Raw genomic sequence first — 57,671 nt, 5'->3', positions numbered from 1 at the left:
TGATATTGATTTCCAAAGTCGTTTTTGATTGCATCCTCGGCAGATTTCATCGCATCCTCAGACAGGTTGACACTGTCGGTACGCATGTAGGAGATTTTACCGGCTTCGTAGAGTTTCTGGGCTACAGACATGGTCTGCGCCACTGAGAAGTAGAGCTTTCTACTGGCTTCCTGCTGAAGGGTAGAAGTGGTAAAAGGCGGTGCGGGAGATTTTTTGGCTGGTTTTTTCTCCAGATTTCCGACAGAAAACTCAGCGCTTAGGCATTCTTTCAGAAAAGCTTCCGCCTCTTCTTTGGTCGGAAATTTCTTGGGCAATTCTGCCTGAAAACTCTTGCCGTCTGCCTCAAATTGGGCGGTGATTCTAAAAGAGGATTTTGCTTTGTGGGCTTCGATTTCACGCTCTCGCTCGACGATCAACCGAACAGCCACAGACTGAACACGGCCTGCCGAAAGTCCCGTTTTGATTTTTTTCCAAAGAACAGGAGAGAGTTCAAAACCCACCAAGCGATCCAAAATCCGTCTCGCCTGCTGTGCATTCACCAAATCATAATCGATTCCTCTCGGGTTTTCGATGGCTTTGGTTATGGCATTTTTGGTGATTTCCCGGAAAACAATCCGCTTGGTATTTTCATCCTTTAGATTGAGTACCTCTTTGAGATGCCAAGAAATGGCTTCTCCCTCACGGTCATCATCACTTGCCAGGTAAATCATCTCGGCATCTTTGACTAGATTTTTGAGGTTTTTGATGACTTCTTTTTTATCTGCAGTGACTTCGTAGGTCGGTTTGAACCGGTTTTTAATATCAATGGCTTTATCACCTTTAGGCAAGTCTCTCACGTGACCATAACTGGAGGTCACTTTAAAATCCTTTCCCAAATATCCTTCGATGGTTTTGGCTTTGGCGGGTGACTCGACTATAACAAGATTTTTTGACATAAAAAGGCAAGAGTTGATGAGCCTAGGGCTCGTTTTGAAAAGCTAAAAATAGAGGGCATTGTTTTCACCTCCAAATAAATGCTCGAATGGATTGATTCGATGAAGCTCTTATTGGCCTTTTATTTGCATAAAGTTGGGGATTAAATTAGCTACAAATGAAGAAGTTATTTCTCCTGCGTCATGGAGAGGCAGGTTTTGGGGAAGATACGGATTTTAAACGGAGATTGACTCTAAGAGGAAAATCAACCGTATTAAAAGTGGCCAAAACTGTATTGAAAACGCAAGATTCTATTGATTTTATGTTTTGTTCGCCAGCAACTCGGACTTTGGAGACTGCGGAGATTTTTGGAAATGTGGTCTTAATCAAGGCCCGTCAGGAGGTTGAGAAAATCTATACCGGGGATCTCAATCAGTTAATTGTACTGTTGGAATCTCTGCCCGATTCGGTCGAATCCTGCTTGATCGTCGGCCACAATCCTACGATCAGTTTACTGTTATCTCTGCTTTCGGAAAGCTCCTATATCAATCTGCAACCCGGGAATTTAGGAATCATTGAATTCGATTTTGGAATGTGGAAAATGGTCAGTAGGGGGTCAGGGACCTTGTTGGAGATCATCGCCTAGTTTATTTATAAAAAAAAGGCAGCTGTTGGGCTGCCCTTAAAAGGTTCTGAAAGTTTTGCTGTTAGTTCATCGTCTCTCCGAAGAAGACTGCATTTAAAAACAGTTTGTTGGTTCCGAACCAGGTTCCCCTGAAATTTGGACTATCAAAGAAATGAACCACCCGACCTTGACCAACTGGTGAGATGAGTACTCCGGCACTTTGCTTAAGCAATTCCAAATTGGCATCAGAAACATAGCCACCCAAATGGGGATTTTCGGAATACTTAATCGGAGTCAGGTATTTGTTTTTGCTTGGTTTTACAAAAATTGAATTGTTTCGATAGACTGGCAGATTTTCCTGATGGTAACCATAAGCGATTGGATGGGATAGATCCAACTTCGCCATGTAAATGCTACCACCGAGTTCTTTGGCGCCTTCAAAATCCCGACGAACAGCAAAAGGCAAGCTCTGTGGATCTTTGTTTTCCGACTCTATCAATTCCTCCGAAGTAATTTCATTTCTATTCAGCCAAAGGCTTGCGGTTTTAAAAGAAATGACCGTTCCGCCACGGTTGATCCAATCTTTGAGATGCTCCAGGGAATTCCCCTCAATGGAATTGTAATTTCCTGAAGGTAAAATCAGCGTAGTATAATCGAATAGGTTAACCCTTCCAAAATTATCAGAATTCACTTTGGTAATCGGCATCCCAACTTTGGTGTCCATCAAATGCCAGATTTCTCCGGCTTCATAGGAAGAAACTCCCGGACCGACGAGCATAAGAACTTTTGGCTTTTCTACCGCACCTACCAGATTGGAGCCCAAGTCGATTCCGCTCAGGTTTAGTCCAGTTTGCACCCCATAAATTTGCTGATGATTTGATTCAGCGAGATCCGCGAGTTTTTCTCGGATTTCTTCTTTTTCCAATTTTTGAAAGCCCATTGGTATCATCAAGGTTCCAGCAGAAAATTCGACGGCTCCTTCTTGAGTCTGTGCGGTAAATGGACGATTGATCATTTCTACATGAATTCCTGCTTCCTGCATTTCATGGAGCATTTTTGGGGCGAAATAATCCGTCCAATCCAGCAAGTAGGCATAGGCATTTTCGCTGGGAAATTCAAATTTAGGCAGGCTAACTTCAGTGATTTCGCTACCCGGATCAGCGGAAGGAGAGGCTCCAAACGGAATGCCGTAAGCTGCTGCCATGGTCCAGGCTGAGGCATCGTAAAATACCGAATCGGCAAATTCCTTTTCATATTCAAACATCGTCCGGACCATTCGATATTGCGGTTGATTGGTGGGAACTATCCAAGAAGATTCCTTTTTGAATTCCTGACCATTCAGATTCAAATCCTCCGAATTTTCATAGACTTTGATTTGGTGATCGATTAGAAATTGAAGAAAAAGCCGATTTCTTCCTTGATCAAATTCGTCTCCGAACACGTAGTTTTTAGCCGGGTCTTTCGCACCTTCAGCTACGGCAGTTTCGAAAAATTCGCGGAGGTAATCATGCATGTATTCCCGATTATCCAGTGAAGCTTCTAGCGTGGCCATAGAATTAACTACGTGGTTTCTGATGGTAAAAGCAAAAGAAATATCTCCCCGCTGACTGGCTTGCAGATGACCCCGGCTACTCGCAGTTTCAAATACCAATCCTAGACCGCCATGAATATCCGGATAGGTCGAACCATAGCCAGGATAACTGTTGTCAAAGACTTCTTTGGTCCAATACAGACTGCCGATTTCATCCATGTATTTGGCGAAATAGCTGGCGAAAAGGGGATTGATTTCATCGTAATTTTTTCTCGGAACGACAGGATTCTCTGAGCCATAGGGCTTGGTAGGTTCGAAGAAATAGGTACTATTTGTTCCCATTTCATGAAAATCTGTAGTCACATTGGGGTACCATTGATGATACCACTCTACTTTCACTTGAGATTCCGGATGTGCCAAAGGAAGCCAGTCGCGATTCAAATCAAACCAGTAATGATTGGTTCTGCCGCCTGGCCAGGCTTCATTATGCTCCCGATCGAGAGGATCAGCGACAGGAGGGAAGCCTTTGTTTGAATTTGCCCATAAACTGTGTCGATCGCGTCCATCGGGATTGAGTGTGGGATCAAAGTGGACCACAGCTTCTGCTCGGAGATTTTGCGCCAATTCTGACTGAGAGGCGAGCAGCCAATACGCAGTTAGCAAAGCGGCCTCCGCTGAGGAGGGTTCGTTTCCGTGAACTCCATAGCCTAATTGGACGATAGCCGGCATTTGGCTGACATCAGGTTTGGGCTGGGAAGGATCCGCGAGCTGAACTTGTCGCTGTCGGATTGTTTCAAGGTCTTCGATATTTTGGCCGGAGGCAATGGTCAAAATAATTTTTGGCCGATGCTCATGGGTGTATCCTATGGTTTGCAACTTTGCCAAATCAGAAACTTCATCTAGTTTTTCATAATACTTGACAATCAAATCGTAGCGGGTGTGCCAATCGCCAACAGGATAGCCCAAAAATTCCTCGGGTGAGGGAATTGCCGGGTCAAAGGTTTCGCCTGGGAAAAAATAATCAACCTGAGCGAATGCCGAAAATGCAGTAAACCAGGTGAATAATGTTAAGAAGTAATGTTTTTTCATAGGGTGAAATTTTCTGAAATTTAGGAAAGATGAAACCTTATACAATTAAAAATCCATCAATGGTTTTTTGATTGAGGACTTTTGGGTTTAATTTATTGCATTAAATTCTCATTCCTAATAATCTTTGCTATGAAAATGACATTAAAACCCATTTTAACCCTTAGTGCACTAGTGATGCTGGGATCTTTTGCCCATGCTCAGGAGAAGACTCCTCCGCCTTTGCCACCTGAGGCTACCGAATTTTACACCCCTGTACCTCCCAAAATCACTCCTGGAGCTCAGAATCATCAAGCTCCATCTGATGCGATCGTGTTATTTGACGGCAGCAGTTTGAATAATTTTGTTTCTGCAAAAGACGGCTCAAGTCCGGCAGAATGGAACATTGAAAACGGAGAGTTGGTCGTGACGGCTGGAAAAGGTGATCTTCAGTCTAAAATGTCCTTTGGCGATGCCCAATATCATGTCGAGTGGTCTGCACCTACCGAAATCAAGGGAGAAGGACAGGGTCGAGGCAATTCCGGTTTTTTTCTCATGGGTTTGTATGAAGTACAGATTCTCGATAGCTACGAGAGTAAAACCTATACCAATGGTCAAGCTGGTTCTATTTATAAGCAATATCCTCCTTTGGTCAATCCCCTTCGAGCACCTGGAGAGTGGAATTATTACGACATTATCTTCAAAGCGCCTCGATTTGATAAAAACGGTGTGCTTGCCTCACCGGCTACGGTTACCGTATTAATCAATGGAGTGGTAGTCCAGAATAATGTGATCCTTCGCGGACCAACCGAATACATCGGTATTCCCAACTATAAGGAACATGCAGAAGAATTGCCGATCAAATTGCAGGATCATGGCAACCCGGTCAGATTTAGAAATATCTGGGTCAGACCGCTATAATAAGTTGACAGGAATCGGTTTTCAATAAGCACCAAATCTGCAAACTGAATACTGTCACTGCCTACTTATATTTTATAACCATTAACCCAATAACCATTATGTCTTCTCGAAGAAAATTTATACAAAATACCATGCTTCTCGGAGCAGGCTTAAGCATGCCCAGCATCATGACCGCCGCAGACTTTGGCACATTTACCCGAAAAATCAAACCCTCCGATCAGCTGAACTATGGTCTGATTGGCTGCAAAGGGATGGGCTGGTCCAATATGAATGCCCATCTCAAGATGCCCAACGTTAACTGTGTCGCGCTGGCAGACGTGGACCAGTCTGTTTTGGATCAGCGAACGGAAGATGTGTTTAAACAGCGAGGAAAAAGGCCAAAGCAATACACCGACTATCGCAAAATGCTCGAAGATCCAAACATTGATGTAGTCATCATAGGCACGCCAGATCATTGGCATTGTCTGAATATGGTCGATGCGGTCTCCGCGGGCAAGCACGTTTATGTCGAAAAACCCATTGCCAATACCATCGAGGAATGCCAAATCATGGTCAAGGCTCAGGAGCGATACGGAAAAATCGTTCAGGTAGGGCAGTGGCAGCGTTCAGGTTCGCAATACGATGAAGCCATTAATTATGTAAAGTCCGGTAAACTCGGTCAAATCCGCCTGGTGAAATGCTGGGCATATCAAGGTTGGATGAAGCCAGTGCCGGTTTTACCCAATGGTCCTGCGCCAGCTGGAGTGGATTACGATATGTGGCTGGGGCCGGCACCGAAGCGGGAGTTTAACCCCAATCGCTTCCATTTCAACTTTCGCTGGTTTTGGGACTATGCGGGTGGATTGATGACGGATTGGGGTGTGCATGAGATTGACATCGCACTGTATGCGATGGGAGTGAGTGCGCCTAAATCCGTGATGGCTTCCGGTGGAAAATTTGCCTATCCTGACGATGCTTCAGAGACGCCGGATACCTTGCAGACCGTTTATGAATACGATGGGTTTAATATGCTTTGGGAGCATGCGACCGGTATAGATGGGGGAAATTATGGCTCTACGGAAGGGATTGCCTTTATTGGAAACAATGCCACCCTCGTAGTGAACCGTGGAGGATGGAAAGTCATCCCAGAAACCGAAATGGTCGAGGGAGAGCGTAAACCTAAAATAGCCGAAGTTCCTCATACCCGCCCGGAGGGACCAAGTGCCTTGGATTTACATGCGGTGAATTTTGTGGAGGCTGTTCAAGCCAATGATGTCAGCAAACTGAAGTGTGCAATTCAGACTGGCTCTGTCGCTGCTATAAACGCCCAAATGGGAAATATCGCATACAAAACCGGAAAAAAAGTCTATTGGGATGCCGGAAAAAACCAGTTTACCGATTCGGAAGCCAATGATTTGATGAAAGCCAACTACCACAATGGCTGGCAAGTCCCAATGGTTTAGCATCATTGCAAGGAGCAGTAAAAGGAACATGAGTTTCTGAGCGAATCTTTGATTCGACAAAGCAATCTCATTATCCATTACATAATTTCGATTTATTAGTAAGCAGCCCTCTGATTTTATTCGGAGGGCTTTTTTAATAAAAAGGAAAGAAAGAATGGATTTTATAACAACCTCAAAAAATAAGAATCAGAAGATCCTTTTAAAAAACGGTATATTACTTGCATTAAGAATGATTGGGATAGATCTATTTTGGATTTATCCAAATATAATTAATCATTTAAACGATCCACATTATGAAAAAATTACTTCTCAGTTGTGCTATGCTTTTTCTGTTTATTGGGGAAAACACCGCTCAAAATATATCCTCAGACCAAAATGAAAGTTGTGATTGTCAATATTCTTCGGGAAAGGTCAAAGTTAATGATTTAACATCCTGGCAGCCTTCTGCCTTTGCTGAAAAAAATATTCGTTTTGGATATGATCATTCTGTCAGTAATGAAGAAGATCGCTTTGATTTACCTGCAGGTCCATCTGGGTATCGAACAGCCATCGGGGTACGGGGTGGTTATACCTCAGGAGTGACCTTTAAGCATTTTGTGAATAGCAGGGCTGCTATCGAGGTGATTTTGGGAGCCAGTCGATGGAGAGGAACTTCCTTGACAGGGATTTACGAATGGCATAAGCCGGGAGCTTTGGAAGTAGCCGAACTTAGCTGGGTATATGGATTTGGTGCGAGACTGGGCTTTTTTGACGGGCGAAATTACTACGCCGGTTATGGCGGGCCTTGTAATGATCCCGGAAATCCCAAATGTCCTGCATATTGGGATGGCCGATCTTTCGCAGCCATAGGTTTAGTGGGAATCGGCGGATTGGAATACAAATTCAACGATGCACCGGTGACCATCGGGCTGGATTTGATTCCTTATATCTATTTTCAGCACTATCGCGGAAATTTCATCGATGGAAGTTTGTCTGTTCGCTACACCTGGTAAATGACCTTGAATACTCATTTAAAAATGCCGGAGTTATTTCTGGTATTTTTTTTTAAACTACAGCTTGCTCCGAATGGAGGCGGTTTTTGACCCCTTCCTATATTTTTTGTAAATTCCATGATGAAGTACTTAGCCCCAACCTTACTCATTTTCCTTATTCTGTCCTGCAAGTCTCCTCAACAATGGACTGGTCAAGGTCCCATTGAGGTGGTTCCGACGGAGGATCAACTTATCGAAAATCAGCCTTATCAGGATTTCGACCTTGGAGATGGCCTTTTTCTTTCCAATAAAATGGAAGGCGGTCGATTAAACGATGCCCGACGGATCAATGATACCTTAGTTGAAGTTCAGATTCTACCCGAAAACCAACCCATCAACTCCAGTCCCTGGTATGCTTTTAAGGTTTGGTCGGAAGAGGAAAAACCCATGTGGATTCGATTGACTTATCCGACCACGGGTTTTCATCGATACTATCCCAAGATCAATAAGCGTGGTCTTTTTTATAAAAAACTGGATTCTGCGGCTTTTCATCCCCATCCCAAACTCATGGAAGATGGGACTGAGCGAATCGAATTTGCCGAGGCAAAAGTTTGGGTGAGCCCGGACACGCTTTGGATTTCAGCACAGGATTTTGCGGGAACGGGCTATGTCGATCGCTGGAAAGATGAGATTTTAGAACATGATTTTGTGGAGTCTATCAATATTGGATCGAGTAAGGAAGGGCGACCCTTGGAAGTATTGAAAATTGGAAATGCGGATGACCAAAAAATGCTTATGGCGATTTCTTTGCAGCATCCACCGGAGATCCCCGGATTTTTGGCTTTGAAGAGTTTTGTGGAAACGATCTGCGAAGACAGTGAAATGGCTGAGAAATTCCGAAGCAAATACAATCTTTATGTGATGCCCATGATGAATCCAGATGGAGTGGCTCGTGGCCATTGGCGGCATAATGTAGGAGGGGTGGACACCAACCGGGATTGGATTAATTTCAATCAACCCGAACCCAAAGCTTTGGCGAATTTTATGGAGGAAAAGGTGAGGGAAACGAGCGGAAAATTTGTGTTTGCAGCAGATTTTCATGCCACTTGGGAAGATATTTTCTATACCATCAATGAGGATTTGGAGGGAAATCACCCGGGTTTAATTCCAAAATTGATCCGACGTTCTTCTCGGAAAATCCCCGGCTATGAGCCCAATATCCGACCTTCTGAGGGTATGGAACGGGGAGTCACGTCAAGTTCCTATTTCTTTTTTGTCCATGGGGCTGAGGCCATGACCTATGAAGTAGGGGACAATACACCCAGAAACCGAATTCGTCAAAAAGGGGAAGCGACCGCACGGGAGTTGATGCGGATGCTGAATCGGAGGTAAGGTGGGGTCAAAAAAAACCGATCATTCTATCACCCCTGAAGAAAGATCGGTTATTGAAAAAGTTTAATAAAGCCAAGCTTTTGCTTAACTGATAATCTAATGTAGGGAAATGAAAAGTGATTTCATGAACTGTTGAATAAGTGTGGCTTTTTGATGAATATCCGTTGAGAAAATCAGGATACTTTAAAATTCATTTTTTCAAAAACTGGTAAAATAAGCGCTTCTAAATCTACTGAAAGGAAGGGTCTTAGGGAGTTGGAACGAATTAGTTTTCTTCTTCACCTGATACTGAGGCTTTCAGATTCAGGTCTAGTTTTAATTTCTCCTCATCAATACTGATATTTTTAATAGCTAGATCAAGGGGGAATTCTGATCGATTTTCCTGTAAAAGTTGAATCAAATCCAGGTGGATTTTTGCGTGTTTCTTGTCCCAGATGATTCCTTCTTTTTCTATTTTTCCAAAGAACTTAATCAATTGGTTTACGAAAAAATTGGCGTTGTAACTCAAGGAAATTGAGCGTTCAGAAAATCGATCGATTTTACAATTTGCCGATAAAAGTCGAGAAACTTTTAGCTCAAATGAATTTGAACCGATCAAAAATATCCTGACGTTTTTCTTGGAAAAAGAACGGATCAAGGTGTTGATATCGGATTCGGTAAATTGGAGTGTCATAGTACCAATACAACAAAAAAACCTGGTTTTAATTCTCGCTAAGGAAGAAAAACCAGCTTGATAAATCAAAATCCCGGTAGTTTTTTGTTCTACAAAGCAGGCGCGTGGTATCCCTTTTGATTTCCTTTGGGATGCTGGGGGCAGGTGATCGAGGTTAGGTTGGCGATGGTATTGTTTGTGGTGCCGCAGTATTTGCAAGTGTACCTGGATTTTTCGCTTCCTTCATAGAGTTTATGTTTGCCCTTGTTTGCTCCGTCAGGATGGCGATAGCAGGGCATGCTGGTCAGATTGGCAACGGACGGATAGGTAGTTCCGCAATATTCACAGTAGAAGGTGGGCATGCTTTGATTAGTTATTTATATCTGAGGTTGGCATTTATTTAGCTAGTTTGGCGACCATTTTTTCAATAGCTGTTTTGGCTTTTCGGATATTCGATAAGGCTAGGTTGAGATCGATGTCATTATTTTCAATGTGATGAGGCTGAGCAAACCAACTTTCAGGATTATGTTTACCCTTGGACTGATTAATGACTCTTGTCGTCACTCCGACATTCTCCGGACAATTGACCACTTGGGCGATTTGTGCATCGCTGAGAAGGTGCTTATAGGTGGTATGCACCCATTCCGAACCGTAGATATGTTCATAGTCGTAGGGATCACCCCCATAAAGTGTTTTGCCGGTATAGCAGTCCTGATAGATAGCCTTACCATTGCCACGTTGTAGCGCTTCAGCATGCATTTCTGCTTTTACCTTGTTAAAGACCTTGTCGATTTCCAGGCGGGAGTAGGGGCGGGAGGGGTTCATAAGTTTTAATAGTTTAACTATAGCTCAATAGTTTTTCCTGTTTTGATTAATTCTGTCAGTTCAGCGATATTAGAAAATGGACTTGCGCTAATAACATTAGAAAGATTAGTTAACCCTGAAAGAATTATATCTTTATCATTTCTTTTAAGCCCCTCGTCAATTATCTCAAAGTTTTTGTTTATTACACTTGTTCTCTCTGAAAAAACTTTATCAAATAGCTTATGAAGAAGCTTGTATTTTTGTTGCAATTCTTCCATCAAAACTTTTTCCTTTATTTCTAGATCTTTACTTTGGTTGTCAAGCTGTTTGATTTCTAATTGCATCTCATGAATTCGTTTTATACCTTCCAAAGCCTCAAGAGGGTTTATATTTTTAGGAAGTAATGTCAATACTTTTGATATTTGATTATTCATTTTCTAATAATTTTGTGTCAATAATTTTTAAAATATATCTAGTTTGTTCTCCAAGCAAAGCAATTTTTTTTAATTCATCTTGTGAATAAGGATTTTTAAATAGTTTGAATTTAAACCATTTTATAATTTTACTTAGAATTCCAAATCTGAAAATTTCTCGATAAGTTTGCTCGAAAGAATTTTCAAAAACCTCTAAACCTTTATTAATACTTATTGAAATTTCTTCAATTCTTTTGTCAATCAGTTCAAAACTTAATAAATTCTTTTTTATTTCAGATAAGTGATTTGTTATTTTTAGATTCTCTTCTCTTATCATCTTGATTTTCTTATTTGCATTTCGATGCTGAACTAAAGCAGAAACGCCAATTATGGGAAGAATTACAATACCACCTAATACCATTGTTCCACCTGCAATACCTGCGCCGCCTGTAGCTAATGACCCCCCACCGAACCAAGCGAGAGTTGCATTAGTCGCTGCTGCTCCAGAAAGAGTAGAAATGGCGGTGCCTGTAGATGCAGTTCCAAAATAACCCGCAAGAGCCCATGTTCCAGATGCTAAAGTTGTTCCTGTGGAAATTCCTAAAAATGAACCTTTTCCTAAATTAAAAGCAGCTTCGTTTATTGATATATCAATTTCGATTTTAGTTAGGTTTATGCCTTTATCAGATAAATAATTTTGCACTATAGTTCTCTGCTTAATTGTTAGCAGAGACGTTATTTTTTTAATTTTTCTAATTTTTTTGACTGACCTTTTTTTTAGATTTATTAGTTTTCTTATCTCTTTATTTGTTTCTTCCCTTCTTTTCTCATGAAATGAAAATTCAACTTTTAATTTTTCTAGATTTCTTTGATAATCTGAATTTGCATTAACAACTCTGTTGTAAGCCCCAAAGGATATAATGTTTTTAAATATCTTTTCCATTTTAACATACTCTAATAATAATATAATTAAGAAAGTTATCGTAACTTTTATATTAAAAACTCCCCACCACCCCATTCCAATGTACATCCGCCCCCTTTTTACTGATAAACGTAAATTCGGATGCTGACTTTTGTCCCCCATTCTCCGGTTTGGATAACCAAACTTTCTTCGGAGTAGCCGGGAAGTAGCATTAGTTTTTCTCGAATTAGGAGGGTTCCCTTAGATTCATGTTGGGAATTGAGCTGATTTGAAAAACCGACCCCATTGTCCTCGACGGTGCATAAAAGTTGATTTGGGGCAGTGAGTTCAAAGCGAACAGTCAATTTAGGCTTGGGATGCTCGGGGGTGAAGGCATGTACGAAGACATTCTCGACCAAAGGCTGAATCAGCATGGGAGAGAGTTTGATTTCCTCGCTTTCCCCTTTCGCCATGTTGATGATCTCCCAATCCACGCGCTCGTCCATTCGTATATTTTCCACTTCAATGTAGCGAGAGAGGTAATCGATTTCTTCGGTGAGGGTGATTTCTGTTTGGGAACTTTGATCCAGAGTACAGCGGATAAGAGAACTGAATTTGCCGAGGTAAGTCAAGGCCTGATCGGTGTCGTTTTTTAGAATGAAATATTGAATGCTGTTGATGGCATTAAAAGTAAAATGCGGATTCATCTGCGAGCGCAAAGCCTCCAGCTTGATCTCTGCCAGTCGCTGATTGAGTTTGGTTTTGGCTTCAAATTGTTTCTTTCGAATTTTATAAACCCCAAAGAAAAGCCCGGTGCAGATCAAAATCAGAATCAGGATAAACCAGATTTTGAGATAGATCGGACGCTCGATTTTGAAATTGATAAGCGGAATCCTGGACATGTTACCAAGCTGATAATTCCAGACTTCTACCTCAAGCTCATAATTCCCCCAGGGCAAGTAAGGAAGTTCAATCACCGGATCATTAAAAAATTCCGTCCAGTCAGCTGTGGATTTCAATCTGTAGCGGAATCGTAATTTTTCCGTATTCAGGTTTCCAGTAGGTTTGAATCGGATAAAGAGTGTATTTTGATCTGATTCCAACGCTAAGTTTTTGGGCTGAAAGACAAACCAATCGTATTCTTTGGAGGAGAGTTTATCGTGATTGACCTTGATTTCGGTAATGCCCAATTGGATTTCTTGGCTACGATTCTGAACAAACTCTGGAAGATTGACTTGATAAAATCCCCTTGAAGTTCCAAGGTATAGTTGATCACCTAATCGCTTTGCGCTGAGAAATAGCTTTTGATAAAATCCCTGTTCCTGATCAAAAAAACTGTTTTTATCTCCTTCCAACACATGAATTCCCCGTTCGGTGACTACGATTATGGCTTTCTCGTAGGACTCTATTCGTAGGATGGATGTGCCTTGTAAGGCTTCATTTTCCCAGTGATTGATGATTTTAAAATTGGGATAGGGGGTAATTTCAAAGAGATCTCCAAACTCCGTTCCCACCAACAAATGCCCACTTGCCAGTCGATGAAGGGACTTGAATTTTTGTTCCTCCCAAATACCCTCCTTCAAATAGGATATGAATCGCTCTCCGTCCCATTGATAAAAGCCATGAAAAACGGACGCGAGGTAGGTATTCTTTTCGTCTGAAACGACTTTGGCGATCTGTAAGGGGGTGTTTTCCTCATCGGGATGAAAATAGGTGAAGGAAAACTGATCGGGATCATCATAAATTCTGACTCCGGCATAAGGATTCGTTTCCATCAGTTTCCCATCCGGAGTAAAACCCATACTAAAGCAGTGTATCGGAAGATAGGTGAGGATTTCTCCTTTTTCACTGAGTTTGAAAACGCCCAGATTATTGTTGATCCAGAAAAAGGAATCTCTGAAGTGAAGCTCATAAAATTCGAGATCTTCCGCAAGAATGGTAGGATCGAGCTCGAAAAAACCATCCATTTGATCGGGGATTTTTTCGGGATTTTGACGGTAATAATTATCCTGTACCGTCTTAAAAGCTGTTCTGTCTACTTGAAAAACTTCCGAATTGGCAGAATCTCTGATTTCCAGGCCTTGGGAATGAAGCAGGCCCAGGAGTCCTTTTCTTCCCGAAATATCCTTCACTTCTTTGTCCCCAAACCGCTCATAGATCAGATTTTCGTCCACACGAACCTGATAGATTCCTTTGTCTTGCGAACCCAGATAGAGGAGACCTTTTTCGGCATCGAGCGCAGCGGCCTGGATAAATTTGGAATCGATATTGAAGCGCTCATTAAGTGAAATCAATTTCCCCTCTTTCCATTGGAAAATTCCCCCGTCTTTGGTGAAAAGTCCCGCTGCCAATAGGTAGGATTCCCCGTTGAGCCCTTCGGTTTTTTGCCAAAAAATGGAAGAGGACTGAGAATGAGTGGGAGATTTTCCCGATTCAAAATCTTTTTGGGTGATCGTTTTAAGACTCCCTTTGTCGGCCAAGAGTAGTTTTTCTCCTTCCTGAAAAACCCCATAAATGGGCAACCAATCGTTGATTTTTTGGATTTGGGAATCAGTTTCGTTCCAAATGATTTCATAGGAACCACTTCGATACGTGCTGTAAAATAATCTACCCTCCGCTTTCCAAAACCCAGTGGTGTAATTCAAATCGGTATTATTGGTACTTTCTGGTAGTGTTGTAATTTCAAATGATTCAATATCGATCATACTCACCCCATCTTCGGTTCCTACCAGCATGTAATTTTCGTAGGGGTAAAAGCGACGAATCCGATCATCGGCCAATCCGTCTTTCATCTGGATTTTTTGAAAATTTTTCCCGTCAAAAAAAGTAACTCCGCCTCCGTAGCTCCCAAACCAAAGGTGATGATTTTTATCCTCTGCGATCGCCCAGCAGCTATTGAATGCCAGTCCATCACGTTCAAAGAAATTTTCAAAGCTACCATTTTCCAGTTTGGATATTCCATTTTCCGTCCCGATCCACAGGATGCCACGGCTATCCAAATGAAGCGCACGGATAGCATTGTTGGGAAGGCCATCGGCGGTCGTGTAGTTTTCGGAAGGCAATTGCTGACCCAAGACTTTCCCAAAGCCAAAAAAAAGTAGGATTAGAGTCAGCCGGATCAAGTTACTAAGCAAAGCGCTTGGTCAATGTGGAATTTTTTCGAATTGCAACAGAGAGTTTTTCTCCCGTCTTCATGATCAGGAAATTCTGAGCTTTGTCGTAGCGTAGAATTTTGGTCACATTCACCGAATAAGATTGATGAATGCGGATAAATCGACTTTCGGGGAGTTTCGTTTCAATCTGACCGAGTGCTTTTGAAATAAGCAGTTTGCGATTGTTTTCGAGAAAGATCGTGGTGTAGTTTCGGTCTGCTTCAAGGTATATGATCTCATCTAACTTCAAGAATTCCATTCCATCTGAAGTCGAAAAAGCGATTATCCCCAAGCCGTCAAGTTGTTGAGAGAGGGTTTCTAGCAAGGGTTGGATAGGATCTGACTTTTTGCTATCGAGGTAGCGAATAATGGTTTTTTGAAGTTCAAGGGAGTCTATCGGCTTGAGCAAATAATCAAATGCGGTATTCTTAATTGCGTGGATAGCATGATCTCTGTATGCCGTAGTGAAAATCACGTCAAATTCACGGTTTGGCATGACCTCCAGAAGTGCAAACCCATTTTTTTGGGGCATTTGGATGTCCAAAAAAACCAAATCAGGTTGATGTTTTTCAATAGCTGGTATCGCCTGGTCTACCGACAGGCAAAGCGCTTGAAATTCAAACTTTTCCGGGAATAGTTTATTCAAAAGTAATTTTAAAGATTCAAGTGCATGACGCTCATCATCCACTAAAATAGTCTTGATCATATCTAGTCCTCAAAAATTATAGAATATCTAATTTTCGAATTTTATTTCATTATATCCAAATAAATATACCAGCGTACTTAAATACGCTTAAAGTGAGGGTTTTTAAAGACCATCGACTTTCTCATAAATAGATTTGCGTTTTCTTTCGTCAGAAAATTTCACCAAACCCAAGTCCCAACAGCGCCTGGATTTAAGCTGCCTTTGAATTTGGTTTCATTTTCTTGGACTTGAAAGTCGATAGGTTCATCGCCATCGTTGAGTACAATCAGTACTTTTTTTCCTTTGGGAGTGAGATAAGCTACATTGGGCAATCCTTCAATAGGTGTGGAATCAATTCGTAGCGAGCCATCATCCACAAATTTACTGGCGTGGGCGATGGTGTAGTAGGCTGGATTTCGGGTAACTTGATCACCATCTATCGTCACCGCACCCAAACAGCGACTGCAGCCACCCCGATCGGTATGGGGTGTGAGTTCGGGATTGGAGCTTAGATTCCATTCCAAAACCGTCTTGGCCCAATTTCGGGGAGCGCCGATCAGGAGATGTTTGACATGCCAGTGAATATCTTCTTCCAGGTTTCCCGGTGCGCCCACCCACTGTTCGGTGAAGTAGAGATTTTTGTCGGGAAATGCCTGATGAACTTTCGAAAGTGCTTCGATTTCCCCACCATAAAGATGAAAAGCAGCGCCATCAATGTACTGATTGGCCAAAGAGTCACTCAGCACCGTGATCGGATAATCCGGTCGGTCCGCATTGTGATCGTAAACCACGATTTTGGTCTGTATACCCGCATCTTCGAATGCAGGTCCCAGGTGCTTACCGATAAAGCGGGCTTGCTGCTCAGGAAGCATCATAAGGGAGGGATTGTTTCCGGGATGAAGGGGTTCGTTTTGGATGGTCAGTGCGTCGATGGAAATTCCTTCAGCTTCCATTGCCTGAATGTATTTGACAAGATAGTGGGCATAGGATGGCTCAAATTCCTCCAAAAGTGAGCCTCCGCGGGTGTCTTTGTTGTCCTTCATCCATTTTGGGGGAGACCAGGGGGAAGCCATTAACTTGATGTCGGGATTGATCTCCAAAATCATTTTCAAAACAGGAACGACATCCAAGGTGTCATGGCTAAGACTAAAGTTTTCCAACTCGGGATCCACGGCAAGTGAATCCTGTAAATCATTGTAGGAAAACGGAAATTCATTCAAATCAGAGGCGGCTACAGAAAGTCTCAGATAATTGATTCGGATGCTGTTTTTCCCATTCCCAAAGAGTTCTTCCAAAATACTAGCCCGGGCAGAATCACTCATTTGAAGTAAATGCTGTGCCGAACCCTGACTTAGGGTATATCCAAAGCCATCCATGCTTTGGTACGTAGAATCCCGATTGATTTGAATTGTTTTGCTGGATTCACCGGATTCGGGAATCGCTTCTTGGGGTTCAAATAAAACTGAGGCTTTTGGGTCTGTAAGCCAAAACTCCGGGGTCTGGTTTTTGGAAGTACAAAAGCTGAAAAAAAGGAAAAGAAAGCTGAGGAAGATGAGGCTGGGGTTTTTCATCCCTGAAATTAAGAAAAGCCCTGAGAATTGTCCTCAGAGCTTTTATGAATTTTGCGTTGTCTTGGAAAAAATGAATGGAAAAAGACTTTTTGGCTAGCTTTATTTAAACAAACCTTTACCCATATTCATCAGGCCTCCGAGGTCCATTCCCCCTCCGCCTTTTCCACCGCCGAGGAGCGAACCCAAAATATCGGCTTGACCACTGCCTCCGCCTCCTTGAAGCGCTCCGATCACTGAATTCATAATATCTGAATTGTCCTGAGGTGCATCATTAACTTTCTTATTGAAGAAGTTCATCAACATGGGGAGCGCTGCCATGGCAATTTTCATGGCCTGACCGCCGTCTATCCCAAGTTTGGATTTCAAACCTTCCGAAACATCCCCGGCGAGATTATTTACCACCGGACTGTTGGGGTTTGTATCTGCCCCGGAAAACATTTCCTTCAAGGCATCCAAATCGCCTGATTGGGCTTTTCGCTGTAAAATCGAAGCCAGTGTATCTTCGATTGCCGAAGCATCTCCGGGATTGGCTGGTACATCTGAATTAGCTAGGAGGTCCCTCAGGGGTCCGTCTGCCATTTTTAATAATTGATCGATCATAATAGTAAAAGTTTGATTACCTGAATATCCTCAAAAAATAAAACTAAAGCCAAAAAATGATGGATGAATTAAATTATAATTGTTAGGATTGGAGAATCCGCTTAATATTGGTTTCCCCTTTGATTACCTCCACGGCTAAATGTTTGATACTTTTATTGGTAAGCATGTGATCGAGCTTTTGTCTGATCGCTACTATTTCAAAATGTAGGGGGCAGGGATTTTTTTCAGAGCATTTATTCAATCCAAGGCTACAACCCGAAAAGAGGCTATCTCCGTCCACAGCGCGGACCACGTCCTTGAGGGTTTTGTTGGCGTGTGATTCATCGGCGTAGAATCCTCCATTGGGACCTTTGACCGAACCGATAAGCTTTGCACGGCTGAGTTGCTGTAGGATTTTGGCAGTAAAAGCCTCAGGAGCATCGATTGCTGCTCCGATTTCCTTAGCACCGGCTTTGCTGTCTTGAAGACTTTGAGTCCAAATATAGATGATGGCTTTGATGGCGTATTGGCTTGCTTTGGAAAACATATAGGAGAATTTTGTCCTAAATATATTCAATTTCACAAAAGCAAAAAAACCGAATCCAACTGGACCCGGTCTTTTACCCATTCAACCATATTTACTTTTGCGTTATTTTGGCAATAATACTTGATCAACTACGTGGATGATCCCATTGGAAGCCGGTAAGGTGCCAATAATTTTAGCCCCATTTATTTTGACTGATCCATCTTCTCTTTTTGTAACTAAGAGAGATCTTCCATCGGCTGTGCCCAATTTTCGATTATCCACAAAGTCCTCTGCCTTGTAGACGCCCAAAAGCACATGATATTCTAAAATATCACGTAATTGTCGTTGATTTTCGGATTGGGTTAGGTTTTCCAAAGTGCCTTCGGGAAGCTGATCAAAGGCATCGTTGGTTGGTGCGAAGACGGTAAATGGACCTACATTGGTCAGCGCATCTACGTATTCTGCGGCCTGCAATGCTGATACCAGTGTGCTGTGATCTTCCGAACCCACCGCTACTTGTACCACATTAGGATTGGAATCTGAATCTTGGACAGATGACTGGCCACCAAGCTTCGCTGCTTCGGACTGAGTGACATTTTCGGCAGTGCTTGTACTTTCTCCACATCCCTGTATAAACCAAGGAACTAGGAAGGTGATGAGGATTGCTATTTGCTTTTTCATAAGCTGTGGGATATGGGTTAATTAGCTGTTTTTGAAGCCATTTTACGGAGATAAAAATACAATATAATTTTGCAAATAAAGATAAGTAGATCTTTTATTTTTAATAAAAAAATGACCCCGATTGGGGCCATTTTTTAACATTAAGAAAACCTATGGAAATTTGTAACTGATCATCAGGAAGAAATTTCTACCCGGTGAAAACATGGGGCTTTTATCGGCTCCAATGGGTCTGCTCAGATGCTCATAGTATGCTTCATTTAGAAGGTTTTGTGCACCGGTTTTTAACAAGAGTGAATTTCCAAGTGGATAGCTTACATCCGCATCGATTAAAGTAAAGCCAGGAGTCTTTTGTTCGCCGAATACTTCAGAAACTCTGTTTTGTGTAGCGACTTGACGGAGGGTAAGTCCAGCGTGAAGTTTGTCTTTGACGAATTGTCCTTGGATTCGATACCGAAGGTCAAAAGGTGCTATTTCCGGCAAAGCAGCGTTGAGGCCGAGGTCTTTACCATAGGTATAGGCCAATTGCACCGAATGCTGTACTCGCTGAGATATTCTTTGCTTAAAAGCCAACTCAAATCCTGTTTTGTATGCTTCATCGATATTGACATATTGTCGGACTCCTGGACTGGAAGGCAGGCGTGGCTTCAAGTCTGTTTTGACAGAGGAAATATAATCTGTCAAATAGGAACCAAAAACAGTGGCTTCCAAGGAGAATCCTTCAATGTCATAGCCCAAAACGAAGTCGATTTCGTAATTGGTTTCCGGCTTGATCTGTGGGTTGCCGACTAACTCAAATGGATCCAAGCCCACTGGAAGGTAATTGATAAAACGCTCGAGTAAGCCTCCACTCCGCTGCACTGCCGCTGCCCAAAGACCTACATTAAATGATGATCCTAGCGACCTTTGCGCTCCAATACTCAGCCCTGGATTGAGTTGGGTGTTTTTAGCTTCGGGATGAAGGAGTAGGAATTCCTCCGCAGGATCGTTGGCGATGGCTTGATTGACATCCAATCGACCTGAGGTGGTCAGAATGGTTTGGCCTACCGGGAAAGTGTAATTGGCAAATACGCCAGTTTTGCTGATTTGGGAGTTCTGCCATAGGTTATCGTAAACGGTTTTCCCAGCCATGGGTCCCATGAGCATTTCACGAATTCGGGTGCCCTCTGCTGCCTCCACTTTATGGTCCATTCCTGCATAGAGTTTTCCGGATTTGAACTTCCATAAACCCTCTGTTCGGATTCCCCAATTCTCGGTAATGGCTGGAGTGGATGAATTGACCATTCGGGGGTCTATATCCCGAAGCAAATTATCCATAAGGTGATCTACTCGAGTGAAATAAGCGGAGCTCGTCCAAGAAGCTAAAGAGCCACCTTTGAAATTTCTGGTGTGTTTGATACTTCCCATCCAGGTATCATCAGTTCTGAGATCCATATTGAGGGAGGGGAAATCCACATCACGGGCAAAATTTCGGTTGATTGAGACTTGTACCAAATCTTTTGGGCTGATCCTCAGGTCTCCGTACATACCCACAGTGCCTCGTGTAAAATCGGAAGGAACAAATTGTCCAGTTCCGTCTTTGTAATCGCTTCCTTTGGCCCAACTTCCTAAAATCCCAACATCGTAATTACTTCCTTGAAAACCTATTCGGCCTTCATTTCTACTGACGTTTCCGTTGGATTCGTAGAGGGAGGAAAGTCTGCCATAGATACCTGATTCCGAACTGAAATCAGGGGATTCCTGGATGTAATTGATCGTGCCGCCCAGTCCAATTCCGTACCGAAGCGCATGCGGGCCTTTTAGGATTTCTACTTCTTTGATACGGTTCAGGGCAACTTGACTAGTCGGAGGGTCCATGCGATTGGGGCAAGCCGCATTGGCGCTTTGCATTCCATTTATGACGATATTGAGCTGATCATATTTGAATCCTCGCATGACCGGGTCAAAGGCAAAACTGCCTCCCTTACGGATACCCGCCACAGCTGGATTGAGCGATAAAATCGCCCCGGCATCGTGATGAAGCCGTTCTTGATCTGAAAGCACGATTTTTTTATCTTTTTCCTCAGTCATCTTTAAGGAAATGACTGAAACGGGCGAAAGCTGAAATATATTTTCACTTCGCTCAATTCTGCCAATTTGATTTGCTTTCAATATTTCCTCGGGACTCAGGTCCCAGTTGCCATAGCTGATATGACGCAGGAAAAGCCTGGTTTCGGACTTAAACTGGAATTGAATAAATCCATCTGTATCGGAAATGCCCTGTACATCGGCATAGCGATAGCTGACTCCCGGAATATCCAAACCTTGTTCGGGATCGATGAGTCGAAAACGTATAGTTTGTTGGGCTTGAGCTTCGTTTATGATGCCAAAGAAGATCAGAAGTCCAAACAGTAACAGTCGGTTTATTTTTGATGATGTGTTCATTTTTAGCTGATTTAGAGAATGAATAGACATGATTCCCCCTTCCTTTTGTCTCAAAGGGGAATTCAAGCTGTTTTTATCTGAAAATCAGCTACTCTGAGGTGGGTGAAATACATCCAAGTGAAGGGATGAAATCAGTTCTGTGGGGTGAAGAAAAGATTGTTTTTGACCGATAAAATCTGGAGAACTCAGGTTGATTTTGGTGAAATCCTGGACAAGGAAAGTGAGCTGAAGTTCCTCCAGCGTGATTTCTTCACCCTGTTCATTTCTTTGATTTTTTGTTTCGGCCAATCTTTTGCCCAATTCGCATTGGCCATCGCATTGCAGTTCGGGTTTGTCCTTATTAATGCAGTAAAGCGCCGTGATTTCTTCCCGATCCCAATAAAAATGGAGTTGAATCAGACTGTACCCCATTCCGTTAAGTAGAATGAGTAGGACAAAGGCAATATGTAGGACTGCCCTAGGCATTGATTTCGAAATTTAGCCCTACTTTTTTTTGCCTATTGTGAGCGATATCACTTTGTGATGTTTTTGTCTTTTTGTCAAACCTTTTCTTCCAAAGGACTATGGCAGCCATCGTCATGAAAATCACTAGAATGCTAAATCCATTGACAACAGCAAAACCTCTTCTTTCATCGATCCGAAACATCCAAGAACTGAGAAATCGCCCAATCAAACTCACTTGAAAAATCGCCCAAGGAATCCACAGGATCGAGTGAAAAGGACTTTCTTTGAAGCCAAAAATCAAAGGGAAAATAATCGGTGCATGCGCCCAAATCATCGAAAATACAAACCCTAAGAAGAAGCTGTGCAAAAGCAAATCGTAATACAGCGGATGGGAGGAAAGAAGTAGGATCGTCAGCCCGAATATCAATAGCCAAACATAACCGACCAAAAGTCCGAGTCCGATGTATTTGAATTGGTTTTCCTTTTTTACCGAAAGCTTGGCCATGTCATAGCATAAAAGCCAACCGGCAATTAAAAGGGCACTCGAACCCATAAAGTACGGTCCACTTCCATGAAATGGGAAAATCAGTCCCAAAAGAAACATGGCCAAAAATGCCAAAAGGAGATTTTTGATGGAGTTTTTGACAGGAAGAAATTCACTTAATTCCAATCGCTCACCCACGATCGTAAATAGCAAAAAGCCAATCCACCACGTCGCTCCAGCAGCAATTAATCCTTGCTCATAAGCCATAAAATTGCCCAAAAACCAAAGCACTGCACCTCCATAAAGCAGGAAGGTGTGGATTTTGGGATGCTTGAGAGACTGGAGGTGCATGATAATGACCAAACCCGAGGAGGCCAAAAGCAACAGTCCATAGCCGATTTCTGTCAAGTCAAGTAGGAAAAACAGGGTTGAAATTCCTGAGGTAAAGGGAACAAGTAGCCAAGCCTTTTGCTTCATGACCATCGCCCGCTCAATCGAAATCAAAGTCCCCAAAAACCCGCCAACCATGTATAAACCATGCGCTGCCGCACCAAAATCTGTCAGCGTACTTCCCACACGAATAAAGCCTCCGGAAATACCAGATAGTAAACCCAAAAGCACTAAGGGAAGAAGAAATGCAGGATCGGCTAGCGATTTCATTTTTATCTGGATTCTATTGAAATCTCGTTCTCAGGATAGAGGAGGTTTAGGGTTTCTTCGAAAAGGATATTCCGCTCGAGATGCATGTGTTTTTGCATGGACAAGTCAAATTCCTCCAAAAGGGAATAGATCAACTGAATACTTTTTGGGCTGTCTTCCGGAAGAGAATAATTGTCTGTGATTGACCGGATTTGAGTCAAATATTCGCCCTCTTGCTCGTGGTCAAGCATGAGGTTTTCAATATCCCGTTGGATTTTTGAAAAGTCCTTGCTCAGCATCAGCTGACGGGTTTCATTATTTTTGAAGACTTTTTTGATATAGGGGAAAAGAATGAGTTCTTCCCGCTTGAGATGCTGGGCGAGTTCCTCCGCTGCTTGGTCAAAGATCAAACTGATTTCATGTAGCTGAAGAAAACCTTTACCATGTCGCCTAATCCCGCGCTCCAACGCAGCTTTGATCAAGGGGACTTGCTTTTTGGCGAGTTTGTGGAATTTGGTTTCAATGTAGGTGGCCAAAAGATTCAACGGCCAAAATTTGAAATCAAAGTTTTGCTCCAAAGGTCGGGTATAAGCCTCGCTGAGCGAATCGTAAATCTCCTTGGAGCTAAGATCATTATCTGTGCAGTATTCGGAGATGGTTTTACTGCCATCACAGCAATAATCAATTCCAAATGCCCGAAATACAAATGCAGCCCGAAAATCGGCTGTAACTAGGTCTGCGATGGTTTTATCAGTACTTTCCATATTAATATCGGATAAAATTATCCTCTTTAAGTTTGAAAGAAATGGGCTTTCGCCCAATTCCCTATACAATATTATAGATATTTCTAATAAAAGACAAAAACATCCTTAATAAATTATTCAATTTTCAATGCTCAATCGGAGAGGAATCAAACCAAAACTTCCTTTAGTTCTAGTTGTTGAATTTCTTGATAAAGCTTGTGCAATTCCTCTTTCATGGAAGCGAGCTTTTCCTCAGTATCCACCTGAACTTCCCGGATCAGATTTTGGTAATATTCGACCCCATGGGTAAGGTTTGATCTAAATTTTTCCAAGTAAGTGATTTGCCTTTTATTTGCCGCATCACTGACTTTTTCAAACTCATTTTTCAAGTAGCTGACATAGAGTTGCGCTTCTTTGATTATAACATGTGGGCGCTCGGGTTCGAGGTTCAGTTTGATCTTTCCGTAGATATGTCCTACCATTTCCTTGAGGGAATAGATTCCTTTGAAATAGGCCAAATTAGGCCCCGGACAAATAGTCACTGCACTGAGATTTCGCTTGGGTATTTCTCCACTGGCCAAAATTGCCGGCGCACTTAGTCCCTCGCAGAGACAATCCTTAACCAGCGTTTCTTGGAGTTCTTGATTGGAGATTTCTCCCTTTTCAAATCGCTCGCTTTGAATATTTTGATATTGTCTGGATGCGGTGCAAATGGGTTTTTCGGTATGATCGGTATTGAAGGACAGGAATTTTTTATAGCAAGGACTTCCCGGGCGGTTTCGGGCAATTCGGTCTTTTCGTTGCTCTTCCGCACTGGAATTTCTTAGATTGTTAAAAGGAACCCCCAAAGGCGAAGCATGACTCAGGTAAAAATCAGCTTGCTTGGCTTTAATAATTCGCTGAAGGGTGTCATCATCTACTGAAGTGGCTTCGGGAACCAACAAAAAGGGACTTCCCCATCCGGTACCATCGAGTTGATAATGCTTTTGTAGGAAACTGTTTTCTTCCGCAGTTCCAATTCCTCCCTGATAAGTGACTTTGAGTTGGGGAGGAGAGGAGAAAGTTGAGATCCCTTTTTGAAGGTGAGCTTCTGAGCAAATTTCGAATAGGGTTTGAGTTAATTCTGCTCGGTTTGCTTTGAACTCTTCCAAAATGGGCCCGATCAAAAAACCATCCGTGGCAAAAGCATGTCCGCCACAATTCAGTCCGGATTCGATTCGGAATTCGGAAACCCAGATTCCTTTTTTGGCCAAGAATTTTCCCTGAATCAAAGCTGATCGGTAATCGCTTACTTTCAGGATGACTTGTTTTTTCAAATTTTCTTTTTCAGCCGGGAAAAAATCAGAAAACTCCTCTAAATAGGCAAATAGAGCAGGATTCATTCCCGCTGAGAAAATTACGGATCCCGAAAGTTTGCTTTGGGCAAATCCCCGCAAAGCGGAAAGGGCATCCGAAAACTCACGAGGTAGAAGTTCCCCATTTTCATCACTGTTGAGTTTGTCCACCTTGGTCATGATGTTGACATCTACACTGCCGGGTTGGATCATTGATTGGATTTGGGCTCCGATTTTTTCTTTTTCCTGAGCTGAATTTGCCTCAAAAAATTCAAGGAAAAGCTCCTGCAAAGGATGATTTTCAGGAAGTAGATCCACATAGGTTTTGAGCTGAGCAAGTCCATTTTGGCTGAAAACATCAATTTCCTGCATTTGAACCTGAATCAACTCATGCATCAAATCCAAATAGGCCTGAATTCGTTTTGCTCGATAATCAGCTTCTTTTTCACTAATCGGGATAAAATCGAGTTGATTTTTATTGCTATAAATCTCCCGCATCCGCTCCAAAAGCTGATCATCCATAATGGACACGACACTGGAAATCCCATATCGGGCTACTTTGATCGGTGTATCTACGGTGTAACCCAGACCCATGACCGGGATATGAAAAGAATGTGGAGAAGAGAGCATATGTAATTCAATTTATATTTAAAGACAAAATTATCGGGCTTGGGAATTCATTCCTAGCTGATTTCCCTGTGTTTTGTCTTGCGAGGAGCTGATTTTAATCATAGAAAGAAAATTGCCGAACGTAGATATTTGCTGGGATTTGAATGTAGTGGAACCTGTTAAAGCAATTATGAGGATTGAATGAGTGATTTTAGAAGTGTAAGTAAAGTCACCAAAAAAACGGCTTCGATACTTCAAATTTGATTTCTGATCCTATTCATCATGTCAAAAGCCCACATCAATTATTGGGATTTCATCTACGATACCAAAGACAGTACGCAAGTTGGTTGGTATCAAGCCCTGCCTGCCAAATCTCTTGCGGCGATTCAAAAAGTCGATTTGAAATTGGATGCTGATATTTTGGATGTTGGTGGTGGAGATAGCCTTCTTGTAGACAAATTGAATTATTTAGGATATCAAAATCTCCATGTGCTGGATTTGTCCAAAAATGCCCTTGAAAATGCCCAAGATCGATTAGGAGAAGCAGCAAAAAATGTCCATTGGTATCCTCAGAATATTTTAGATGGATTTGCTGTCGATCTGTACTTTGATTTTTGGCACGATCGAGCAGCTTTCCATTTTTTAACCGATCCGATGGAGCAAATTCTCTATCGAGAAATTGCCGCAGCCTGTATTAATCCTGGTGGTTATTTGATGATCCATACTTTTTCTCCCGACGGTCCCAAAACTTGCAGCAACTTACCCGTTCGGCAATGGAGTGTGGGGGAATTGACTCGTTTTTTTGAGGCTGATTTCCAACTTTTCGAAGGGTTCAATTACGATCATTTCACTCCTGCTGGAAAAGCTCAAAATTACTCTGTGGTGATTTTAAAGAGGAGATTGGAGATTTAAACTTTCGGAGAAAGAAAGATTCCGTTCGATTTGGGGCTGATGCGGGGAAAGGCTTAACTTAGATGATCCATTTCAAATTTACCTCATGGTCGATATCACGCATAAAAACTCCACCCTCCGAAAAGCTATAGCCCAAGCGATCGTACAAGTAAGTCTTCCCGAGACCATTCAAGCAATCAAAAACCGAACAGTTCCCAAAGGAGATGTCTTAGAATGCGCTCGCGTGGCAGGACTTTTTGCAGCCAAGCGGACAGCAGACATGATTCCCGATTGTCATCCGCTTCCCGTCGAATTCACCTCGGTGAGCTATGAAGTAGGGGAGATGGAGGTTAAAATTTTGGTGGAAATTCATACCATTTACAAAACTGGTGTAGAGGTGGAGGCCATGCATGCTGCCTCGGTCGTCGCGCTGACCATGTATGATATGCTCAAGCCGATCGATAAAGGCGTGATGATTGAGCAGATTAAGTTGGTGGAGAAAAAAGGGGGGAAATCAGACTTGAACAAAAAGCCCTTGGGGAAAGATTTAAAAGCGAAAATAGTGGTCTGTTCGGACTCCATTTCTGCTGGAAAAGGTGAAGACAAAGCCGGTTTGGCGATTCAGTCCAAATTAGAAAAGCACGGCATTTTAGGTTTTGATTATGTGATCATCCCTGATGAATTTGCTTTAATTCAGAAAACAGCAATGGAAGCGGTGGCAGAAAAATTTGATTTGGTGATTTTTACAGGTGGCACGGGTTTATCCCCAAGGGATGTCACTCCAGACGCTTTAGAAGGAATTATCGAACGGCGAATTCCCGGTATCGAAGAGGCTATTCGAAACTATGGTCAGCAGCGAACTCCCTTTGCGATGTTATCTCGGTCCATTGTGGGCTTGATCGGAGAAACCTTAATAATGGGCGTTCCCGGCTCAACCAAAGGTGCTGAAGAATCTATCGATGCGGTTTTTCCAGCAGTGCTACATCTTTTCAAAGTGATGGAAGGGGCAAGTTTTAGGCATTAAAGGGGTTTTGGTACCCTTTCAAAAAATTATTTTCAAAAGAAGGACCAATTTTTAGAAGCTTTTTCTAACTTTGTTAGTAAATACTAACTAACAAAAAAAATGATCTCCGAACGTCAAAAAGAAATCATCGATGCGGCGGGCAAAATCCTGACCGAATCGGGTATTGGAGGTTTGACCACCAAAAAGCTGGCACTTGAAATGGGATTTTCTGAGGCGGCGATTTATCGGCACTTTCCCAGCAAGGAAGCCATTACGTTGGCCATGCTGGAGTTTCTCCGGGAAAATATGCAGACTCGACTTTCCTCCCTTGAGCCAAATTTGAGGGTTGAGGATCGATTCAATGCCATTTTTTCTAGCCAGTTTTCGTTTTTTACCCAGCATCCCCATTTTGTAGTTGCGGTGTTTTCGGATGGACTTTGGGAAGAAAGTGATCAAATCAATCAGGCTATCCTAGCGTTGATGCAGACCAAGATGGGTTTTTTGCTTCCGCTGATTTCGGAAGGTCAGTCCAATGGGACATTCATGGCGGATGTTTCAGCTGAGCAAATGGTACATTTGGTGTTGGGGGCTTTTCGTCTTCAGATGTTCAAATGGAGAGTTTCAGGATTCAGTTTCGACTTGAATTCATCGGGTACTCAACTCATCGAATCAATTTTAACTATGATTAAGCGTTAAAAAAATTTACCTAAATATGTTAGTAAATACTCACAAACAAATTCTCTTCTCTTTATTTCTCTTCTTTTTGGTAGGAGAAATCAAAGCGCAGGAGTGGACGCTACAGCAGAGCCTCGATACGGCTATGGTACATAATCGTACCCTTCAGGTTGCCCAGAATCAAGTTGCAGTCGGAGATTTGAAAAATCAGGAATCGAAAAGTCAGCTGCTACCCAAAGTCATGGCGACTGCAGACTACAAGTATTTCACTCAGCTGCCCTACCAGATTCTTCCCCAAGCGGCATTTGGTGGACCGGAAGGCGTGTATCGGGCGGTGCAGTTTGGCGTGCCCCATACCATCATGGGCAACCTCAATCTCCGAATGCCGATCTATGACCCGCAGGTGATGGCAGGTATTCAGATTTCGGAATCTTTTCAAGAGCTGAGCGAATGGCAGCGGGTCAGGACTGAAGAGCAGATTCACTTGGAAGTGTCCAATTTGTATTACAACGCCCAAATTCTGAAAAATCAGCGGGCTTTCCTCCAAGCCAATCAAGTCAACGGTCAAAAACTCGAGCGAAATGTCCGGCTGCTCTACGAGCAAAAACTGGCCATCCGTACCGATTTGGATAAAGTGATTCTTCAAAATCAGCAGCTGGAATCCCAGATTTTTCAGCTGGAAAGTCAATACGCGACGATCCTCCAGCAGCTGAAGTTGGTCATCGGTTTGCCGCTCGATCGAGCCATCGAGGTGGAGTCGGCGGTTCAAATCGAAGAATCGGGTATTCCCAATCCAAGCCTGACCTCAGACCTTCGGATTCAGGAATTGCAAGAGAAAATGATTGCGCAAGAGCTCAAAGCCATCAAGAAGTCAAGGATTCCAAGTGTGAGTTTCGTCGCTAATTATGGGACAACCGGTTTTGGATACAATGGTTCGCCGAAGTCTTTTTTGGATTTTTACCCACAGAGTTTCCTGGGTGCGCAGGTGAGTTTTCCGATTTTCAACGGGACAGTCACTTCCAAGAAAATCAGCCAAAAAGAACTCGAACTCAACAATGCCAGCATTCAAAAATCTCTCATTGCCGATCAGACTCAAGTTCAGTATGAGGCAGCGATGCGACAGCAGGCTACCGCCAAAAAGCAGATTCAAATTACTCAATCCCAGATCACTCTAGCCGAGTCGATTTATGATAAATCCATACTACTGCAGCAAGAAGGTCTAGCCACGCTGACCGATATTCTGCTGGCTGACCAATCTCTTCGGACTGCACAGCAGGCCTACCTCGATGCGATGGTCGAGTACCTCAAAGCCACCCTCGAACTCAAAAAATCATCCGCTACTCTTCTTGATTAATTAAGCACTATGAAAAAGATCATCATTTACCTCATTCCTCTGGCCCTAGTCGCAATCGTGGCGATAACGCTGGTATCGAACAAAAAAACTTCTCAAGAGCGAGTCTATATCTATGATAAAGAACAGACTGTTTCGGTTTTTGCTATGAAAGTGTCCGAAGGTCAGCTGGATAATCAGCGGGGATTTTCCGGTGTGATCGAACCGATCCGTGAAAGTAAAATCAGTGCAGAGGTACAGGGAAAAGTCACCCGGGTGGCCGTGGAATTGGGACAAGTCGTAAGTGCCAATCAGCTTCTCCTACAGCAGGATGTGGCTTTACTCCAGCTTCAGCTCAAAGCCACTGAGGTGCAAAAAGGCGGTCTCGAAGCGGATCTCAAGCGCTATCAGATTTTGGTGGAAAATGAAGCCATTCAGGGTATTCAGCTCGAAAAAACGGAGCTGGCCCTCGCAGGATTGGAAGTCCAAATCGCCACTCTGAAAGAGCAAATCGCCAAGTCCTCGATCCGGGCTCCTTTTGGAGGAATCGTGACGGCAAAAATGACTGAAGCAGGAGATTTTGCAGCCCCAGGCAAGCCACTTGTTCAAGTCACCGACATCAGTCGCGTGAAACTGACCGTGCAGATTCCTGAGAATGATCTGAATTACTTCCAATCCGGCAGCACACAGCTGGTTACGATTACTTCCCTATCGAAAGAAATTGCTGCAAAAGTGACCTTGGTCGGCAGCAGGGGATCGATTGGGAATAGTTTCCCGGTTGAACTGACCTTTGAAAATACGGCGGACTTAGCGGTAAAAGCAGGGATGTTTGGTGAAATTACGGTCAACGCAGAGCTGGATACCAAAGGAATTGTACTACCCGCCTCGGCTTTGGTAGGGTCTGAATTACAGCCTCAAGTCTATGTGATTCAGGATGGGAAAGCAAAACTTCAGGCCGTCGAAATCTCCAGACGGGTTGGAGATCAATTACTGCTGAAAAGCGGAATCAAACCGGGCGATGTAGTCATTACCGGTGGCTTGGTCAATGTTTTTGAAGGTGCAAATGTCGAACCCAATTTTTCCCCTGAGCGATGAACATTACTTCCATATCCATCAATCGGCCTTCGTTGATCATCGTATTGTTTAGCTTGTTTATCCTCCTAGGATACATCGGCTTTACCAATTTGTCCTATGAGCTGATGCCAGATTTCAATCAGCCGGTACTGGTCATCAAGACAGGCTATCCGGGTGCTTCGCCTGATGAGGTGCAGTCTTCGGTGTCAGAGAAAATCGAGGACGCTCTTTCCAATCTGGAAGGAGTCGATTTTTTGGTCACCAAGTCCATGCCCAATGCATCCGTCGTGATCGCCAACATGAATTACGGGGTCGATCTCGATCAGGCCATGCAGGATGCACAGCGCTACATCGACAATATTTCCAAGGATCTGCCGGAGGATGTGCTCTCACCGGTGATGTCCAAGGTTTCACCCAATGATCTACCGATTATGTCCATCACCTCGACTAGTAATTTGGAGTCCAAGGTGTTTTATCAAAAAATGGTGGATGATTTTATCCCTCAGATTCAGCAATTAAAAGGTGTGGCTGAAATCACTGTGCTCGGTGGAGAGGAGCGGGAGATTCAGGTGAAAGTGGATCCGGAAAAGTTACGTTACTACCAGATTTCGCTTCAGCAAGTGGTTGAAGCGATCAATCGAGCGGGATTGGATGTACCGGCTGGCAATGTGCAGACGGATCAAATTCAAAATGCCGTCCGGCTAAGTGGCAAGTTTCGTCACCTCGCCGAAATCGAGCAGGTCCAGGTTGCGATGCCGTTGGCAGGTGCTCCGGTTTATGTCCGTGATTTGGCCGTGGTCAAAGACGGCATGAAGGAAATCACCTCGGTTAGCCGATTCAATGGTAAAGAAGGAATTGGCCTTTTGCTTAAAAAGCAAGGCGATGCCAATGCCGTTGATGTGTCAAAAGCTGTCCGTGCGAAACTTTCCCAAATCGAAGCCCAATATAAAACAGCCGCTGTATCATTTGTAATCGCCGATGACAGTACGGACAATACGATTGCGGCCGTAAATGCGGTGGTTTTCGACCTAGTTTTGGCAGTGATCTTAGTGGCTTTTGTTATGCTGCTCTTTTTGCGCAGCTTCAGAAACTCCCTAATCGTATTAGTTGCCATCCCAACTTCCTTGGTTACTGCTTTTGCTGTGATGTGGCTTTTGGGCTATACGCTCAATCTGATGACTTTACTTGCCATGTCTCTGATTATCGGGATTTTGGTGGATGATGCAACGGTTGTTTTGGAAAATATCCAGCGGCATTTGGATATGGGAAAAGACAAGAAGTCGGCGGCAATGGATGGACGGATGGAAATTGGATTTTCAGCCTTATCTATCACGCTGGTGGACGTGGTGGTTTTTCTGCCGATTCTTTTCCTTCAGGTTTTTGTGGCAGATATGCTCAAGCAGTTTTCTGTAGTGGTGATTACCTCGACTATGACCAGTTTGCTGGTTGGGTTTACGCTCACGCCTTGGATGGCTTCCCGCATCGGAAAGGCTGAAGATCTAAAGCCGACCAATGTATTCAACCGTTTTTTGATAGGTTTTGAGCATCAATTGGACCGATTTATTGCTTGGTATGGTCGGCAATTGACTTGGGTTTTGAATCATAAGTTGGCTTTCACGGGTATCGTCATTCTACTTTTCGTAATGACCTTGGGCATTTTGCGACAGGGGATTATCGGGAAGGAACTGATCGCTACTGGAGATCAGGGGAAGTTTAGGCTGTACTTGGAATACGATAAATCGACCAGTGTCAAAGAAAATAACCTCCGCACCTTGGAAGTCGAGCAATTTCTTATGCAGCAGCCTGAGGTATCTACACTTTTCGGCAATGTGGCAGGTCCTACAACAGGCATCGGGAGTTTGGGGGTAGGATTGCCCTACAAGTCAGAATTGACCGTTCAGCTTTTGGATAAAAATGAAATTGGGGGGCTTTCTACCGAGAAATTTATGAAAGATGTACGCGAAGAACTCAAGCGTACTTTCCCAGGAATCAGTTTTTCGATGACTGCATTGGGGCTGGTGCCTCGTTCGGCTCCAATCGAGATGACTTTGAATGGGCCTGACCAAGAGCAGGTGATGCAGGTAGCAAAGGATTTGTCCTTGGTGGTGGAGAAAATCCCCGGTGCGGATTACGTCAAACTTTCCGTGGAGGACGGAAGTCCCGAGTATCAGGTAATCCCCGATTCCGATAAATTGCAGCGGTTGGGCTTGTCCAATGCTGTTTTGGGATTGACCCTTCGAAATGCCTTTGCAGGGAATGAGGATGCAAGCTTGACCGAATCCGGTACGGAATATCCCGTTCGCATTCAGCTGGATAATTTCAACCGGCAATCTTACGAGGATGTCAAAAACTTTCAGCTGATCAATCCCAAAGGGATGCCGATTGTTCTTTCGCAAGTGGCAGAGGTAGTTCAAGCGAATTCCCCATCGCTACTTGAGCGTAAAGATCGACAGCCTGCGGTGACCTTGACTGCGGATGCTTTGGGAAGACCTTCTGGCACCGTAGCGGATGAAGTTGTGGCATATCTGAAAGACAATCCTCTTCCTGAAGGAATCAGTATGGTGTGGGGATCGGATATCAAGCGGCAAAATGATAGTTTTGGGGCTTTGGGTCAGGTTTTATTGATTTCCTTTTTGCTAGTCTACCTGATCATGGTTGCGCTGTATGACAGCTTTGTGTATCCATTTGTAGTGTTGTTTTCGATCCCGGTGGCAGTCATCGGAGCAATGCTTGCACTTAATCTGACTATGAACAATCTGAGTTTGTTTGCGCTGTTGGGATTGATCATGCTGATGGGGTTGGTCGCAAAAAATGCGATTTTGATCGTGGATTTTGCCAATCAGCTGAAGGAAAAAGGAATGGGTACCCGTGAAGCTTTGCTAGAGGCAGGGAAGGGGAGAATGCGACCCATTCTGATGACTACCCTGTCCATGGCAATCGGGATGCTGCCAATAGCCATGGCAAGTGGTACTGGAAGTGAATGGAAAAATGGACTCGCGTGGGTGATTATCGGTGGATTGATTTCTTCTCTAATTTTGACTGTTTATCTCGTACCGATGGTCTATGAGTTTATTGAAAATATAAGATGTAAATTGAGCTTGGTTTTTAAATCCAAAAAAACAGAACCAAAAGCAAAATGGAGACTGGATTGAATCAACTTAAATCAGAACTGGATGATTTAGACTGTGAAATGATTGAGGAGGTAGAAAAGCGTATTTCCGAAGCAGGCGAAATTGAACCTCGAAACTACAATTCCTGGAAAAATTTAATCCATTATTTGACTTTAAGAAATGCAGACCGACGGGACCTGCAGCTCAGTCTGCACAATGCGGGGCTTTCTGCACTTTCCAATTCCGAAAGTCATGTTCGCTTTCAACTGCAGGCGATTCAGCGAAGATTGGGTAAATCTTATGCACATAAAGATTTGGCAACCTGCACGTATCCTTTTGCCAAGGCAATTCTGGAGGAAAATGTAAATCGCTTATTTGGCCAACAAAAATCCAAATCGCATCATGTGATGGTTACCCTAGATGGCCAAAATGGGACAAATGCTGAAGAAATTGCTGATTTTATGAAGCGCGGAATGCGGATAGCGCGAATTAATTTGGCTCATGATTCGGAGCAAGATTGGCTGGCTATTATCCAGGCCATCCGACAAGCTGAGCAGATGAACAATGGCAGTTGTAAGATTTATATGGACCTCGCCGGGCCAAAGATCAGGACTCAATTTCTAGGAATGCAAGTGGATGAAAGCGCTCTTAAAATCGATAAGGGAGGATGTTTTTATTTGACAGATGATGCCGAGGGATTGGATCAGTCCAAGTTGGTGATGATCAGTCCTACAGAAACGTCAATTCTACCTTTTTTGAAAAAAGGGGAGCGGGTCTTGATTGATGATGGAAAGATTCAGGGGATTATCGAACGAAAGATTTCTGATTTTCGTGTGGAAGTCCGTGTTACCCATATTTTTAAAAAGAAGCCCACGGTCAAGCCTGGTAAGGGAATCAACTTTCCCGATTCCAAACTGAAAATTGATCCATTGACTGACTATGATCTCAAAGTCCTGCCTTTTGCCGTAAAACACGCGGATCTTATCGGTTATTCTTTTGTCAATCGACCAAAAGATCTGGCGCATTTGATGGAGGAAATGAGGAAAATTTCGGAGGAAATTCCCCCTGCCATCTTAAAAATTGAGACAGCCCTTGCAGTAACTAATCTTCCTGCTTTACTGATTGAAGGAATGAAAATGCCTTTTGTCGGTGTAATGATCGCCCGCGGGGATTTGGCCGTGGAAGTCGGTTTTGAACGGATGAGTGAGGTGCAGGATGAAATTTTGTGGATTTGTGAAGCTGCACACGTTCCTGTGATCTGGGCGACCCAAGTCATGGAATCACTCCATAAATCCGGTCTTGCAACCCGTGCCGAAATTACCGATGCTTCAAAAGCAACTTTGGCGGAATGTATCATGATCAATAAGGGGGCACATACCGCGGCAGTGTTGGAATCACTGGCCGAAATTGCCAAACGTATGGAGGGTCATCGAGATAAAAAACGCTATACCTTCAGAGCTTTGTCTATCGCTCAACGGTTTTTGTCAAAAAAATCAGGTCCACTTTGAAATATACTTGAGTAGTAAATCTTCCTATTTTTCAAGTTGGGTTTCGCTTAAAATCTCTTGCAGGAGAGACTCCTGTCTGGGTATGGAGAGTTTATTAAATTGCTCCAAAACTGCTGATTCTTTGAATGTATCTAGGATTTGCTTTTTCGAAAGTTGCTGCTTCTTTACATGCAGATATAAAGTGACCCGTACTTGGTCTCCGCCGGTTTTGCCTATACTTTTTCTTATTTCGCCGTTTACAGCTAGCTTTTTGTCATTTTCTTTGTCCGGTCCCAGATTTTTGATTCCGATCGGATAATCATCGATTGTTCCCGAAACTTTAATATCACCCCATTTCCCTTTAATGTCTTTGGTGTTGGGTATTCGAAGTTGGTAGGTCCATGCCCCGTTGCCAGGGATGTAGAGGAGTTCCAAAATTTCGTTTTCAATGATTAGCTTCTTCATATTTCCTGTCAACCTATATTTCCATCCTCCGGTTTGATCCTATGATTAAACATGAATTATCATTCGGCCACAATAAATTTAATTCAGTGCAGGAAATTTTTAAAAAAAATAATAAAAGATATTTTTATCCTTTATAAAATTCTTCTATATTTGATCCAACAAAAAAAAGGACCATGTTTTCCAAAGCCTGCAAATACGCCATCAATGCCATGATCTATCTGGCCACTTTGCCTAAGGGGCAAGAGCGTGCCGGCTTAAAGGAAATTGCCGAGGCGATCAATTCTCCAGAAGCATTTACGGCCAAAATCCTGCAAACGCTGGTTAAGGAGAATCTACTAATATCTATTAAAGGTCCCCACGGAGGATTCTTAATCGAAGATAATGGCAGAAAAACCAGTCTTTACAAAATTGTCCAAGTCATCGATGGCGATCAAATCTTCACGGGTTGTGCATTGGGGCTTGAAAAGTGCTCTGAAGACCATCCTTGTGCGGTACATTCCAAATTCAAGTCCATTCGTGAGCATCTCAATGGGATGATGCTTACCACGACCTTGAAAGACATGGCATCCGGGATTCAATCTGGTATCAGCTATTTGAAGTATTAAAAAATTTGATAATAAATAAGATAAAAAAATCCTTTAATCTGAATTAAAATGGAAACATTACTCGAAAAAAAAGTAGGAGGGATCGTAGCGGAAAATTTCCGTACCGCCCGTGTATTCAACCAATATGGTATTGATTTCTGCTGCAAAGGCGGCATAAAACTCACCGATGCCTGTGAAAAGAAAGGCGTATCTGCCACTCAAGTAGCTGCGGAACTCGAGGAGGCGATCCGAGAAACTGATGCGGTCGATTATCGACAGTTTAGCTTGAGTCAATTGATTGATCATATCGTGACCACACACCATAAATATGTGGAGGATACCATTCCTGCTTTGAAGTTTTTCACCGAAAAGATTGAAAAAGTACATGGAGATCGACATCCCGAATTGTCGGAAATCAGAAAGGAATTTGCGCAAGCAGCTGATGCATTGACTATCCATATGAAGAAGGAAGAGTTTGTGCTTTTCCCATTTATCAAAGCCATGCAAGATGCCAAAATGAGTGGTTTTCCATTATCCGAACCGCACTTTGGGCATATCGAAAATCCCATCCACATGATGGAGGATGATCATGAAATAGAAGGAGACCGCTTTAGAAGAATTTCAGATTTGACCTCAGAATATACTGCTCCTGCAGATGCCTGTCAAACCTATCGAGTGGCCTTTTCCATGCTTCAGGAATTCGAGCAGGATTTGCACAAGCATATTCATTTGGAGAATAACATCCTATTTCCCAGTGCTTTGCAATTATTTAAAGAATTAAATAACTTGAATTAACCCAGTAATGACCAGCACTTTTTCACATATCGCGTTTAAGCAGACCTGGACCCGGTGGGCCTTAGCTTTCTTTTTGATTGCGGCCTTGCTAGGGTTATTGATGCGTTCGTTTCATGTGATGGAGATGCCAGCGGTTTTTGATTACAAAAACATTCTCCATACCCATTCACATTTGGCACTATTGGGTTGGGGGTATTTGATGATCACAGGAGGGATTATTTTCAGTTTGGAATCGCCCAGTGAGCTAATTTATAAATACAAAAAGCTCTTTGTCCTTACATTGATTTCCCTGATCGCAATGCTGGTCACTTTCCCGCTGCAGGGCTATGGAGTTTGGAGTATTTGCTTTTCGACGCTTCATGTGCTGGTTTCTTATGGCATAGCGGTTAAGATTCTCCGGACGCTTCAGATGCAATCTTCCGGTCTAGGTATTCGATTGATTCAAATTGCGATTTGGTTTCAGTTGATCTCCACCTTGGGACTTTGGGCTCTCGGCCCTGTGACAGCTACTCTGGGCAGAATGCATGAATTGTATTTCATGAGCATTCAGTGGTTTCTCCACTTTCAGCTGAATGGTTGGTTTGTGCTGGGTACGCTGGGGCTCTTGATTTATCGTGTTGAGCAGGTAAAGGGAGCGATTCACTGGACGGTCTTTCGGATTTGGGCAATGATCCTTTCGGTAGTGCTCACTTTTGCTTTAGTCATCACCTGGGCGGATCCGAATCCGCTGTTTTTCACAATCAACGGTTTCGCAGTCGCACTTCAGGGATTAGTCTATTTCTGGATTTTCCTAGAATTATTCATTGGAGTCAAAAGCTTGGAAATACCCAGTCTAGTCAAGCTATTGATTTATGTGGCATTGATCAGTTTGGCAGCCAAAGCTTTCCTTCAACTTTTACTGCTGCTTCCTTCAGTCGCGGTGATCTCCTACACGATCAGGCAATTTGTGATCGGGTTTCTTCATCTGGTGCTTTTGGGAGTCATGAGTTTTGGGTTGGGAGCCGTGGGTATGATCAATGGAGACCTTTCGCAGGAGCGGTCGAGTACCATAGGCTGGCTTGTCGTAATGACTGCATTTCTCAGCACCGAAATCCTGCTTTTCACCCAAGGGCTATTGCTCTGGTTGGAGCTTGGTTTTATTCCAGGGTACAATCTGCTCCTATTTCTATTCTCCATTTTATTTCCCTTGGGATTAGCCATCCTTTGGATTACTCAACTTGAAAACAATTCCCAGTATAATTCACAATTTAATTTAACCTCAAAAAATCCAAACCAAAACACTAACCAGTCTATGAAAAAGTCACTTATCTGGTCTTTGGGAATCCTAGGGATACTCATGACCGCATGCGGAGGAGGAGAGACGCAAAATACTGCAAGTTCTCCACAGCAAGAAGAAGCCACTCAAGAAGTCAAAGCTGATCCAAAAGGAATCGGTGAAATCAAAAATGTGGAGCTCGACGAATCCATCGATGAAAATCTGGTGAGTACCGGAAAAGCCATCGTAGACATGAAATGTACAGCCTGTCATCAGCTCAATGATAAGCGCCTCGTCGGTCCGGGCTTCCAAGGCGTGACCAATCGCCGTCGTCCCGAGTGGATCATGAATATGATTACCAATGTGGACGTGATGCTGGATGAGGACCCTGTGGCTCAGGAGCTTTTGGCCGAATGTCTTACCCGGATGCCCAATCAAAATATCTCAGTGGGTGATGCCCGGGGGATTTTAGAGTTCCTCCGAAAAAATGATTTAGAAAAAGCCGGTGAGAAAGACGGCGCACTATAAATAACCCAGACAAAAAAAATAATCAAATGAACAAACACACATGGCTGGTTGCCGCTGGCTTGATCGCAGTGGCACTGGCACCAGGATGTAAACCCAAAGGAGCACAATCTGCCATTACGGGAGATGCTGCCTCCAAGGTCTATGTGGCCCCGGGTGAGCACGATGAGTTTTACAACATCGTCTCCGGCGGCTTCAATGGACAGATGTCCGTAGTCGGTCTTCCTTCGGGAAGGGTTTTAAAGATTCTCCCCGTATTTTCTGTTCACCCGGAAAATGGATGGGGATATTCCGAAGAAACCAAACCTATGCTCAATACTTCTCATGGCTTTGTTCCATGGGATGATTTGCACCACATAGCCATCTCCACAACCAATGCCGAGCATGATGCGCGATGGGCTTTTGGCAATGCCAATAATACTCCGAGAATTGCTAGAGTTGACCTGAACACCTTCAAGACCGTGGAGATCATCGAGATCCCCAACTCTGCAGGAAATCACTCTTCACCCTTCATTACTCAAAATACCGAGTATGTCGTGGCTGGTACCCGTTTTTCAGTGCCAGTTGGTGATAATCAGGACGTTTCCATTGACTCCTACAAGGAAAACTTCAAAGGACATATTTCCTTTATCAGCGTAGACCCTGAGCATGGAGATATGGACTTGGCCTTCCAAATCGAAGCACCTCCGTTCAATTTTGATTTGGCGAGAGCCGGAAAAAACAAATCGCATGGTTGGTTCTTCTTTTCCACTTACAATACCGAAATGGCCCACACACTTTTGGAAGTGAACGCTTCGCAAAAGGACAAGGACTTTATCATGGCGGTAAACTGGAAAAAAGCTGAAGAATACGTCAAAGCAGGTGAGGGAACTACCCGAAAAGTAAAATATGCTCACAACAAATGGGATGAAGCGACGCACTCGGCAAAGTCTGAAATCATCGAAGAAGTACTGACACTTGATCCTACTGTGCTCAAAGACATTGTCTATTTCATTCCATGTCCCAAGTCTCCACACGGCACGGACACTGATCCGACGGGTGAATACATTATCGGTTCCGGAAAATTGGCGGCGATCATTCCTGTATTCTCCTTTACTAAAATGCTGGCTGCAATTGAAAATGAAGATTTTGAGGGAGACATCAATGGAATGCCTGTTTTGAAATACGAATCTGTCCTTCATGGAGAAGTCGAAAAACCTGGATTGGGTCCTTTGCATACTGAATTTGACGGAAAAGGAAATGCCTATACCTCCATGTTTGTATCCTCAGAAATCGTCAAGTGGAATATCGAGACTTTGGAAGTATTGGACCGAGTACCAACTTACTACTCCGTAGGTCACTTGAGTATACCCGGTGGACCTACTGGCAAACCTCATGGCAAATACATGGTGGCCTACAACAAAATCACCAAAGACCGCTATTTGCCCACTGGACCAGAATTGGCTCACTCAGCACAGTTGTATGATATCTCAGGTGACAAGATGCAGTTGCTATTGGACTTCCCGACTATCGGAGAGCCTCACTATGCAGAAGCATTTCCCGCAAGCTTGATCAAAGATCGACAGGTGAAATTCTATCCTATCGAAGGAAATGAAAACCCGTATGCCCTTAAAGGAATCAATGATGCCCGAGTCGAGCGAAATGGCAATGAGGTTCACGTGTACATGACTTCTATTCGATCCAATTTTAGACCGGATAATATTGAAGGAGTACACGTGGGTGATGAAGTTTATTTCCACGTTACCAACTTGGAGCAAGACTGGGATGTACCTCACGGATTTGCCATCAAAGGCGCCAATACGGCCGAGTTGCTGATCATGCCGGGTGAAACTTCCACGCTGAAGTGGGTACCGGATAGAGTAGGGGTTTTCCCATTCTACTGTACCGACTTCTGTTCGGCCCTGCACCAAGAGATGCAAGGTTACCTCCGGGTATCTCCAAAAGGTGCCAATGTGCCGCTTACCTTTTCCACAGGAGAAGCTGAATAAATTCATTTAAAGAGGAAAATCGCCATTCAAAAAAGGCTGGCGGTTTTCCTTCCTTCACTATGAAAACGTTATCCAACTCCAACCGGCTTTTGATTTTGATTGCGGCTTTGGCGATCATTCCAGCCTATTTTACTCCACTTTGGCAAATCAGCCTTTGGGCTCCACAGTATCCTGAGGGACTCAATATGAAAATCTGGATTGACCATCTCAGCGGGAATGTAGATACCATCAATGGAGTCAACCACTATATCGGCATGAAACATATCGGGGAAGAGATGTTTCCTGAATTCATTTATCTCAAATACATCATCGGTGTTCTCATTGCTCTCGGAGTGGTGGCCGCATGGGTTGGGAAGCGGTGGTCCCTTTATGGGTTTTTGACATTGATGACTTTATTTGGCTTGGCAATCCTCGTCGATATGTACCTCTGGGGCTATGATTATGGGCATAATCTGGACCCTAAAGCTGCCATCAAAGTACCTGATATGACCTATCAACCGCCTTTGATCGGGTACAAAGAGCTTCTCAATTTTCTGGCTTATTCTGGCCCCGATACCGGCAGTTGGATTTTGATGGGAGGAGTGGCTTTGCTCTTCGTCGCCATCATTCGAGATAGGTTGAAAAATAAAAATCAATAAGTCGCCTAATTCCACCCTTAACCCTTTAACCATAGAAATCATGAAACGAATCCTTTCACTCATCAGCTTTGTTGCCTTACTGGCATCTTGCTCAGCAGATCCTAGGTCGATTAATTACGGTGAAGACGCCTGTCATCACTGTAAGATGAAATTGATGGACCCCAAATTCGGAGCTGAACTCGTTACCGAAAAAGGCAAAATTTACATTTTCGATGACCTCAATTGCATGGTGGATTACCTACATTCCGAGGAAGGTCAGAAGCAAAGTTTCAAGCATATTTTGGTGACTGATTACCTCAATCCCGGGACTTTGTTGGATGCCAATTATGCCTTTTACCTCAAGTCAGATGAATTCAAAACGCCCATGGCAAGTCAAGTGGTGGCTTTTCCTGACTTTGATCTACTTGAAAATCATAAAATGGAAAAGGGAGGAGTTTATCTCGCTTGGGGAGAATTGGTCACCCAATTCAAATAGTTGAACTGGATTCAAGAAATTATGAAAAACTTAACAAAACTCACTTTATTCCTTTTATTCTGCTGTTCTTCACTGGTTTTGAACGCAGGTCAAATTCGGATTAAAGCAGGTGAATCTATTCAAAAGGCGGTGGATCGAGCCGTTTCTGGCGATACTGTAATTTTGGAAAGTGGAAATTATCCCGAATCAGGAATCATCATCCGCAAGTCCATTTCCCTTATCGGAGAAAATTATCCGGTCCTTGACGGGCAAGGGAAAGGAAACGTGATTTTAGTTGCTGGGAAAAACATTCTAATCGAAGGACTCAAAATCATCAATACCGGTAAATCCAATATGGATGATTCGGCAGGGATCAAATTCTTCGATTCGGAGGATTGCATCATTAGAAATAATATTCTCGAAGAGACTTTCTTTGGGCTTCACTTTTCTAATTCAAAGCGACTTTCCATTCTCGACAATAAAATCAATGCCACTTCCGAGCGGGAATTTGAAGTGGGAAATGGCATTCATCTTTGGAAATGTTCCCATTCGGTCATCGCCAATAATCAAGTTTCCGGACACCGGGATGGGATTTACCTGGAATTTGTGACGGATACTCAAGCCAAGGAAAACCTGATCGAGCGAAATATGCGCTACGGATTACACTTTATGTTTGCGCACGACAATAGCTACATCCGCAATACCTTTCGTCAAAATGGAGCTGGAGTGGCGGTCATGTACACTAAAAATGTCCTGATGCAGGAAAACCGTTTTGAAGAAAACTGGGGAGCGAGTGCCTACGGTATACTACTCAAGGATATTTCGGATAGTAAGGTAATTGGCAATATTTTCCTCAAAAACACCATCGGCATCTACATGGAAGGAAGTAGCCGGATTGATTTTGAAGAGAATACCTTCAATGAAAATGGTTGGGCACTCAAACTCATGGCATCCTGCGATCAAAACCTCTTTCAAGCTAATAATTTTACCAATAATACTTTCGATATCAGTACCAATGGATCCCTCGTCCTCAATACACTGACCGAGAATTATTGGGACAAATACGAGGGATATGACTTGGATCGGGACAGCATCGGCGATGTGCCCTTTCGCCCGATCAATTTATACTCAGTCATCGTGGAGAAAATCCCCGCATCAGTCATTTTGTGGAGGAGTTTTATGGTCAATCTACTGGATAAAATGGAGAAAATCCTCCCGACTTTGACTCCCGAAGACATGATGGATGAATCACCTAAAATGAAGCCTTATGATTTCAGTTAAACATATATCGAAGAAGTTTGGGAAGTTGGAAGTACTCAAGGACTTTTCTTTGGAATTTGAATTGGGAAACAGTTATGCCATCATGGGGCCAAACGGGAGCGGAAAAACTACCTTGATCAAGACGGTTCTGGGAATGGTGATTCCCGATCAAGGTGAAATTCTAGTCAAGGGTGTCTCTGTCAAAGGTAATCATCAGTATCGGAGTTTGATCGGATACATGCCTCAAATTGGGCGCTATCCCGCCAATATGAAAATTGGACAGCTCTTTTCCATGATGAAGGATATGCGTCCTGAGATCAAAGTCTATGATACCGAACTGGTGGAGCAATTTGAATTGGAGGGAATGAAAGATAAGGCTCTGGGAACGCTTTCAGGAGGCACGCGACAGAAAGTTTCTGCAGCGCTGGCTTTTCTATTCAATCCGGATATTTTGATTTTGGACGAGCCTACTGCAGGATTGGATCCGATTGCAGTGGAAATCCTCAAAAAGAAAATCAAAAAGGAGCGGGAGGAAGGCAAATTGATCCTGATCACTTCGCACATTTTGAGTGATTTGGAAGAACTGACCAACCGGGCGATTTATCTATTTGAGGGAGAGGTGTTCTTTGCCGATACCATCGAAAGCCTCAAAGAAATCACCGATGAGGATCGCTTCTCACCCGCCATTGCTAGGCTTATGCAGTGGACTTTAAAAAAAAACACCGCTAAAAAATCCATGAGTCATGTTTAAGTTACTGAAATATGCGCTGTACGATATCGTGAAGTCTCGATTTGCACTGCTGTACACCCTCTTTATGGTTTTGGTTGCCATATCCATTTATCAGGTTTCGGATGATTTGGGCAAAGTTTCCCTGAGTTTGATGAATATTATGATTATGATCGTTCCGCTCATCGCAGCGGTATTTGCGACAACCCACTTTTTCAATAATCTGGAATTTATCGAGTTGATGCTTGCGCAGCCAGTCAAGCGTATTCATGTATTCCTGAGCCAACTCTTAGCGGTGATTTTGATGCTGAGTTTGGCGCTGATTGTTGGATTTGGACTACCCATGGTCTTATGGGGAGCAGACTCGAGTTTGATTACTTTGCTGGTGGTCGGAGTGGTGTTGAGTGCTGTGTTTGCGGGCTTTGCATTTCTGGCTAGTGTGTACACTCGGGATAAGGCCAAAGCGATCGGTATAAGCCTTTCGCTGTGGATTTATTTCTCACTGGTGTACGATGGATTAGTGCTGTATATCATTTATAGCTTCGCTGATTATCCTTTGGAAAAAGCTACGCTTGCACTGATGATGCTCAATCCGGTGGATTTGGGAAGAGTGCTGATGCTGATGCAATTGGATATTTCGGCCTTGATGGGCTATACGGGAGCATTTTTCCAGGAATTTTTCTCGGAATTTATGGGAGTCACACTAGCTGGGGGAATGTTGCTGCTTTGGGTTTTGCTTCCGGCTATGCTGGCAATGATGAAATTTAAAAAACGTGATTTTTAGGGTTAGATAGGTTAAAGACACCCCAAATCTTCGGATTTGGGGTGATCTTTAATTGTCTTTTGCCTGATGGATTGGAGAGTCTAGTTTTTTATTACCGATTTTTTCAAGCGATACTCAAAAACATACCAAGTCAGCCAAGCGATCAGTCCCAAAGTCAGGCTTATTATGGTAAGGGAAGGCCAAGAAAGGGAATATCGCATCAGCATAAAGGAATACATAAATCCAACGACCATGAGCGCAATTCCCCAGTTGATATACTTCCAAAAACCCAACACCACTTCACCTTCTTTGATGACTTTTTTCATTTGCCGCTTAAGGGCAATCCAAATGCCAGTCAAAACCAATCCCGAAAGGGATAATCCCGCCAAGAACCAGATGACTTTGGTAATTAACCCGCCCCAGTTTCCAAAGTGTATCGGATCTGCGATGTCATTGAGATACATCACGGTTGGGATTTCTTCTGCTTTTTGCACTTGCGCCACTTCATTGGTAATCGGATCTACAAAGACTCGGTTTGATCGCTTTCGGACCAAAGCAACATCGCTTTTTCCTCTAATATAAATCCCATTGATAGTGGTATTGCTAGGAACAATTCCCCCGATTTTCAAATTCGGGATTTCTTTTAAAGCCATTGCAGCGGCTTTGTCATAATCCCACTGGTAGGACAGTGATTTTTGATCGGAAACCTGATCGTTTCGATCTTCTAGCTTTGGTGGTTTGGGGTTGGAGATCTCGGAAACAGAACCCAAATTGGTTCGCTCAGTGAAATACCAAATACCTGTAACCGAAAAGACAATTGCAAAAGGAATGGACCAGAGGCCCACCACCCGATGCAAGCTCCGGAAGAAAACCAATGGGCCTTTTCCGGTTTTGAGTTCCCTGAATTTTTTCCACCATTTTTTATAAAAAACCAATGCGGTTACCATGGAAATCAGAAGGAAAAAAGCAAATACCAAGACGATGAAATAACCAATCTGGTAAAAGGGCATAAAAAGGTAATAATGAAAATCCCTGAAAAAGCGCTGGAACGTGACGGTGGTACTTCCGGTGACTTTGGCCAGATAGGGATCCACAAAAACGTAGTGTCGCTGATCACCGACTTGGACATAGGCGATGTCATTGAGGTAAGGCTCCTCAGGCATAATCCAATAGCTCAAAATTCCATCGGGAAAAGCCTGCTCGACTGCAGAAACAATCTCGTTGTAAGAGGCCCGTTCTTCCTGCCCACTTGCACGCAAACCCGGGTAAAATAACCAATCCATCTCATTGCTGAGCGTGGCCAGAGTACCAGAAAAGCATACTATAAAAAATAGTATGCTTAACTTGATACCTATCCAGCTATGGATCTGAAATAAAACTCGTTTATTCAGCTTCACTGATTTTGCTTTGGTTTAGAAGGTATAGGAAACGGTAGTCATAATGCTTCGGGGACTACCTGGAAATGCTCTGATTACATCATATCCACCAACCCAGTAGATGTCATTGAAGAGATTATTGACATTGACTTGAAACTGTACTTTGTCCAACTTGTAATACAAGGCCGCATCTACAATCCCGTAGGAGGGGAAGATATCCGGTTGATCTCCTGAAACGATGGAGCCAAATCGGTCTGATACATAGTTATAACCCAAACCTACTCCCAATCCATTCAACGAGCCATTTTCGAAAATGTATTTTGACCAGAAGTTAGCGGTGTTTCTTGGAGCGTTCGGTTTTTGTCTTCCGATCACAGACTCATTGTCCGCTTCGGTGATTTTAGCATCGTTAAAAGCATATCCTGCCACCAAGGACCAGTTAGGGAGAATATTACCCGTTACATTCAGTTCCACTCCACGGGATTGCTCCTCGCCGAGCTGCACCAATCGCTCTGGATTTGCCTGATCATTAGCATTGTACAAACCACCTCGCTCTACAATTTGATAGAAAGAAAGCGTTCCACTGACTCTTTTATTGAACCATTCAGATTTGGCACCTATTTCAATCATTTCACTGGTCAAGGGGTCAAATGGCCCTCCCGCTTCAGGATTGAACACGGCAGCGGCATTCTGCGGTTGATATCCCTGAACCCAAGTTCCGTATAGATTGATAGATGGGTTAAGTGTATACACCAAACCTACTCGAGGCAAAAGGGCTTTCTGGTCTACCACCACTTCTCCGGGGCTGTTGTAATTGAGGTAATCGGTAAAATACTCCTGTCTCAATCCAAGCAAAACTTTCAAGGCACCGATTTCAGACTGGTTTTGGATATAAACCCCATGAGACTGCTGGAGGAATTGATTAAAGGTTCGGGTAGTGTAAATGTACTTACTCATATCTCGGATGCCATTTGCAGTAGGGGAGGTCAGGTCAAAATGAGCTACGTTTGTCGCCGGATTTCCTTGAGCGTCCAAGACGTAATTGTTGGCATTTGCAGGATTGAAGAAATTAATGGTTCCTCCATTTTGAAGCAAATAGCTTCTGGCTTCTAATTGTGACCCACCGGGAAGCTGCTCTTGTCTAAAGTAATCATGCCCTACCAAGAGTGTGTTTTTGACACTCCCCAGATCAAAATCCGCATTCAGGTAATTGTTGATTGCATTGTTATTCCAGGATCTTTTGCGGATAAATACCCGCATGGCCACTTTGGTATCATCGATACTTCCATCGCCCAAAGCCGCAAACTGATTGGAAGTACGGTGCTCTAAGAGATCTTCAGTGTAGCTGGAAAGCTGATAGGAACTATTGAAACTGATTCGATCTGAGAAATTGTGACGCAGAGAAACTGTTGCGTTGAGCGTATTTTCATTAAGGTAATCATTTGATGCACTCAAGGACGTGGTGATCGGAGTGGTGAACAAATCCCGATTCCCAAAAGCTGCCTGCCCACGATCCAGTCTCCCCTTTGAATCCTGATAGACGATATCAAAGTTTAGGCTGGTATTTTCTGTTGGTAAAAAGGCAAAAGATGGCGCGAGAACCAGATTTCTGCTGAATTGCAAATCCCGGAATCCGTCTGTGTTCTCAAATCCAATATTCAAACGGTAAAGTAATTTTTGGTCTTCTGTCATGGCGCCGGTAAAATCGCCTAGAGTCCGAAGGGTATTGAAGCTACCCACAGTCGTGGTGATGGACTTTCTGGATTCGGCCAAAGGTTTTTTGGTGACCCGATTGATGGCTCCTCCCGGAGAGGCATTTCCAAAAAGGGCCGATGCTGGTCCTTTGATTACCTCAACTCGCTCAATATGAGGAATGAGTTGGGGCTTCCAAAAACTGGTGAAAGTCCGCATACCATTAAGTAAAGTTCCAAAATTTCTTTGTCCCGAAACCCGAAATCCCCGAATGGTAATGTCATTATAAAAACTGTACTGATTTACTCCCGCCACGTTTTTGACCACATCGTTTACCGTGAAAGCTACCTGATCCAGCATGAGCTCTTTGGTGACAAAATTGATCGATGAGGGAACATCCTTGATCAGAGAGGCAGTTTTGGTCGCCGAAAAGGTTTTTTTATTGTCGTATCCTACTTCTCGTCTTCCGGTGATTTCTACGGTTTGCAGAGCTTGAAGCGATTCAGTCAGGGTAAAGTTGAGCTCCAGTGTCTGACCCGCTGCCAAAGTATAATTTTGGCTTTCCTTGGAAAATCCAATGGATGAAACACTGATGGTTCCTTCTCCGCTAGGGACATTTGTGATCGAAAATTTGCCTTCCATGTCAGTAATCGCACCTTTTCCGGTTCCGATCAAGCTGACATTCACAAATTCCAAAGGTGCCCCCGCTTGGTTGGTGACACTACCTTTGATGGTGCCTGTTTGGGCAAAAACACTCTGGGCGATGAGGATTGACCAAATAAACAGTATATATTTTTTCATCTCTTTTATTTAGATTGATTTTAAACAGAGGCAAATATAAATGAGCAGATCCATTCGCTCCAAAGTTTATCTGGATTATTTCCAAATAAATTTTTCTACATTGAAATCAGTCATGGGATTGACTATTTATGTCTCCATTCTGGGAAAAAATGAAAATTCTTCAATTTTTTGGTACTGAAGAGGTTTAATAATGAAGGATTCATTTTCCGGTAATTTACTCCGGTAATTTTCTCAGTAGTTTTGCCCTTGTTAATGATTTAGCTATGAAACCAATTTTACTTTTAGTCATCCTTTACTCCTTGTTTTTACCGGGAATGGCTCAATCTAATTCGGGCATTGAAGGCACAGTAATCGATGAATCGGGTGCACCTTTACCAGGAGCATTGGTGCAGATTCGGGAACTCAACAAAAGTGCGATTACCAATCCCAATGGACAGTTTTTTTTCGAGCAGATCCAACGAGGATCCTATATCCTTGAAGTGAGTTTTATAGGGTATCAGCGATTTGAAACTTCGGTAGAGCTCAGCGAAAGTCCAAATTTGGAACTGGAGATAAAGCTGATACCTGATGCAATTCAGCTGGAGGGATTGGTGGTGACCTCTCAGCGAAGAAGTCAATTGATCAAGGATGTGCCCATCGCCGTCACTTCTTATGGAACTGATTTCCTGACCCGGACCAATACCTTTGAGTTTGATGCATTATCTGAATTTGTGCCCGGATTGCAGGTGCAGCTGCAAAGCGTCAACAATCCCGGTTTTGTAATCAGGGGAATTACCTCTGACGACGGAGATGCCCGAGTGGAGCCTCGAGTTTCGGTGTTCCAAGACGGAGTATCAATCAGTAAATCCAGGGGATCAGTGGTAGAGCTTTTTGATATGGAGCGTGTAGAGGTACTCAAGGGACCACAGGGCACGCTATTTGGACGAGGAGCGCAGATCGGAGCTATCCATTTGATCCAAAATAAGGCTAAAAACAGTTTTTCATCCCAAATCAGATTAGGAGCGGGAGATTATGGTCAGCGATTGGCCACGGGACATGTGAATGTACCGCTGACTGATCAGTTCTTTTTGCGTGTAGCGGGAATATATAATGCAAGAGAAGGCTATCTCGAAAATCTCTCAGGAGGAACGTTAAACGGAAAGGATACCAAAGCCGGTAGGATTGCAATGAAATACCTTTCAGGAAAAAACACGGCCATTGATTTTATTTTTAATTATCAAAAAGATACTCCTCCGGGAACTGCCTTCAAGAGTGGAACATATGCTCCATTCGGTGGAGATGTCAGTCCAAATACCTTCGCGGATATGGAGCGGGGTAATGAGTTGGGAGTAGATCGTTCCGTTTGGGGCGCTACTCTATTAGTCAATCAGACCTTGGGATCGACTTGGGATTTGAGTTCGATCACGGCGTATCGTGAATTCGATTCCTTTGAGACGTTTGATTCGGATGGGACAGTGGCCCCGACTTTGTTTCTGGGTGAGGAGGCAATTGGAAAACAATTCAGTCAAGAGCTCCGATTTAACTTTGCCGATGAATCCCGATTTAGAGGTTTTACGGGTTTAAGTTTTTTCTATGAAAACGGCTCTCAGCGAATTCCTTATGAAGGCGACGAACGAAGTTTATATGCTTTATTTACCCCTTTTGTTCGAAGTGGAATTCAAGGAGCTTCGCTCCCTGATCCAGTGAAGGAACAAGTATTGGCGGCCATCCCATTTGAGCCCTTGGTTATCAATGGACAGGCCAATTTAGTCAATAACTTACCCAATGTTCCTGCGATTTTTGGACCTTTGGCAGGAGCTCCACTTAAGTCCGTTCACCGCGAGGTCAGTACCAATTTTGGGCGAAATTACGCGTATGAGGTTTTTGCAGATGGAACTTACGATTTCAATTCCAAATTGAGTGTGACCGCCGGTCTTCGGGGAACTTATGAGCAAATTACAGGCGCCTTGGATGTGCCTGAAGCCGAGGAACGGGGCACTTTGGGCTTTATCTTGACCGGAGGATCAGCGAATAATATTTTCACCCCAACCGATGGAAGAAAGGAAACGACCGAAGAGTTTTTTTCTGCCGTGGGGAGATTGGCAGTGGATTATAAAATGAGTCCCAATACCACATTTTTTGGCAATGTTTCTAGAGGACGGAGACCTAATGTGGTGCAGGTTCTGGCTTCCGAAACCAATGTCCTCAATGCGGAGACTGTTTGGAGCTATGAAGTAGGGATGAAGACACTGTCATCGGATGATCGCTTAAGTTTTGATCTGAATGCGTATTACTACGATTATTCTAATTTTCAGACCAGCATTGCCGTTGCTGATCAGGATGGCCTTCGAATTGATACTCGCGATGAAGGAGCTTCCACGGCCCTTGGGTTTGAGACAGCTTTACGCTATGCGGTTGTGAAAAATCTCAGTTTTTTTGCCAATTATGGCTTTATCGATGCCACGTTTGACGAGGTAGATGCTGAGGGAAATGCACAAAATTTAGCTGGAAATACTTTTAGATTGACTCCCAAGCACAGTGCTTCGGCTGGTTTGGATTTTGGTATTCCGATTTCCCAAAAAGCTTTACTTTATTTTAGACCCACTTATAGCTATAAGTCTAGGGTGTTCTTTGAGGAGACCAATCTACCCGGTATTGAGCAGGAAGGCTACGGGATGCTAAATCTCCGATTGGGATTCAATTTTGGTCAAAAATATGACCTGATGCTTTTCGCAAATAATGCCTTGGATGAAGAGTTTATCATTGATGCGGGCAATACAGGTGGGGCTTTTGGAATACCTACTTTCATCGCCGGTCCTCCTCGAATGATTGGTGCTCAGTTTACGGTGAATTTTAGATAAGATTGGGTGGACATAGATTTAATTAACCTAGAGGGGCTTAGGGAAGGAGCAAGTTTTCCGTCCACGGGCTGCCGCCCGAGGGAATGAAGAGTCCTGCCCTTTCATGGCTTTCAGAAATCAGTTCTTTTCTAATTTATTGTGGATTTTCCATCCTTAAAAACCCGGAGGGTTGGCATTTTTCATGACCCTCGGCGTAGCCGGGGGAAAGTGGTATTATATATACCTCAGAGCCCTGAAAGGGCGAAACTTTTGACAAAAAAAACCTGCTGAATGGTCCATTCAGCAGGTTTTACCACAAAATCTAAATCCTTAATTTCCTTTCGGTCTGAAATATCTAATCGGAGGTGCCGGTTCGGGTTTCAGTTCAATTCCCTCTGTTTCCAGCAATTTCAATGCTTCTTCCACTGCTTTTTCCAGTTGTGGATCGCGACCTTCAATCACATCTTTTGGCGTTTGCTCTATCGGAATATCCGGAGAAATTCCAACTCCCTCTACGGCCCATTCGCCATCGACATCATAGAATCCTCCCCGCGGAGCCACCATTCGGCCTCCATCTACAAAAGGAGGGGTGTCCCAAGTCCCGACTAATCCGCCCCAGGTTTTGGTGCCGATCAGCGGTCCAATTTTCATTTTGTTGAACAAGTAAGGAAGCAAATCACCTCCCGAACCGGCTCTCTCGTTGATCAGCATGACTTTTGGTCCCCAAATCCCCGACATCGGAGTCGTGAACGGACGGTGATCATTGGCTCGGGAATTGAAATAGCCGTGGAGTTCTCTAGCCATGATATCCACCATGTAATCGGCGGCCGAACCACCACCGTTGTTTCGCTCGTCGATTACTGCGCCCTTTTTGTCTTGCTGCGCAAAGTAATAGCGATTGAAATAAGTGTAGCCTGGCTGTCCTGTATTGGGCAGGTAGACGTAGGCTAATTTTCGATCGGAAAGCTCATCTACTTTTCGACGGTTTCCTTCTACCCAATCCATCATTCGGAGCGGTCCTTCATTGGCGACCGGAACGGTTGAAATCATCCGTGCGCCTTCCATTCCAGGCTCGCTATTCAGGTGAAGGGTAGTGTATTGGTTGGCGGTCCCTTCGAAATAGGTGTAGAAATTGGTATTGGGCAATACTTCTTTTCCATTGACTGCTACCAAATATTCTCCTACCCGTGCTTCATTGCCCGGATGGGCAAGGGGAGCGGTGAGGTTGGGGTTCCAGCTTTCACCATTGTAGATTTTGCTGATGCGGTAATGTCCATTTTCCACTTCGAAATCCGCTCCCAACAATCCGATCGGTACTCGCTCGACCTCCGGGAAATCCCCTCCTCGGGTATAGGAATGTCCAACTGCCACTTCTCCTCCGATGATATCAATGATGTAATTCATGTCCGTGCGGTGCCGCACGTGATCCACCCAGGGCTTATACCATTCGTAGATCTCATCCCAAGGCGCTCCGTGAACATTGTCCACATACAAGAAGTCACGCTGATAGCGCCAGCCTTCGCGATAGATTTGCTGCCATTCTTCTTGAGGATTTACTTTTACTTTCATGGAGGAAATGGCTTTTAATGCACCATCACCGACCTTCTTTCCTGCTCCGCTTGTTTCGATGATCCCCCAAGTCGAGCCAGATTGATAAAGCATGGATTTTCTGTCTTTGGAGATGACCACCTGATTGACTCGAGGAAGAAAGTCCTCCGATTTTCGTTTGGCCAAATCATATTTTTTCAAGGCAGTGCCTTCATTGGGAATGCTTTCCATGTAAAAGACCGAACCCGAAGGACCCGCTGCCAATCCGGTGTAATTCCGCGCCGGAATATCCACGGCTACAATTCGCCGATTCAGATTTTCAGGATCAATTTTTACCGTGACTTCCTTTTCAGCCTCCTTCTTTTCCTCGGCATTGGCTTTTTCTTCATCACTTTGAGGCAATAGTGGAGATTTTTCATTGGCATCTAAGATGGCAAAGTAAAGGTTTCGGGTCACCGGACGATCGTAGCTACTCATGTCCAACCACCCGGTATTCAAGCCAAAATTGGTAGAAGCGAGGAAATACAAATACTTTCCGCTTTCGTCCCAAACGGGTGAAATCGCATCAGCCATTTGATCGCTGACTTGGATTTTCTCCTCGGTTTCCACATTCAAGACAAAAATGGATTTGAACTGATTATCCATCAGTCGGGCATAAGCGATCCATTTGCCGTCTGGCGACCAAACCGGATTCATTGATCGGTTGGGATGGGCAAAGCGCTCAGTTTCCACATTTTTGGCATTTCCACTTTCCACATTGACCAACCAGATGTTATAATCTGTATCGGTGAATGCCAAATGCTTTCCGTCGGGAGCCCATTCAGGTTTGAAGAAAAAACTCGGGTCAGGTATGGAAATGGTTTTCTCTATTTTGCTTCCCGTTTGATCGGCTATGACTAATTCATATTCCCCTGAAGAATCTGAGAAATAAGCGATTTTCTGCCCGTCAGGTGACCAAGCCGGAGAGCGTTCTGCTGAGCTGGAAGTATTGGTGATATTTCTTCCTGCTCCATATTCTTTTGGGACAGTTATGATTTCTCCGCGGAATTCAAATGCCGCACGCTGTCCGGTGGGGGATAGGTAAGCGTTTTGCAACTGATTGGCTGAGACATCCACCCATCGCTCGCGTGCCCAATGAAAATCTCCATTAACCTCTATTTTAACCTGCTTCAGCGAGCCGTCTTCAGGATTATAAATATGCAAATAGCCTCCTTGCTCCAAAACCAGTGCATCGGGTCCCGCGTCAATTGTTTTAATATCAAAGTCCGTCAGAAAAGTCTCCTGCTTTTCCTGTCCCGTTTCGGGATCAAATGACCAAAGGTTGGCTAGGTAATCGCGCTCAGAAATGTAATAAACTTTTTCGCCGAGCCAAACCGGGTCAGTATGGCGTTCATTGTCTGTTTGCGGGGTCATTTCCAACGAATAATCTTCCATATCCACAATCCAAATGGGCTTGGCCTGTCCGCCCCGATGATTTCGCCACTCCGGATCCCAAAAAGAAATCTGCTGGTAGGCGATATGACTGCCGTCGGGGGAAATCTCACCCGTCACGGCACGGGGAATTGCTAAGGATTCAGGCATGCCGCCATCTTTGGAAATTTGGAAAAACTTGCTTTCCTCTGTGGCATGACCATCACGGCCCGAACTGAAAATCACCGATTCTCCATCGGGACTCCATCCGGTGACCATATCGGCTCCAGGATGCCAAGTCAGTCGCTCGGGTTCGCCCCCACTGGCGGGAATCAGATAAACATCGGTATTGCCATCGTATTCTCCAGTAAATGCGATCATGGATCCATCAGGCGAAAAATGAGGAAAACTTTCTTCGCCTTCATTGCTCGTCAGACGAATGGCCTGACCGCCCTCCCGTGAGACTTTCCAGAGGTCATTGGCATAGACAAAGACGATCTCAGACTGACTGAGTGTGGGCTGTCGGAGCAATTGGGTGCCTTGCCCAAAAGCTGAGACACTGATTGCGCCACAAATCAATAGGGTGATGAGTTTTTTCATATTAAGATTGGATTTGGGTTTGGATAAAAATAGGTCAAAAATTAGAAGAAATCTAACCATCGATGGATTACGCCTTTCATTCAAATGGTATAGAAAGGCAGGATTGATAAAATTAGCCCTGAATGCCCAAACGGGAGTCTAATAAAATACGCGTGGTCTCCGACAAGAAAGTCTACCTCTTGTTTTTAGGACTTAGAGGCTCGATTAAGACCAGCAGTCAACTTTCCTTTTTTACCTTCAGTTCGATTCTTTAGTTTAATGCACCAGAAAAAATCAGCCCATGGAACCCATCAAAATTGCCACTGCCCAATTCGAAAATCGAAGCGGAGATAAGGAATACAACCTTTCTGTAATTGATAAACTTTCCGCCCAGGCGGCAAAAGAAGGAGCGCAGGTCATTACTTTTCATGAGTGTTGCATCAGTGGATATTCTTATGCGAGAAAGTTGAATAAAGCCCAACTCCTAGGGGAGGCGGAACTGGTTCCTGAAGGAGAATCAATTCAACGCCTAAGGGAGATTTCAAAAAAGAATGGGATTGTAATCCTTGCAGGATTGTTTGAAAAAGATGGAAATGGGCAGGTTTACAATACCTATGTCTGTGTCAATCAGGATGGGTTGCTTGCCAAATACAGCAAGCTGCATCCGTTTATTCATCCCGATTTAAGTCCGGGAAATCGCTACGTTGTTTTTGATTTGTTGGGCTGGAAATGTGGGATTCTAATCTGCTATGACAATAATATTATCGAGAATGTCCGCGCCACCAAACTCCTCGGTGCGGATATCATTTTCATGCCCCATGTGACCATGTGTACCCCGTCAACCCGACCTGGGGCGGGTTTTGTGGATCCCAAGCTCTGGAAGAATCGGGAAGCAGATCCTACCTCACTGCGAATGGAGTTTGATGGACTGAAAGGAAGAGCTTGGCTGATGAAATGGTTGCCAGCCCGAGCTTATGACAATGCGGTATATGCCATCTTTTCCAATCCTATCGGGATGGATGACGATCAGTTGAAAAATGGCTGCTCCATGATTTTGGATCCTTTTGGAGATATTTTGGCCGAATGCCGGAGTTTTGAAGACAGTTTTGAGATGGCAACGATCGTTCCCGAAAAGCTCACCCAAGCCGGTGGGCATCGCTACCTCCAAGCTCGCAGGCCGGATCTCTATCGGGATATCTTAAATCAGGATCATCAATCCGAACAGAAGGTGGCTTGGTTGGCGTCAGAAGATTAGAAATAGCCTTTAGTAGGAGGCCGGAATGGGAATGGTTCAAGGTCTTCAGATTTACCTGCAAAAGGTAGGCTTGGACCAAGGTTTATTTGTATCATCAAAGACAAAAAAAACAGACATTTCCCGTCAATCCCCCATTTCCCCCTTTTTCTTTTCTCCAATTCCCATATCTTTAACAATTAATTATCAATTGAATGAATAATGCCGAAGTTAGTGTCATCATTCACTTTAATTCAATAAAACCCTTTCTCGATAGTGCTATTCCAAAACTCAGTCTTTAAAATGAACGACCTGACTCAAGCCTCCGCCCCCCAAGCCGACATCGATCGCCTCGACCGCGAGATCGACGCCTTGGTCTATGAGTTGTATGGATTGACCGAGGAGGAGATTAGGATAGTGGAAGGGGGTGAGGGATGAGTGAAAATGGTATATGTAGACTTTGTTTACAGGAGAAGGAACTATTGAAACAATCTCATATTATCCCAAATTTTATGTTTAAAGAGATTAAAGATGAGAAGAATAGATTTTTTCAATTTGAAAGCAAGGATATTATTGAAAAAAAAGATAGAAAAAAGGCATTACAAACAGGATATTTTGAATCAAATCTCTTGTGTAAGAATTGTGATAATAGTATATTAGGTGGCTATGAGAGATATGGTGCAAATTCACTATATAGTCCTAAAATCAAAAACGGACCAATTGTCGAAGGTTTAGTTGATACACATGGCAACAGGGCATTTAAGGTTTCAAATATTGATTATGTAAAATTTAAATTGTTTTTACTTTCTATTTTATGGAGGGCGAGTATTTCTTCTCATATTTTCTTTTCAGAAGTAAATCTAGGTCCACATGAAGAAAAGATCAGGAAAATGATTTTAGATCATAATGCAAAATCTGATTTAGATTATCCCATTATTTTTGGTTCTATACTTGGGAATAATACACATTTCGAAAATTATATATCACAGCCTAGAATGTTTAAATTTAATGAGCATAAATTAGTTTTATTCGTTATTACTGGAATTTATTATGGTTTTGTAGTGTCTTCATATGTAAGAGACAAGGAATCATTAAAGTCAAGATTAAATCAAAAAAATGAATTAATCATGTCACATATACCTAAAGGAAAAGATGTTGAGCATTTTTTAAAAATTATTGGAATTAAATAAATTCTTGTTTGAGTCTAAAGTAAATATTTGTTTAAGCGAAATTACAAACCCGTCTGAGTGTAGATTAAGCGTTAGTCTAAACGGAGTTTGCCTTCCCTGCAATCCGGCCTAAGCCTAAAATGACCTTTAATGGGTCATTTTTTTACGCCTTGTCCTGCTTTCCTATCTTTTAGGAATTGTGGATTTACTACAAAAAACTGGACAATATTTTTAAGCCTGTTTTTGAATTGATTTAATGCCGCCTGCCGCGGGGCTACTCAACTAATCAGTGGGATTTAGAAAAAAAATCCCCCTGATTAGTTCGAGTTCAGTTTTCTTCATGCGGCCTTTGTTTTTGTTGTTTCTCCGAACTGCTCAGGAGTGAGGTAATTCAGGTAGGAATGTTTTCTTTCTTTGTTGTACCAGATTTCGATGAACTCAAAGAGTTCAACCTGTATCTGTCTAACGTTCAATACCGGAAGCTGGTAGATCAGCTCAGATTTGATGATTTTAAAGAAGTTTTCT

49 protein-coding genes (1 of these 49 running past the window's edge) are annotated in these 57,671 nt (G+C 43.4%); 26 read left to right on the top strand and 23 right to left on the bottom strand.

All coding sequences use genetic code 11. The features are described from left to right. A protein-coding gene (gene topA, locus BM043_RS13850; RefSeq protein WP_092792640.1) for a type I DNA topoisomerase crosses the window boundary here: on the bottom strand, positions 1 to 935 show its beginning. Its footprint begins 1,390 nt before the window's first position; only the first 935 of its 2,325 coding nucleotides appear in the window; its start codon is at positions 933 to 935; the stop codon falls past the left edge of the window. A 155-nt stretch (positions 936 to 1,090) separates the two neighbouring features. Between topA and BM043_RS13845 the strand changes: the two genes are divergently transcribed. Continuing rightward, positions 1,091 to 1,558, top strand: coding sequence for a SixA phosphatase family protein (locus BM043_RS13845; RefSeq protein WP_092792638.1), 468 nt, complete (start codon positions 1,091 to 1,093; stop codon positions 1,556 to 1,558). Between the two features lie 61 nt (positions 1,559 to 1,619). On the opposite strand, the gene BM043_RS13840 is transcribed toward BM043_RS13845, so the two are convergent. Next, a complete protein-coding gene (locus BM043_RS13840; RefSeq protein ID WP_092792636.1) occupies positions 1,620 to 4,157 on the bottom strand; it encodes a M14 metallopeptidase family protein in 2,538 nt (845 codons plus the stop codon). A gap of 129 nt (positions 4,158 to 4,286) precedes the next feature. On the opposite strand from BM043_RS13840, the gene BM043_RS13835 reads away from it, so the two are divergent. From BM043_RS13835 to BM043_RS13820, 4 genes are all read left to right on the top strand, one after another. Then, the gene (locus tag BM043_RS13835) at positions 4,287 to 5,054 is read left to right on the top strand and encodes a 3-keto-disaccharide hydrolase (RefSeq protein ID WP_377900691.1); all 768 of its coding nucleotides are present in this window, start codon (positions 4,287 to 4,289) and stop codon (positions 5,052 to 5,054) included. A 98-nt stretch (positions 5,055 to 5,152) separates the two neighbouring features. Then, complete coding sequence (locus BM043_RS13830) at positions 5,153 to 6,496, top strand: Gfo/Idh/MocA family protein (RefSeq protein WP_092792635.1); 1,344 nt, start codon at positions 5,153 to 5,155, stop codon at positions 6,494 to 6,496. 293 nt (positions 6,497 to 6,789) lie between these two features. Beyond that, positions 6,790 to 7,488 carry a hypothetical protein gene (locus BM043_RS13825; RefSeq protein WP_092792633.1) on the top strand — a complete coding sequence of 233 codons (699 nt, stop codon included), beginning with the start codon at positions 6,790 to 6,792 and terminating at the stop codon, positions 7,486 to 7,488. Positions 7,489 to 7,605: 117 nt separating this feature from the next. Then, positions 7,606 to 8,859 (top strand): M14 family metallopeptidase, encoded by a 1,254-nt coding sequence (locus BM043_RS13820; protein WP_092792630.1) that lies wholly within the window; start codon positions 7,606 to 7,608, stop codon positions 8,857 to 8,859. Positions 8,860 to 9,124: 265 nt separating this feature from the next. On the opposite strand, the gene BM043_RS13815 is transcribed toward BM043_RS13820, so the two are convergent. From BM043_RS13815 to BM043_RS13740, 16 genes are all read right to left on the bottom strand, one after another. Further along, entirely contained in the window at positions 9,125 to 9,532 is a 408-nt protein-coding gene (locus tag BM043_RS13815) for a hypothetical protein (RefSeq protein ID WP_092792628.1), read from the bottom strand. Between the two features lie 89 nt (positions 9,533 to 9,621). Beyond that, complete coding sequence (locus tag BM043_RS13810) at positions 9,622 to 9,873, bottom strand: hypothetical protein (RefSeq protein ID WP_177188483.1); 252 nt, start codon at positions 9,871 to 9,873, stop codon at positions 9,622 to 9,624. 34 nt (positions 9,874 to 9,907) lie between these two features. Next, the gene (locus tag BM043_RS13805; RefSeq protein ID WP_092792626.1) at positions 9,908 to 10,336 is read right to left on the bottom strand and encodes a hypothetical protein; all 429 of its coding nucleotides are present in this window, start codon (positions 10,334 to 10,336) and stop codon (positions 9,908 to 9,910) included. 17 nt (positions 10,337 to 10,353) lie between these two features. Further along, positions 10,354 to 10,749, bottom strand: a complete 396-nt coding sequence (locus BM043_RS13800) for a hypothetical protein (protein WP_092792624.1) — start codon at positions 10,747 to 10,749, stop codon at positions 10,354 to 10,356. Beyond that, positions 10,742 to 11,812 (bottom strand): hypothetical protein, encoded by a 1,071-nt coding sequence (locus BM043_RS19530; protein WP_177188482.1) that lies wholly within the window; start codon positions 11,810 to 11,812, stop codon positions 10,742 to 10,744. The genes BM043_RS13800 and BM043_RS19530 overlap by 8 nt, the downstream gene beginning before the upstream one ends. Then, on the bottom strand, positions 11,770 to 14,763 hold the full coding sequence (locus BM043_RS13790; RefSeq protein ID WP_092792620.1) for a sensor histidine kinase: 2,994 nt from the start codon (positions 14,761 to 14,763) through the stop codon (positions 11,770 to 11,772). The genes BM043_RS19530 and BM043_RS13790 overlap by 43 nt, the downstream gene beginning before the upstream one ends. Continuing rightward, the gene (locus tag BM043_RS13785; protein ID WP_092792619.1) at positions 14,756 to 15,487 is read right to left on the bottom strand and encodes a LytR/AlgR family response regulator transcription factor; all 732 of its coding nucleotides are present in this window, start codon (positions 15,485 to 15,487) and stop codon (positions 14,756 to 14,758) included. The genes BM043_RS13790 and BM043_RS13785 overlap by 8 nt, the downstream gene beginning before the upstream one ends. A gap of 158 nt (positions 15,488 to 15,645) precedes the next feature. Then, entirely contained in the window at positions 15,646 to 17,037 is a 1,392-nt protein-coding gene (locus BM043_RS13780) for a glycoside hydrolase family 30 protein (protein ID WP_092792617.1), read from the bottom strand. A 99-nt stretch (positions 17,038 to 17,136) separates the two neighbouring features. After that, positions 17,137 to 17,637, bottom strand: coding sequence for a DUF937 domain-containing protein (locus tag BM043_RS13775; protein WP_092792615.1), 501 nt, complete (start codon positions 17,635 to 17,637; stop codon positions 17,137 to 17,139). A gap of 82 nt (positions 17,638 to 17,719) precedes the next feature. Continuing rightward, the gene (locus BM043_RS13770; RefSeq protein WP_092792817.1) at positions 17,720 to 18,163 is read right to left on the bottom strand and encodes an RrF2 family transcriptional regulator; all 444 of its coding nucleotides are present in this window, start codon (positions 18,161 to 18,163) and stop codon (positions 17,720 to 17,722) included. A 102-nt stretch (positions 18,164 to 18,265) separates the two neighbouring features. Then, positions 18,266 to 18,823 carry a fasciclin domain-containing protein gene (locus tag BM043_RS13765; RefSeq protein WP_092792613.1) on the bottom strand — a complete coding sequence of 186 codons (558 nt, stop codon included), beginning with the start codon at positions 18,821 to 18,823 and terminating at the stop codon, positions 18,266 to 18,268. A gap of 150 nt (positions 18,824 to 18,973) precedes the next feature. Next, on the bottom strand, positions 18,974 to 21,244 hold the full coding sequence (locus tag BM043_RS13760; protein WP_092792816.1) for a TonB-dependent receptor domain-containing protein: 2,271 nt from the start codon (positions 21,242 to 21,244) through the stop codon (positions 18,974 to 18,976). A gap of 84 nt (positions 21,245 to 21,328) precedes the next feature. Continuing rightward, complete coding sequence (locus BM043_RS13755) at positions 21,329 to 21,709, bottom strand: hypothetical protein (protein WP_092792611.1); 381 nt, start codon at positions 21,707 to 21,709, stop codon at positions 21,329 to 21,331. Then, entirely contained in the window at positions 21,702 to 22,832 is a 1,131-nt protein-coding gene (locus BM043_RS13750) for a hypothetical protein (protein WP_092792608.1), read from the bottom strand. Before BM043_RS13750 ends, BM043_RS13755 begins: the two co-directional genes overlap by 8 nt. A 2-nt stretch (positions 22,833 to 22,834) precedes the next feature. Further along, a complete protein-coding gene (locus BM043_RS13745) occupies positions 22,835 to 23,575 on the bottom strand; it encodes a DUF542 domain-containing protein (protein ID WP_092792606.1) in 741 nt (246 codons plus the stop codon). Between the two features lie 146 nt (positions 23,576 to 23,721). After that, complete coding sequence (locus BM043_RS13740; RefSeq protein WP_092792604.1) at positions 23,722 to 25,518, bottom strand: hypothetical protein; 1,797 nt, start codon at positions 25,516 to 25,518, stop codon at positions 23,722 to 23,724. Between the two features lie 261 nt (positions 25,519 to 25,779). Between BM043_RS13740 and BM043_RS13730 the strand changes: the two genes are divergently transcribed. The 7 genes from BM043_RS13730 to BM043_RS13700 all read left to right on the top strand — a co-directional run bounded on the left by BM043_RS13730 (position 25,780) and on the right by BM043_RS13700 (position 35,088). Next, on the top strand, positions 25,780 to 26,409 hold the full coding sequence (locus BM043_RS13730) for a class I SAM-dependent methyltransferase (protein ID WP_092792600.1): 630 nt from the start codon (positions 25,780 to 25,782) through the stop codon (positions 26,407 to 26,409). Between the two features lie 85 nt (positions 26,410 to 26,494). Beyond that, the gene (gene moaCB, locus BM043_RS13725; RefSeq protein ID WP_092792598.1) at positions 26,495 to 27,412 is read left to right on the top strand and encodes a bifunctional molybdenum cofactor biosynthesis protein MoaC/MoaB; all 918 of its coding nucleotides are present in this window, start codon (positions 26,495 to 26,497) and stop codon (positions 27,410 to 27,412) included. A gap of 99 nt (positions 27,413 to 27,511) precedes the next feature. After that, positions 27,512 to 28,087, top strand: coding sequence for a TetR/AcrR family transcriptional regulator (locus tag BM043_RS13720; RefSeq protein WP_092792596.1), 576 nt, complete (start codon positions 27,512 to 27,514; stop codon positions 28,085 to 28,087). Between the two features lie 16 nt (positions 28,088 to 28,103). Continuing rightward, positions 28,104 to 29,420: a TolC family protein gene (locus BM043_RS13715; RefSeq protein WP_092792594.1), complete on the top strand. Its 1,317-nt coding sequence runs from the start codon at positions 28,104 to 28,106 to the stop codon at positions 29,418 to 29,420. A gap of 9 nt (positions 29,421 to 29,429) precedes the next feature. Further along, positions 29,430 to 30,491: an efflux RND transporter periplasmic adaptor subunit gene (locus tag BM043_RS13710; protein WP_092792592.1), complete on the top strand. Its 1,062-nt coding sequence runs from the start codon at positions 29,430 to 29,432 to the stop codon at positions 30,489 to 30,491. Then, complete coding sequence (locus BM043_RS13705; protein ID WP_092792590.1) at positions 30,488 to 33,622, top strand: efflux RND transporter permease subunit; 3,135 nt, start codon at positions 30,488 to 30,490, stop codon at positions 33,620 to 33,622. Before BM043_RS13710 ends, BM043_RS13705 begins: the two co-directional genes overlap by 4 nt. After that, positions 33,607 to 35,088: a pyruvate kinase gene (locus tag BM043_RS13700; protein WP_092792588.1), complete on the top strand. Its 1,482-nt coding sequence runs from the start codon at positions 33,607 to 33,609 to the stop codon at positions 35,086 to 35,088. The genes BM043_RS13705 and BM043_RS13700 overlap by 16 nt, the downstream gene beginning before the upstream one ends. 24 nt (positions 35,089 to 35,112) lie before the next feature. Here the strand turns inward: BM043_RS13700 and BM043_RS13695 are convergent, their stop codons facing one another. Next, complete coding sequence (locus BM043_RS13695; RefSeq protein ID WP_092792814.1) at positions 35,113 to 35,532, bottom strand: DUF1905 domain-containing protein; 420 nt, start codon at positions 35,530 to 35,532, stop codon at positions 35,113 to 35,115. Positions 35,533 to 35,705: 173 nt separating this feature from the next. Here BM043_RS13695 and BM043_RS13690 point away from each other — a divergent pair, with 173 nt between their 5' ends. The 9 genes from BM043_RS13690 to BM043_RS13650 are packed head-to-tail and all read left to right on the top strand — an operon-like array spanning position 35,706 to position 44,542. Continuing rightward, on the top strand, positions 35,706 to 36,137 hold the full coding sequence (locus tag BM043_RS13690; protein ID WP_092792586.1) for an RrF2 family transcriptional regulator: 432 nt from the start codon (positions 35,706 to 35,708) through the stop codon (positions 36,135 to 36,137). A 48-nt stretch (positions 36,138 to 36,185) separates the two neighbouring features. Further along, positions 36,186 to 36,911: an iron-sulfur cluster repair di-iron protein gene (gene ric / locus BM043_RS13685; RefSeq protein ID WP_092792584.1), complete on the top strand. Its 726-nt coding sequence runs from the start codon at positions 36,186 to 36,188 to the stop codon at positions 36,909 to 36,911. Positions 36,912 to 36,918: 7 nt separating this feature from the next. Continuing rightward, positions 36,919 to 38,694 carry a c-type cytochrome gene (locus BM043_RS19710; RefSeq protein ID WP_245753037.1) on the top strand — a complete coding sequence of 592 codons (1,776 nt, stop codon included), beginning with the start codon at positions 36,919 to 36,921 and terminating at the stop codon, positions 38,692 to 38,694. Between the two features lie 26 nt (positions 38,695 to 38,720). Then, a complete protein-coding gene (gene nosZ, locus BM043_RS13675; protein WP_092792582.1) occupies positions 38,721 to 40,679 on the top strand; it encodes a Sec-dependent nitrous-oxide reductase in 1,959 nt (652 codons plus the stop codon). Between the two features lie 59 nt (positions 40,680 to 40,738). Continuing rightward, positions 40,739 to 41,317 (top strand): hypothetical protein, encoded by a 579-nt coding sequence (locus tag BM043_RS13670; RefSeq protein WP_092792580.1) that lies wholly within the window; start codon positions 40,739 to 40,741, stop codon positions 41,315 to 41,317. Positions 41,318 to 41,357: 40 nt separating this feature from the next. After that, on the top strand, positions 41,358 to 41,792 hold the full coding sequence (locus tag BM043_RS13665; protein ID WP_092792578.1) for a nitrous oxide reductase accessory protein NosL: 435 nt from the start codon (positions 41,358 to 41,360) through the stop codon (positions 41,790 to 41,792). A 21-nt stretch (positions 41,793 to 41,813) separates the two neighbouring features. Next, entirely contained in the window at positions 41,814 to 43,052 is a 1,239-nt protein-coding gene (locus BM043_RS13660) for a nitrous oxide reductase family maturation protein NosD (RefSeq protein ID WP_092792811.1), read from the top strand. Continuing rightward, a complete protein-coding gene (locus BM043_RS13655; protein WP_092792577.1) occupies positions 43,039 to 43,782 on the top strand; it encodes an ABC transporter ATP-binding protein in 744 nt (247 codons plus the stop codon). Before BM043_RS13660 ends, BM043_RS13655 begins: the two co-directional genes overlap by 14 nt. Then, positions 43,775 to 44,542: an ABC transporter permease subunit gene (locus tag BM043_RS13650; protein WP_092792575.1), complete on the top strand. Its 768-nt coding sequence runs from the start codon at positions 43,775 to 43,777 to the stop codon at positions 44,540 to 44,542. The genes BM043_RS13655 and BM043_RS13650 overlap by 8 nt, the downstream gene beginning before the upstream one ends. 80 nt (positions 44,543 to 44,622) lie before the next feature. Here BM043_RS13650 and BM043_RS13645 read toward each other — a convergent pair whose 3' ends face one another. Together BM043_RS13645 and BM043_RS13640 are read right to left on the bottom strand one after the other, a co-directional pair. Then, positions 44,623 to 45,918: a PepSY-associated TM helix domain-containing protein gene (locus BM043_RS13645; RefSeq protein ID WP_092792573.1), complete on the bottom strand. Its 1,296-nt coding sequence runs from the start codon at positions 45,916 to 45,918 to the stop codon at positions 44,623 to 44,625. A gap of 15 nt (positions 45,919 to 45,933) precedes the next feature. Beyond that, positions 45,934 to 48,390, bottom strand: coding sequence for a TonB-dependent receptor (locus BM043_RS13640; protein WP_092792571.1), 2,457 nt, complete (start codon positions 48,388 to 48,390; stop codon positions 45,934 to 45,936). Positions 48,391 to 48,653: 263 nt separating this feature from the next. On the opposite strand from BM043_RS13640, the gene BM043_RS13635 reads away from it, so the two are divergent. Beyond that, the gene (locus BM043_RS13635; RefSeq protein ID WP_092792569.1) at positions 48,654 to 51,230 is read left to right on the top strand and encodes a TonB-dependent receptor; all 2,577 of its coding nucleotides are present in this window, start codon (positions 48,654 to 48,656) and stop codon (positions 51,228 to 51,230) included. 309 nt (positions 51,231 to 51,539) lie between these two features. Here BM043_RS13635 and BM043_RS13630 read toward each other — a convergent pair whose 3' ends face one another. Next, positions 51,540 to 54,767, bottom strand: a complete 3,228-nt coding sequence (locus BM043_RS13630; protein ID WP_092792809.1) for a S41 family peptidase — start codon at positions 54,765 to 54,767, stop codon at positions 51,540 to 51,542. Between BM043_RS13630 and BM043_RS19525 the strand changes: the two genes are divergently transcribed. From BM043_RS19525 to BM043_RS13620, 4 genes are all read left to right on the top strand, one after another. Next, complete coding sequence (locus BM043_RS19525) at positions 54,754 to 54,909, top strand: hypothetical protein (RefSeq protein ID WP_177188481.1); 156 nt, start codon at positions 54,754 to 54,756, stop codon at positions 54,907 to 54,909. The genes BM043_RS13630 and BM043_RS19525 overlap by 14 nt on opposite strands. 138 nt (positions 54,910 to 55,047) lie before the next feature. After that, positions 55,048 to 56,001, top strand: coding sequence for a nitrilase family protein (locus tag BM043_RS13625; protein WP_092792567.1), 954 nt, complete (start codon positions 55,048 to 55,050; stop codon positions 55,999 to 56,001). A gap of 252 nt (positions 56,002 to 56,253) precedes the next feature. Next, a complete protein-coding gene (locus BM043_RS19520; RefSeq protein WP_177188480.1) occupies positions 56,254 to 56,415 on the top strand; it encodes a hypothetical protein in 162 nt (53 codons plus the stop codon). 74 nt (positions 56,416 to 56,489) lie between these two features. Further along, positions 56,490 to 57,167, top strand: a complete 678-nt coding sequence (locus tag BM043_RS13620; protein ID WP_143189541.1) for a hypothetical protein — start codon at positions 56,490 to 56,492, stop codon at positions 57,165 to 57,167. A 317-nt stretch (positions 57,168 to 57,484) separates the two neighbouring features. On the opposite strand, the gene BM043_RS13615 is transcribed toward BM043_RS13620, so the two are convergent. After that, the coding region (locus BM043_RS13615) for an IS3 family transposase (protein ID WP_143189540.1) at positions 57,485 to 57,671 on the bottom strand (187 nt) is incomplete at its 5' end.

The organism is Algoriphagus hitonicola (genome assembly GCF_900113375.1).
GTDB classification, from domain to species: Bacteria; Bacteroidota; Bacteroidia; order Cytophagales; family Cyclobacteriaceae; genus Algoriphagus; species Algoriphagus hitonicola.
This window is presented reverse-complemented; position numbering and strand designations above follow the sequence as displayed.

Coding starts and splice junctions, on each gene's coding strand:
- BM043_RS13805 (WP_092792626.1), bottom strand. CDS start 10,336: ATGAACCCCTCCCGCCCCTACTCCCGCCTGGAAATCGACAAGGTCTTT.
- BM043_RS13835 (WP_377900691.1), top strand. CDS start 4,287: ATGAAAATGACATTAAAACCCATTTTAACCCTTAGTGCACTAGTGATG.
- BM043_RS13670 (WP_092792580.1), top strand. CDS start 40,739: ATGAAAACGTTATCCAACTCCAACCGGCTTTTGATTTTGATTGCGGCT.
- BM043_RS13695 (WP_092792814.1), bottom strand. CDS start 35,532: ATGAAGAAGCTAATCATTGAAAACGAAATTTTGGAACTCCTCTACATC.
- BM043_RS13765 (WP_092792613.1), bottom strand. CDS start 18,823: ATGAAAAAGCAAATAGCAATCCTCATCACCTTCCTAGTTCCTTGGTTT.
- BM043_RS13745 (WP_092792606.1), bottom strand. CDS start 23,575: ATGGAAAGTACTGATAAAACCATCGCAGACCTAGTTACAGCCGATTTT.
- BM043_RS13660 (WP_092792811.1), top strand. CDS start 41,814: ATGAAAAACTTAACAAAACTCACTTTATTCCTTTTATTCTGCTGTTCT.
- BM043_RS13630 (WP_092792809.1), bottom strand. CDS start 54,767: ATGAAAAAACTCATCACCCTATTGATTTGTGGCGCAATCAGTGTCTCA.
- BM043_RS13775 (WP_092792615.1), bottom strand. CDS start 17,637: ATGATCGATCAATTATTAAAAATGGCAGACGGACCCCTGAGGGACCTC.
- BM043_RS19710 (WP_245753037.1), top strand. CDS start 36,919: ATGACCAGCACTTTTTCACATATCGCGTTTAAGCAGACCTGGACCCGG.
- BM043_RS13810 (WP_177188483.1), bottom strand. CDS start 9,873: ATGCCCACCTTCTACTGTGAATATTGCGGAACTACCTATCCGTCCGTT.
- BM043_RS13780 (WP_092792617.1), bottom strand. CDS start 17,037: ATGAAAAACCCCAGCCTCATCTTCCTCAGCTTTCTTTTCCTTTTTTTC.
- BM043_RS13825 (WP_092792633.1), top strand. CDS start 6,790: ATGAAAAAATTACTTCTCAGTTGTGCTATGCTTTTTCTGTTTATTGGG.
- BM043_RS13815 (WP_092792628.1), bottom strand. CDS start 9,532: ATGACACTCCAATTTACCGAATCCGATATCAACACCTTGATCCGTTCT.
- BM043_RS13690 (WP_092792586.1), top strand. CDS start 35,706: ATGTTTTCCAAAGCCTGCAAATACGCCATCAATGCCATGATCTATCTG.
- BM043_RS13700 (WP_092792588.1), top strand. CDS start 33,607: ATGGAGACTGGATTGAATCAACTTAAATCAGAACTGGATGATTTAGAC.
- BM043_RS19530 (WP_177188482.1), bottom strand. CDS start 11,812: ATGGGGGACAAAAGTCAGCATCCGAATTTACGTTTATCAGTAAAAAGG.
- moaCB (WP_092792598.1), top strand. CDS start 26,495: ATGGTCGATATCACGCATAAAAACTCCACCCTCCGAAAAGCTATAGCC.
- nosZ (WP_092792582.1), top strand. CDS start 38,721: ATGAACAAACACACATGGCTGGTTGCCGCTGGCTTGATCGCAGTGGCA.
- BM043_RS13620 (WP_143189541.1), top strand. CDS start 56,490: ATGTTTAAAGAGATTAAAGATGAGAAGAATAGATTTTTTCAATTTGAA.
- BM043_RS13635 (WP_092792569.1), top strand. CDS start 48,654: ATGAAACCAATTTTACTTTTAGTCATCCTTTACTCCTTGTTTTTACCG.
- BM043_RS13820 (WP_092792630.1), top strand. CDS start 7,606: ATGATGAAGTACTTAGCCCCAACCTTACTCATTTTCCTTATTCTGTCC.
- BM043_RS13840 (WP_092792636.1), bottom strand. CDS start 4,157: ATGAAAAAACATTACTTCTTAACATTATTCACCTGGTTTACTGCATTT.
- BM043_RS13720 (WP_092792596.1), top strand. CDS start 27,512: ATGATCTCCGAACGTCAAAAAGAAATCATCGATGCGGCGGGCAAAATC.
- BM043_RS13755 (WP_092792611.1), bottom strand. CDS start 21,709: ATGCCTAGGGCAGTCCTACATATTGCCTTTGTCCTACTCATTCTACTT.
- BM043_RS19525 (WP_177188481.1), top strand. CDS start 54,754: ATGAGTTTTTTCATATTAAGATTGGATTTGGGTTTGGATAAAAATAGG.
- BM043_RS13760 (WP_092792816.1), bottom strand. CDS start 21,244: ATGAACACATCATCAAAAATAAACCGACTGTTACTGTTTGGACTTCTG.
- BM043_RS13830 (WP_092792635.1), top strand. CDS start 5,153: ATGTCTTCTCGAAGAAAATTTATACAAAATACCATGCTTCTCGGAGCA.
- BM043_RS13650 (WP_092792575.1), top strand. CDS start 43,775: ATGTTTAAGTTACTGAAATATGCGCTGTACGATATCGTGAAGTCTCGA.
- BM043_RS13715 (WP_092792594.1), top strand. CDS start 28,104: ATGTTAGTAAATACTCACAAACAAATTCTCTTCTCTTTATTTCTCTTC.
- BM043_RS13785 (WP_092792619.1), bottom strand. CDS start 15,487: ATGATCAAGACTATTTTAGTGGATGATGAGCGTCATGCACTTGAATCT.
- BM043_RS13740 (WP_092792604.1), bottom strand. CDS start 25,518: ATGCTCTCTTCTCCACATTCTTTTCATATCCCGGTCATGGGTCTGGGT.
- BM043_RS13800 (WP_092792624.1), bottom strand. CDS start 10,749: ATGAATAATCAAATATCAAAAGTATTGACATTACTTCCTAAAAATATA.
- ric (WP_092792584.1), top strand. CDS start 36,186: ATGGAAACATTACTCGAAAAAAAAGTAGGAGGGATCGTAGCGGAAAAT.
- BM043_RS13665 (WP_092792578.1), top strand. CDS start 41,358: ATGAAACGAATCCTTTCACTCATCAGCTTTGTTGCCTTACTGGCATCT.
- BM043_RS13640 (WP_092792571.1), bottom strand. CDS start 48,390: ATGAAAAAATATATACTGTTTATTTGGTCAATCCTCATCGCCCAGAGT.
- BM043_RS13625 (WP_092792567.1), top strand. CDS start 55,048: ATGGAACCCATCAAAATTGCCACTGCCCAATTCGAAAATCGAAGCGGA.
- BM043_RS13770 (WP_092792817.1), bottom strand. CDS start 18,163: ATGTTTTCCAAAGCAAGCCAATACGCCATCAAAGCCATCATCTATATT.
- BM043_RS13710 (WP_092792592.1), top strand. CDS start 29,430: ATGAAAAAGATCATCATTTACCTCATTCCTCTGGCCCTAGTCGCAATC.
- BM043_RS13730 (WP_092792600.1), top strand. CDS start 25,780: ATGTCAAAAGCCCACATCAATTATTGGGATTTCATCTACGATACCAAA.
- BM043_RS13845 (WP_092792638.1), top strand. CDS start 1,091: ATGAAGAAGTTATTTCTCCTGCGTCATGGAGAGGCAGGTTTTGGGGAA.
- BM043_RS13750 (WP_092792608.1), bottom strand. CDS start 22,832: ATGAAATCGCTAGCCGATCCTGCATTTCTTCTTCCCTTAGTGCTTTTG.
- BM043_RS13705 (WP_092792590.1), top strand. CDS start 30,488: ATGAACATTACTTCCATATCCATCAATCGGCCTTCGTTGATCATCGTA.
- BM043_RS13655 (WP_092792577.1), top strand. CDS start 43,039: ATGATTTCAGTTAAACATATATCGAAGAAGTTTGGGAAGTTGGAAGTA.